The sequence below is a fragment of the Streptomyces shenzhenensis genome, from assembly GCF_003688995.1.
GTDB classification, from domain to species: domain Bacteria; phylum Actinomycetota; class Actinomycetes; order Streptomycetales; family Streptomycetaceae; genus Streptomyces; species Streptomyces shenzhenensis_A.
This window is the reverse complement of record NZ_PENI01000004.1, coordinates 112,601-170,271: the sequence shown is the minus strand read 5'-3', so window position 1 is coordinate 170,271 and position 57,671 is coordinate 112,601. Positions and strand designations below refer to the sequence as shown.

The following is a 57,671-nucleotide window of genomic DNA, read 5'->3' as shown; positions in this document are numbered from 1 at the left end:
CAGGTCCGGCAACCCCACGCCGTTCCTGCTGTGCGAGTACAACCACTCGATGGGCAACAGCGGCGGCAATGTCCGGGAGTACTGGGAGATCTTCGAGCGCTATCCGAACCTGCACGGCGGGTTCGTCTGGGACTGGGTCGACCAGGCCATCCGGCTGCCGGTGCCGGGCGATTCCCGGCGCACCTATCTGTCGTACGGCGGCGACTGGCAGCCCGGCTATCCGACGGACGGCAACTTCTCCTGCAACGGTCTGGTGGACGCGGACCGCTCGGTCCATCCCGGGCTGATCGAGATCAAGAAGTGCTACCAGCCGGTGGGGGTGAGCGCGGACGACCTGTCCGCCGGCACCGTGCGCGTGCGCAACAAGCAGCTGTTCAGCGGCCTGGACGGCTACGAGCTGCGGTGGGCCGTGACCCGTGACGGTACGACGGTGCAGCACGGCACGCTGCCGGCGCCCGGGGTGGCACCGGGCGCGGAGGGCGTCGTCCGTGTCCCCTACCGCAGGCCCGCCGCGCCGGATCCCGGCGCCGAGTACTTCCTCGGCCTCTCCTTCGTACTGCGCGAGGGCACCCGCTGGGCCGGCGCGGGCCACGAAGTGGCCGCCGAGCAGCTCGCGTTGGACTGGACAGCGGCCGCGCCGGACGACGCCCCCACCCGAGGGAGCCTCACGCTCAGCCAGACCGACGCCGAGGTGCGGGTGCGCGGACGGGACCTGGAGGTGGTGTTCTCCAAGGAGTCCGGCACCCTGTCCTCGTACCGCCGGCGGGGGCGGGCGCTGCTCGTCGAGGGGCCGGTGCCCAACTTCTGGCGCGGTCCGACCGACAACGACATCGGCCGCGGCTTCCCCAGGACCGCGCTGACCTGGCGGGACGCGGGCGCGCGGCGGACGGTGACCGCCGTACGGGCCGAGCAGCCCGCGCCCGGCGAGGTCGTCGTCGAGGTCTCCTGCACACTGCCGACCGCGCCGCACGCCTCCACCTGGCACACCGTGTTCCGGGTGCGCGGGGACGGGGAGGTGCGGGTGCGGCACACGCTGGACGCCGCCGCCGGGCTGCCCGACCTGCCTATGGTGGGCGCGCTGCTGCGGGTGCCGGCGGGCGCGGAGCGGCTGGAGTGGTTCGGGCGCGGGCCGCACGAGAACTACCAGGACCGCAAGGCGTCCGCGTTCGTGGGGCGCTGGCGCTCCACGGTCGACGCGCAGGTCGCCCCGTACGTACGGCCGCAGCAGACGGGCAACCAGACGGATGTGCGGTGGCTGTCGCTGACCGGCCGTTCCGGTGCCGGGCTGCTGGTGGTCGCCGACCCCGCGGACGGCGAGGCGCTGCTGGAGACCAGCGCCCTGCATCACACGCCGGCCGACCTGGACGGGCCGCGGCACCCGCACGAGCTGACCCGGCGCGCCGAGACGGTGCTGCTGGTCAACCACCGGCAGATGGGCGTCGGCGGCATCAACTCGTGGGGTGCGGCGCCGCTGGAGCCGTATCTGCTGCACGCCGGGCGGACGTACGCCTACGGGTACCGGCTGCGGCCGGCGGACGGGTAGCCGCCCGGGGCCTTCCGGCGGGTGGTCCTCCGGTGACCTACGAGACGATGTCCTTGCGGGCGAACCCGCGGAAGGCCAGGGCGAACAGCACGAGCGCGTACGTGAGGGAGATCGCGGTGCCCTGGATCATGCCGGACCACTCGGGGCGCGGTTGTACGGCGTCGGCCCAGGCGAACTGCCAGTGCGCGGGCAGGAAGTCACGCCAGTGGCCGAGGGCGGTGACAGCGTCCAGGACGTTGCCGACGATGGTCAGACCGACCGCGCCGCCGACCGCGCCGAGCGGGGCGTCCGTCTTCGTGGACAGCCAGAACGCCAGCCCCGCGGTGACCAGTTGGGACACGAAGAGATACGCCACGACCACGACGAGGCGCTGGGCCGCCGTGCCCGGGTCCAGCGCGCCGCCGGTGGGGAGCTCCAGCGGGCCCCAGCCGTAGGCCGCCGTGCCGACGGCGATGGCCACGACCGGCAGCAGCACCATCGCGGCCAGGCTGAGGCCCAGCCCGACGACGAGCTTGGACCACAGCAGGCGGGCCCGGGGCACGGGCGCCGCGAGCAGATAGCGCAGGGACGACCAGCTCGCCTCCGAGGCGACCGTGTCCCCGCAGAACAGGGCGACCGGGATGACGAGGAGGAAGCCCGCCGACACGAACAGGTTCACCGCGGCGAAGTTGGCGCCGGACGCGGTGGCCGTGTCCATCAGGGTGACCTGGCCGTTGCGTCCGCTCGGCTCGCCGCCGATGGCGAAGGCGAAGGCCAGGACGAACGGCAGGACGGCGAGGATGCCGCCCATGACCAGGGTGCGGCGGCGCTTGAGCTGCCGGACCAGTTCCACCCGCAGCGGCAGCGTGTGCCCCGCGCGGTAGCCGGAGGCCACCTCGACGGGCCGCTCGGCGAGCGTGCTCATGCGGAACCTCCGATCAGGGTGAGGAAGGCGTCCTCCAGCCGGCGGTGGGGGCCGAGCGAGACGACGGGAACTTCGAGCCGGACCAACTCGACGAGCAGCCGAGCGGCAGCCTCCTCCGGCCCTCCGGGCCCACCGGGGGCCGGGGACGCGCCCGAGTCCACGAACGGGCCCCCGGCCGTGGCTGCGGCCGAGTCCCCCGACGGGGGCACCGTCGCGTCCGTGGGCAGGACCTCGGCGGGGGGCCCGGACGGATCCACGGTCCGCCCCACAGACGGGTGTCCCACCGGGTCCCCGGACGGGACTGCGGCCGAGTCCCCGGACAGGGCTGCGGCCAGATCCCCCGACGGGGGCACCGTCGCGTCCGCGGGCAGGTCCGCGACGGGGGGCCCGGACGGGTCCACGATCCGACCCACAGACGGGTGTCCCACCGGGTCCCCGGACGGGACTGCGGTCGGGTCCCCCGACGGGGGCACCGTCGCGTCCGCGGGCAGGACCTCGGCGGGGGGCCCGGACGGGTCCACGGTCCGATCCACGAACGGGTGTCCGGCTGGGGCCACGGGCAGGGCTGCGGTCGGGTCCCCGGACGGGGGCGTGGTCTTGGCCGTGGACGGGGGTGCGGTCGAGTCCGTGGGCGGCTGCGTGGGGGTCAGGTGGATCAGGAGGCCGCCTTCCGTGCGGAGCGCGGAGGCCACCCCCGGCAGCGTGGCGACCTTCTCGACCAGCGGGTCCGCGATGCCGGTGGCCAGGCCGACGAGCAGGGTCTCGCCCGAGCCGACGATCTCCCCCACCGGGCCGGCCTGGACCAGCCGGCCCCGGTCCATCACCACCAGGTGGGTGCAGGACTGCTCGACCTCCGCGAGGAGATGGCTGGAGACGATCACCGTGCGGCCCGCGGCCGCGTAACGGATCATCACCTCGCGCATCTCGCGGATCTGCGGCGGGTCGAGACCGTTGGTCGGCTCGTCGAGGATGAGAAGGTCGGGCAGGCCGAGCATGGCCTGGGCGATGGCGAGCCGCTGCCGCATGCCCTGCGAGTAGGTGCGCACCGCGCGGGCGAGCGCGTCGCCGAGGCCCGCGATCTCCAGGGCCTCGTCCAGGTGCGCGTCCCCGGCCGGACGGCCGGTCGCCCGCCAGTACAGCTCCAGGTTCTCGCGGCCGGACAGGTGCGGCAGGAACCCCGCGCCCTCCACGAAGGCGCCGACCCGCGACAGCACCGGCGCGCCCGGCCGGATCGCGTGGCCGAAGACGCGGATCTCACCGTCGTCGGGGGTGATCAGGCCCATCAGCATGCGCAGGGTCGTCGTCTTGCCCGCGCCGTTCGGCCCGAGCAGCCCCAGCACCTGACCCTTCTCGACGCGGAAGGACAGCTCCCGTACCGCGTACCGGTCCGCCGACTTCGCGTACCGCTTGCTCAGGTCCGTGATCTGGAGCGGGACGTCGGCCAGGGCGGGATCGGGCGCGGGGACCGCCGTGCGCCGGCGGGCGGTCAGCGCCAGGGCCAGGGCCAGCACGGCGGCGGCCGGCGGCAGCCACCACACCCAGGACGGCAGCGGCGCCGCCGCGGTCGTCACACCCGGGGCCGTCGGCACGCTCAGGTCGCCCTTCAGGGAGACGGTGTAGCCGGCCGGGGCCACCGGTGAGGCGTAGCCGAGGTCCGTGGAGGCGAGGACCAGGCGGAGCCGGTGGCCCTTCTGCACGTCGTGGTCGATCGCCGGGAGGGTGACCGTGACGTCCTTGCCGGACCGCGCGCCCTCGACGCGCAGCGGGGTGACCAGCTGCGCGGGCAGCACCTGCCGGCTGCCGCCGGGGCCGACGTCGTACACCTTGCCGAACAGCACGGCCTCGTCGGTCGTCGAGGTGATGTGGACGGTGACCGTCGGGGAGCCGGTGATCCGCAGGTCGGTGGTGACCGGCGCGGACTCGAAGGCGGCGTACTGGCCGGGGAAGTCGAGGGAGACGCCCACGCCGAGCGCGGACAGCTGGCCGAGGCCGGCCGCGCCACCGAGGCCGGGCAGCGCGGAGACGCCCGGCGGGCTGGCCCCGGCCGGGTTCTCGACCCGCTGTGTGCCGCCGGTCAGCGCGAGGGAGCGGCGGCCGGCTTCGAGGCCGGGGTAGCTGTCGCCGCTCGCGCCGCGCAACTGGGCCGTGCCGTCGGTGGAGTCGACGCCTCCGGTGCGGGTGATCCGGAACGCCGGGCCGGTGTCGGTGCCCTTGTCGTCCTTGAGGTAGCGGTCGAACCAGGCCGTGACGCGCGTCTGCACCCGGTCCGTCTCCATGTCGCCGCCGTCGTGCCCGCCCGCGATCCAGTCGACGTCGACCGGGGCGCCGTTCGCCCGGATCGCCTTCTCGGCGGCGTCGGACTGGGCGAGCGTGAACAGCGAGTCGGTCTGGCCCTGCACCAGGAGCGTGGGCACCTTGATGCGGTCGGCGACGGCGGACGGCGAGCGCTGCTCCAGCAGGGTGCGCGCGGCGGTGTCCGGCCTGCCCGACTCGGCCACCCGGTCGTACATGGCGCACAGCGTCGGCTCGAACTTGGCGCAACCGCCGCCGGAGTTGAAGAAGATTCCCGCCCACAGCTTCTTGAACACGCCGTTCGGGAACAGGGCGTCCGCCAGGTTCCAGTACGTGATCGCCGGGGCGATGGCGTCCACCCGGTCGTCGTGTCCGGCGGCGAGCAGGGAGATCGCGCCGCCGTACGAGCCGCCGGCCATGCCCACGCGCGGGTCGCCCTGCTTGTCGAGCCGGACCTGGGGCTGCTTCGCCAGCCAGTCGATGAGCCGGGAGACGTCGGCGACCTCGCGTCGCGGGTCGTTCAGTCCGATCCTGCCGGTCGACCTGCCGAAGCCGCGCGCGGACCAGGTCAGGACCGCGTATCCGTCCCGGGCCAGGTCCTGCGCCTGGGCGCGCAGGTCGTCCTTGCTGCCGCCGAAGCCGTGCGCCAGCAGGACGGCCGGACGGCGGCCCGCGGCGGCCGACGTGAAGTACGAGGTGTCGATGTGCGTACCGTCCGTCATGGCCATGACCTGGTCGGTCCGGTGCACCCGGGGCGGGTCGTCGGCGGCGACGGCCGTCCACGTGCCGGCGCCGGCGAGCACGACGACGGCGGCCGCGGCGGCCCACAGCCGCCGCGGCCCCCGGAGCAGCCCGCGCCCGCCGGGCAGTCGAAGATCCATGCCTCAACGGTACGGGGCGCCACCGACAACCGATGCAGCCACCGGTCTGAACCCCCGCACCTCCCCGAGGAGTACGCACCCGCACCGGCATACCGCGGACGCGGTACGCCAGGCATCGCGGACCACAGCGGCTCGCCCCGCCCTCCGGGGTGCGCAGGGCCGGGCGAGCGGTGGGTCGGTCAGTGGTTGCGGGGGAAGCCGAGGTCCACGCCCGCGGGGGCGTCGGCCGGGTCCGGCCAGCGGGTGGTGACGACCTTGCCGCGGGTGTAGAAGTGCGTGCCGTCGTTGCCGTAGATGTGGTGGTCGCCGAAGAGCGAGTCCTTCCAGCCGCCGAAGCTGTGGTAGCCGACGGGAACCGGGATCGGGACGTTCACGCCGACCATGCCCGCCTCCACCTCCAGCTGGAAGCGGCGGGCGGCGCCGCCGTCCCGGGTGAAGATCGCGGTGCCGTTGCCGAACGGCGAGGCGTTGATGAGGGCCAGGCCCTCCTCGTACGTGTCGGCGCGCAGCACGCACAGCACCGGGCCGAAGATCTCGTCCTGGTAGGCCTTCGCGCCGGTCGGCACCTTGTCGAGCAGCGAGATGCCGATCCAGTGGCCGTCCGCGAAGCCCTCGACCGTGTAGCCGGTGCCGTCGAGCACGACCTCGGCGCCCTCGGCGGCGGCGCCCCGCACGTACGACGCCACCTTGTCGCGGTGCGCGGCGGTGATCAGCGGGCCCATCTCGCTCGTCGGGTCGTTGCCGGGGCCGATCTTGATCTTCTCGGCGCGCTCGCGGATCTTCGCCACCAGCGTGTCGCCGATGGAGCCGACCGCGACGACGGCCGAGATGGCCATGCAGCGCTCGCCCGCGGAGCCGTAGGCCGCGCTGACGGCCGCGTCGGCCGCCGCGTCCAGGTCGGCGTCCGGCAGGACCAGCATGTGGTTCTTGGCGCCGCCCAGGGCCTGGACCCGCTTGCCGTTGGCGGAGGCCGTGGCGTGGATGTGGCGGGCGATCGGGGTCGAGCCGACGAAGGAGACGGCCTTGACGTCCGGGTGCTCCAGAAGGCGGTCCACGGCCACCTTGTCGCCGTTCACGACGTTGAAGACACCGTCCGGCAGACCGGCCTCGGCCAGCAGCTCGGCGATCCTGAGGGACGCCGACGGGTCCTTCTCGGACGGCTTCAGCACGAACGTGTTGCCGCACGCGATCGCGATCGGGAACATCCACATCGGGACCATCGCCGGGAAGTTGAACGGCGTGATGCCCGCGACGACGCCCAGCGGCTGCCGGATGGCGGCCACGTCCACGCGGCTCGCGACCTGCGTGGACAGCTCGCCCTTCAGCTGCACGTTGATGCCGCACGCCAGGTCGACGATCTCCAGGCCGCGCGCGACCTCGCCGAGCGCGTCGGAGTGCACCTTGCCGTGCTCGGCGGTGATCAGCTCGGCGATGTCGTCGCGGTGGGCGTCGAGCAGCGCGCGGAAGCGGAAGAGGATCTCCGTGCGCTTGGCCAGCGAGGACTGGCCCCAGGTCACGAAGGCGTCCTTGGCCGCCGCGACCGCCGCGTCCACCTCGTCGACCGTGGCGAACGCGACCTTGGTGGTGACCGCCCCGGTCGCCGGGTCGGTGACCGGCCCGTACGTCCCCGAGGCGCCTTCGACGGTCTTGCCGCCGATCCAGTGGTTGACGATCTTCGTCATGCCCGGTTGCTCCTTCACAGATGGCGGCGTCGGGTCGAGACCTGCCGTTCGTACAGCTCACGCGCCTTGACCGCGGACGATCGGGTCGCGGTCTCGGCCACAGGAACATCCCACCAGGCCTGCGCCGGAGGCGCGCCCGACACAGTGTCGGCCGTTTGGGTCTCCACGTAGACACATGTGGGAGTGTCGGCGGCCCGCGCCTCGGCGAGCGCCGCGCGCAGGTCCCGTACGGTCTTGGCGCGCAGCACGCGCATGCCGAGGCTGGCCGCGTTGGCGGCGAGGTCCACCGGCAGCGGGGCGCCCGTGTGGGTGCCGTCCCCGGCCGGGAAGCGGTAGGCGGTGCCGAACCGCTCGCCGCCCACCGACTCCGAGAGCCCGCCGATGGACGCGTAGCCGTGGTTCTGCACCAGCAGCAGCTTGATCGCGACACCTTCCTGCACGGCCGTGACGATCTCGGTCGGCATCATCAGATACGTCCCGTCGCCGACCAGCGCCCACACCGGCCGGTCGGGCGCGGCGAGCTTCACCCCGATGGCGGCGGGAATCTCGTACCCCATGCACGAGTAGCCGTACTCCAGGTGGTACTGGTCCCGCGACCGCGTCCGCCACAGCTTGTGCAGGTCGCCGGGGAGGGAGCCGGCCGCGTTGACGACGATGTCGGACTCGTCGACGATCTCGTCGAGCGCGCCGAGCACCTGCGGCTGGGTCGGCCGGATGTCCGGCTCGTCGGCCTCGTAGCAGGCGTCGACGCGCTGCTCCCAGCGCTCCTTGTCCTCGGTGTACTCGGCGACGTACGAGTCGGCGACCCGGTACCCGTGCTCCGTCAGGGTCCCGGTGAGCGCGCGCAGCGTGTCCCGGGCGTCGGCGACGAGCGGCAGCCCGGCCAGCTTGTGGCCGTCGAAGGCCGCGATGTTGAGGTTGAGGAAGCGGACGTCCGGGTTCTCGAAGAGGGTGCCGGAGGCGGTGGTGAAGTCGGTGTAGCGGGTGCCGACGCCGATCACCAGGTCGGCGGTGCGGGCCAGTTCGTCCGCGGTCGCGGTGCCGGTGTGGCCGACGCCGCCGACGTCCTGCGGGTGGTCCCAGCGCAGTGCGCCCTTGCCGGCCTGGGTGGCGGCGACCGGGACCCGGGTGGCCTCGGCGAACGCGGCCAGCGCGGCCTCGGCCCGGCTGTGGTGGACGCCGCCGCCCGCGATGACGAGGGGCCGCCGGGCCGCGCGGACCGCCCGGACCGCCGCGGCGAGTTCGGCCGGGTCGGCCTGCGGCCTGCGCACGGTCCACACCCGTTCGGCGAGGAACTCCTCCGGCCAGTCGTACGCCTCCGCCTGGACGTCCTGCGGGAGGGCGAGCGTGACAGCGCCGGTCTCGACGGGGTCGGTGAGGACCCGCACGGCCTGGAGCGCGGACGGCATCAGGGCCTCGGGCCGGGTGATCCGGTCGAAGTACCGGGAGACCGGGCGCAGGCTGTCGTTGACCGACACATCGCCCGCGTACGGGACTTCGAGCTGCTGGAGCACGGGGTCGGCGGGGCGGGCGGCGAACACGTCGCCGGGCAGCAGCAGCACCGGCAGCCGGTTGACGGTGGCCAGCGCGGCACCGGTGACGAGGTTGGTGGCCCCCGGGCCGATGGACGTCGTCACCGCGTGCGTGGACAGCCGGCCGGACTGGCGTGCGTAGCCGACCGCCGCGTGCACCATGGCCTGTTCGTTGCGGCCCTGGTGGTACGGCATGTCAGCGGCGTACTCGACGAGCGCCTGCCCGATCCCGGCGACGTTGCCGTGCCCGAAGATGCCCCAGGTGGCGCTGATGAGCCGGCGCCGTTCGCCGTCCCGCTCCGTGTACTGGGCGGCCAGGAAGCGGACGAGCGCCTGCGCGACCGTGAGCCGCGTCGTTGAGGTCATCGGTACCCCTCTGTGCTCTCTACGTGTTCCGGGTGGAAGCAGATCCGCCACTCCCGCGTCCCGCCCGGTCCCGCCATGACGTTCAGGTAGTACATGTCGTGCCCGGGCTGGGCGATGGAGGGGCCGTGCCAACCGTCGGGGACGAGGACGGCGTCACCGGAGCGGACCTCCGCGAGGACGTCGGATCCGCCCTCACGAGAGGGGAATACGCGCTGATAGCCCAGACCGTTCGGACCGTCGATCTCGAAGTAGTAGATCTCCTCCAGCGCGGACTCCTCGCCCGGCCGGTACTCGTCGTGCTTGTGCGGCGGGTACGAGGACCAGTTGCCGCCGGGGGTGATCACCTCGACGGCGATCAGCTTGTCGCAGTCGAAGGCGTCCGCCGAGGCGAAGTTGCGCACCAGGCGGGAGCAGGTACCACTGCCGCGGTGCTCGACGGGAACCTCCGGCGCGGGGCCGTAGCGGGCGGGGAGTCGTCGCTCGCACTTCGCTCCTGCCAGGGCGAAGCGGCCTCCCGCGCCGGAGGCGATCTGGACCCGGGCGTCCCGGGGCGCGTACACGAAGTCGGAGACGGAGGCGAACACGCTCTCCCGGCCCCGGATTTGGAACTCTTCGTCCTCCACCTGCACGGTACAACCGCCGCTCAGCGGAAGCACGATCCACTCACTGTCCCCGGTGGTGAACATATGGGTGCCGCCGGGCGTCAGTTCGACGACGCGCAGGCTGCTGTGCGCCCAACCGGCCCGCTCGGGGCCGATGTCGACGGCGTACTGGGCGCCCGCGGTCGAACCCTGGGGGAGATACAGGTCCTTGCTGGTCATGCGGCCCTCACAGCAGTCCGACGGCGGTGTCCACGGCGGCGGCCACATCGCCGTCCGCCGGGTACAGCAGCGAGCGGCCGACCACCAGGCCGCGCACGGTGGGCAGGCGCAGGGCACCGCGCCACTTCTCGTACGCCGCCTCCTGGTCCTCGGGGGTGCCGCCGACCTCGCCGCCGAGCAGCACGGCGGGCAGCGTGGAGGTCGCCATGACCTCGGCCATGTCGTCCGGGTGCTCGGTGACCGGAACCTTCAACCAGGTGTAGGCGGAGGTGCCGCCGAGGCCCGAGGCGATGGCGATGGAGCGGGTGACGGCCTCGGCGGACAGGTCGTTGCTCAGCCGGCCCTCGGGGGTGCGGCGGCTGATGAACGGCTCGACGAACACCGGGAGCCGGCGCTCGGCCATCGCGTCGATGGCACGGGCGGTGGACTCCAGGGTGGTCAGCGAGCCCGGGTCGGAGTAGTCGATGCGCAGCAGCAGCTTGCCCGCGTCGAAGCCGAGCCGCTGGATGTCCTCGGGGCGGTGGCCGGTGAAGCGGTCGTCGAGTTCGAAGGAGGCGCCCTGGAGCCCGCCGCGGTTCATGGAGCCCAGGACGACCTTGTGGTCGAGGGCGCCGAGCAGCAGCAGGTCGTCGAGGATGTCGGCGGTCGCGAGGACACCGTCCACGCCGGGGCGGGACAGCGCCAGGCACAGCCGCTCCAGCAGGTCGGCGCGGTTGGCCATGGCGAGCTTGCGGCCGCCGATGCCGAGGGCGCCGCGGGCCGGGTGGTCGGCGGCGACGATCATCAGCCGGCCGCTCTCGCCCAGCAGCGGGCGGCGCGGGCGGCGGGCCGCCGCCTCGGCCACCGCCTCGGGGTGGTGGGTGCGGGTGCGCACCAGCGCGGAGACGTCCACGCGCGGGTGGCCGCCGCCGTCCGCGGCCCCGTGGTGGGCGCCCGTGACCCGGCCGGCCCTCACAGCACCGCTCCCGCCGCGAGGGCGGCGGCCACCTCGTCCGGGGTGGGCATCGCGGAGGAGCACTCCAGGCGGGAGGCGACGATGGCGCCGGCCGCGTTGGCGTACCGCATGATCGTCTCCAGGTCCCAGCCGGCCAGCAGGCCGTGGCAGAGGGAGCCGCCGAAGGCGTCACCGGCGCCGAGTCCGTTGAGGACGGTGACCGGCAGCGGCGGCACCTCGGCGGACTCACCGCCGCGGCCGACCGCGAGGACGCCCTTGGGCCCCTGCTTGACGACGGCGATCTCGACGCCCGCGTCCAGGAGCGCGCGGGCGGCGGCGTGCGGCTCGCGGACCCCGGTGGCGACCTCCACCTCGTCGAGGTTGCCGACGGCGACGGTGGCGTGGCGCAGCGCCTCGGCGTAGAAGGGGCGGGCCGCGTCCGGGTCGGTCCAGAACATGGGGCGCCAGTCGAGGTCGAAGACCGTCGTACCGGACTTGGCGCGGTGCGTGAGGGCCGCGAGGGTCGCCGTGCGGCTGGGCTCCTCGCTCAGGCCGGTGCCGGTGACCCAGAAGATACCGGCCTCCCCCACGGCGTCCAGATCGAGTTCGTGGGCGTCGATCTCCAGGTCGGGCGCCTTGGGCTGCCGGTAGAAGTAGAGCGGGAAGTCGTCCGGCGGGAAGACCTCGCAGAAGGTGACCGGGGTGGGCAGCCCGGGGACCGGGGTGACCCAGCGGTCGTCGACGCCGAAGCCGCGCAGGGCCTCGTGCAGATACGCGCCGAAGGGGTCGTCACCGGTGCGGGTGATCACGGCGGTGCTCCGGCCGAGCCGGGCCGCGGCGACCGCGACGTTCGTCGCCGACCCGCCGAGGAACTTGCCGAAGGAGGACACCTGGGCGAGCGGCACACCGGTCTGCAGCGGATACAGATCCACTCCGATCCGCCCCATGGTGATCAGGTCGTACGCCATCGGCTTCCCTTCTCCAGCACACGCCTCTCCCCCGGTTTGTAGTCCCGCACGAGGAGCCCTGTCAATGTTTTGTCCAGACATTCGGACGAGAGCTTGACACCCCTCTCGGCGAGCCGCACGCTGGCGGCCATGACGCCGTTGTCACCTCAGTCTCCCGTGCCCGGCCTGTCCCGTATCCGGGTCGGATCGGCCCCCGACTCCTGGGGCGTGTGGTTCCCGGACGACCCCCGGCAGGTGCCCTGGCGGCGCTTCCTCGACGAGGTCGCCGCGTCCGGCTACGAGTGGATCGAGCTGGGCCCGTACGGCTATCTGCCGACCGATCCCGCCGTTCTCACCGAGGAGACCTCCCGGCGCGGCCTGAAGGTGTCGGCCGGCACCGTCTTCACCGGCCTGCACCACGGCCCGGCGGTCTGGGAGCGCACCTGGGCGCATGTCTCCGACATCGCGGCTCTCACCCAGGCCATGGGCGGCCGGCACCTGGTCGTCATCCCGTCGTTCTGGCGCGACGACAAGACCGGCGAGGTGCTGGAGCCGGACACGCTGACGCCCGAGCAGTGGCGGAATCTGACCTCGCTGACCGAGCGGCTCGGCCGGGAGGTGCGCGAGCGCCACGGCCTGGAGATCGTCGTCCACCCGCACGCCGACACGCACATCGACAGCGAGGAGAACGTCGTCCGCTTCCTCGACGGCACCGACTCCGCCCTGGTGTCGCTGTGCCTGGACACCGGGCACTACGCGTACTGCGGCGGGGACAGCGTCAAGCTGATCGAGACCTACGGGGAGCGCATCGGCTATCTGCACCTCAAGCAGGTGGACCCGGAGATCCTCGCCGAGGTGCGGGCGGACGGCATCCCGTTCGGACCCGCGGTCGCCAAGGGCGTCATGTGCGAACCGCCGTCCGGGGTGCCCGCCCTCGGCCCGGTCCTGGAGGCGGCGGCGAAGCTGGACGTCGATCTGTTCGCGATCGTCGAGCAGGACATGTACCCCTGCGAGCCGGACCGGCCGCTGCCGATCGCGCAGCGGACGCGGGCCTTCCTGAGATCCTGCGGGGCGTAGCACCCCCGCGGGGCGCGGTGCGGGACCGCCGGGTCGACGCGCCGTGCCTTGCCCCGGCGCCCGCCTTTGCGTCGGCCGTGTCACAAATACCTCGCCCGTGTCACACATGTCGCGTGTACGCGGGCTCTCGGTCACACCCGCTCGACAGCCCCTTGCCCGCGCTCACCCTGCGTCGTTGACCGGACACAGGCGTGGTGATCGCCAGCGCAGCGTCCGGCTCCCCCGACGGCCGTCCCGGCCGCCGCCGCGGCGCATGCAGGGAGGTGCGACTCATGACCGACCGAAGGCTCTGGTCCTACAAGGAGATCGCGGCACACATCAAGGTGCAGCCGGACACCGTACGGTCCTACCGCAAGCACGGGCTGCTACCCCCGCCCGACCATGTGGAGGGAGGCAAGCCCTACTGGTACGCGGACACCGTCCGCGCCTGGGTCGCCTCCCGCCCCGGCAATCGCGGCAGACGACAGAACTGAACGACGCCCGCGGGAATCCGGCCGTGCCCTGCCTCCGGGTGGGGCACGGTGCCGCCGCCGAACACGGGGTGCGGCTCGCCCTCGCGTGGGTGGATCTCAGCTCCATGGCTCGATGACCGTCACCCCCGACCCCGGCGCCGTGCCCATCGCCGCCAGCGCGGACGGTGCCGCCGCCAGCGGGATCGCCGCCGTCACCAGCCGGTCGGGGCGCAGCACCCCGGCCCGGACCAGCTCCAGCATCGGCTGGTAGGTGTGCGCGGCCATGCCGTGGCTGCCGAGGATCTCCAGTTCCAGGGCGATGACGCGGGCCATGGGGACCGGGGTGGTGCCGTCCGCGGAGGGCAGCAGGCCCACCTGGACGTGCCGGCCGCGACGGCGCAGCCCGGCCACCGAGGCGGCGCAGGTCGCCGGGGAGCCGAGGGCGTCCAGGGAGAGGTGGGCGCCGCCGGTCAGCTCCCGTACGGCCGCCGCCGGGTCCGCCGTGCTCGCCGCGTCCACGCACGCCGCCGCGCCGAACGCGCGCGCCAGGTCCAGTGCCTTGGGTGACACGTCCACGGCGACCACCCGGGCCCCCGACGCCGCCGCGATCATCACCGCCGACAGGCCCACGCCCCCGCACCCGTGCACCGCGACCCACTCCCCCGCCGCCACCCGGCCCTGCTGGACCACGGCGCGGAAGGCGGTCGCGAAGCGGCAGCCGAGGGAGGCGGCGGTGGCGAAGGACATCCCGTCGGGGACGCGGACCAGGTTCACCTCGGCGTGGTCGAGCGCCACGTACTCGGCGAAGGAGCCCCAGTGGCTGAAACCGGGCTGGGTCTGCCGCTCGCACACCTGCTGGTCGCCCGCCGCGCAGGCCGGGCAGCTGCCGCAGGCGCAGACGAAGGGCACGGTGACCCGGTCGCCGGGGCGCCAGCCGGTGACGCGGGTGCCGACCGCCTCGACGGTCCCGGCGAGTTCGTGTCCGGGCACATGCGGCAGCGTGATGTCCGGGTCGTGGCCCATCCAGCCGTGCCAGTCGCTGCGGCACAGGCCGGTCGCCTCTACGCGCACCACCACGCCGTGCTCCGCCGGCTCCGGGTCCGGTACGTCGCGGACTTCGGCGGGGGTTCCGTATCGCTCGAACACCACAGCCCGCATGCGTTGCTCCTTTTGTTCGCGGGTGGCTTTCTCGCGGAACCTTATGCGCTCCGTTTGTGGGTGGGGGGTGGGGTGCGGTGAGCTTGACGCCGTCGGTTTGGGTGCGGGTGCGTTGTGGTTGATCGCGCAGTTCCCCGCGCCCCTTCAGAGGGCTGGCGGGTCGTCGGTTGGGTGCGGCAGCTTCGTGGCTGGGCGCGCAGTTCCTCGCGCCCCTTCAAGGCGCTGCCGGGTCGTCGGTTGGGTGCGGCAGCTTCGTGGTTGATCGCGCCGTTCCCCGCGCCCCCTCAAGGGGCCGCCAGGTCGTCCGTTGGGTGCGGCAGCTTCGTGGTTGATCGCGCCGTTCCCCGCGCCCCCTCAAGGCGCTGCCGGGTCGTCGGTTGGGTGCGGGTGCATCGTGGTTGATCGCGCCGTTCCCCGCGCCCCCTCAGGGGGCTGCCAGGTCGTCGGTTGGGTGCGGGTGCGTTGTGGCTGGGCGCTCAGTTCCTCGCGCTCCCTCAGGGGGCTTTGCTTGGGTTGGGGTGGTTTCTGTTAGGCCGAAGCGGTTGTGGAAGCGGCGTAGGGGGGCGGGGGCCCACCATGTGGCGCGGCCGGTCAGGCGCATGATCGCCGGCACCAGCAGGCTGCGCACGACCATCGCGTCCATCAGCACCGCCAGCGCGATGCCCAGGCCGAGCATCTTGGTGTTGGTCACGCGTGAGGTGCCGATCGCGACCATGACCACGGCCAGGATGACCGCCGCCGCCGTGATCAGCCCGCCCGTGCGCTGGAGTCCGTGGCGCACGGCCTCGTTGTGGTCGCCGGTGCGGTCGTACTCCTCCTTGATGCGGGAGAGCAGGAACACGCCGTAGTCCATGGAGAGGCCGAAGGCCACGCAGAACATCAGGACGGGCAGGGTCGTCTCGATGGAGCCGGTGCCGGTGAAGCTCAGCGGGCCGGACAGATGGCCGTCCTGGAAGACCCAGACCACCGCGCCGAACATGGCCGTCAGGCTGAGCGCGTTGAGCACCACGGCCTGGACGGGTATCAGCACGCTGCCGGTGAGCAGGAAGACCAGCAGCAGGGTGACGATCACGATGAACGCGGCGGCCCAGGGCAGGCGTTCGGCTATCGCGTGCTTGGAGTCGACGAGGACCGCCGCCGTGCCGGTGACCGCGGTGTCGAACGGTGTGGGTATGGCCCGCAGATCGCGCACCAGGTCCTGGGCCGCGTCATCGACGGCCTCACCCTTCGGCTGCACCGTGAAGTACGCCGAGTCGCCCTTCACCAGGGGGCCGTCGACCCGTGCCACCTCGGGCAGGTCCGCCACCTGCCGGCGGTAGTCGGCGTACTGCGCCTGCGTCGCCCGCCCCTCGGCCAGTACCTCCAGGCCGCCGCCGGGGCTGCCCGGGAAGCCCTCCCGGATGTGCTGCTGCACCACATGGGACTCGGCGCTCGACGGCAGCTGGCGGTCGTCGGCGGTGCCGAACTTCACGCCCAGGAAGGGCAGTCCGAGGATGACCAGCAGGGCCGTGGTGCCGATGGCGAAGATCGGTGCGCGGCGCATCACCAGGCCGGCGGTCCGGGCCCAGGTCGCGCCCTCCTCACCCGTGGGCCGCGGCCCACGGTTCCGGCGGAACAGGCGGCGCAGGTCAAGGGAGTTGACCCGGTGGCCGAGCAGGACCAGGGCCGCGGGGAGCAGGATCAGGGCGGCGGCCGCGGCCAGCAGCACCACCGCTATGCCCGCGTAGGCGAAGGACCGCAGGAAGTACTGCGGGAACAGCAGCATCGCCGCGAGGGACACCGCGACCGTCAGGGCGGAGAAGAGCACCGTCCGGCCGGCCGTGCGCAGCGTCGTGCCGACGGCTGTCAACGGCGTGCCGCCCGTGGACAGTTCCTCCCGGAAGCGGCGGACGATGAACAGCGCGTAGTCGATGGCGAGGCCGAGGCCGAGCGCCGTGGTGAGGTTCATCGCGAAGACGGAGACGTCGGTCATCTCCGTCAGGCCGCGCAGCACCGCGTTGGTGCCGAGGATGGCGACGATGCCGATGCCCAGCGGCAGCAGAGCGGCGATCGCGCTGCCGAAGACCATCACCAGCAGCACGAGCGTGATCGGCAGGGCGATCAGCTCGGCCCTGGCCAGGTCGTCCTGGATGATCGTCTGCATCTCGTGCCGCACGGCGACCATGCCGCCGATCCGCACCTCCAGCGGGCCGTGCGTCCCCCGGTAGTGGGGCGCTATGCGGTCCAGGGTCTGCCCCATCGCCTTCTCGTCGCCGGTGATGCGCGCGGCGATCAGCGCCTCGTGGCCGTCCTCCGCGCGCAGCGCGGGCGACTCGGTCCGCCAGTAGGAGCCGACGCCCGTGACGCCTCTCTCGCCCGCCAGGCGGGTGGCGAGGTCCCGGGCGCGGGCCGCGACCGCCGGGTCGTCGACGGAGGAGCCGCCGGCGTCGACCAGGAGCAGCAGATTGGGCTGGGAGTCGGGAAACTCGCGCTCCAGCGCCTTGGTGGCGTACGTCGACTCGGCGGCCGGGTCCTCCCAGCCGCCGCTGCCCAGGCGGTCCGCGACCCCACTGCCGGCCAGCACCGCGAGCACGGTGAGCACGAGGGCCGCGAGCAGCGACAGCCGGGGCCGGGCGGTCACGAAGCGCGTCCAGCCCCCGACGCGGGGCGGCGCGTCCCCGGTGCGCGTCGGCTTGTTGACTTCGGTCATCCTGCGGTGTCCCCTTCACCGTGACCTGTGCGTCCGTGCCAGCACGGCAGCATGGATCAGCCATTGCCATAGACTAGCAAACACGAGAGATCGCTCGCGTTCCCCTAGAATGCGAGCGGCCGCTCGTGTTTGTCAATCGCGTTCGAAGAGCTGGGGATAACGCGTGTCCGACAAGCCCGAGACGCCCGAACAGCCGGGGACGCCGGGGAGCGAGCCGGGGACCCCGGACAAGCCCCGGAGGGAACAGCCGCGCCGCCGCCAGGCCCGCGGCGAGCGGCGCATCGCCCAACTCCTCGACGCCGCCGCGTCGGTCTTCTGCGCGAGCGGCTACACGGCCGCCAGCACCAACGCGATCGCCCGCGAGGCGGGCGTCTCGCCGGGCACGCTCTACCAGTTCTTCCCCAACAAGGAAGCGATCGCGATCGAGCTGGGCGGCCGGCTGATGCACGAGATGCGCCAGACGTACGGCGCGGTGTTCGGCCGGGTCGACCCCGCCACCCCGCTCGCGGAGACCGTCGGCGCGGCGGTCGACCGCTTCGTCGCGTTCAACAGCGAGCACCCCGTGTTCTTCGCGCTGATGAAGGGCCCCGACACCCCCGGCCGGATCGCCGAGGAGCACGAGGCCCTGCACGCGACGATGGTGGCGCGCATCGAGGAACTGCTCTCCTCGTACCTGACCGGCCGGCCCGCGGCCGAGGTCACGCGTACGGCGCACGTCTGCCTCGGCATCCACAAGGCGGGGCTGGAACTGGCCCTCGCCCATGAGGGCGCCGAACGCGACGCCTACGTCCAGGAGGTCAAGAACGTCCTGATCCGCTACCTCGAGCCCCTGACCTGCGGCCACACCCCGACACCGAGCCCCTGACGGGCACCCCGACGGGCGATCACGCACCGGCATGCGCCCGGCCGGGCACCGGTGGGGCCTCCCGGACCGCGGCCCGCAGGGCATCTGTCATGCCCCTCCTTGGAAAGTACCCCCTAGGGGTATAGCCTGGGTGACGCAGGGCCCACTGTGGGACTCATCGGCCCCACCCGGCACGGACGAGGAGCAACGACATGACCGCCCAGACCGACAACCCGGACTCCGTCACGACCGTCTACAAGGTGAGCGGCATGAGCTGCGGGCACTGCGAGGGTGCCGTCTCCGGCGAGATCTCCGAGATCCCCGGCGTCAGCTCGGTGAAGGCCGTCGCGTCGAGCGGCGAGGTCACCGTCATCTCCGCCGCGCGGCTCGACGAGGACGCCGTCCGCGCCGCCGTCGACGAGGCCGGCTTCGAACTGGTCGGCACGGTCTGAGTCCGCACGGCCCGAGCACACGAACGCAGGACTGAAACACCCCTCCCCGTCCGGGCCGTACCGACCAGCCGACGCTGGATCCGTACGGCCCGGTCCGTTGTCTGGAGTCCGGAGACATGACCAGCATCACTACGGGACCCACCGCCGCGGCGACACCCACGCCCCCCGAGGCCCCCGGGATCCGCGAGCCCTCCGGAACCCGCGAGGTCGACCTGCTCATCGGGGGCATGACCTGCGCCTCCTGCGCCGCCCGGGTCGAGAGGAAGCTCAACCGGATGGACGGCGTCACCGCCACCGTGAACTTCGCGACGGAGAAGGCGAAGATCAGCTGCGCCGACGGGGTCCAGGTCGCCGATCTGATCGCCACCGTCGAGAAGACGGGGTACACCGCCGAGGAACCCCCGCCGCCGCAGCCGCCCGAGGCGGCCGCGCCGGGGCAGGCCCCTCAGGACCCCGAGCTGACGGCGCTGCGCCACCGGCTGCTCGTCTCCGGCCTGCTGGCCGTGCCCGTGGTGCTGCTCGCCATGGTCCCGGCGCTCCAGTTCGACAACTGGCAGTGGCTCTCGCTGACCCTGGCCGCTCCGGTCGTCGTCTGGGGCGGCCGGCCGTTCCACCAGGCGGCCTGGACGAACGCCCGGCACGGCGCGGCCACCATGGACACCCTGGTCTCGGTCGGCACGCTGGCCGCGTTCGGCTGGTCGCTGTGGGCGCTGTTCCTCGGTGACGCGGGCATGCCGGGGATGCACGACGAGTTCCGGTTCACCGTCGAGCGGATGGACCCCGCCGCCACCATCTATCTGGAGGTGGCCGCGGGCGTCGTCACCCTGATCCTGCTGGGTCGCTTCCTGGAGGCCCGCGCCAAGCGGCGCGCGGGCGCCGCCCTGCGGGCGCTGATGGAGCTGGGCGCCAAGGACGTGGCCGTGCTGCGGGAGGGGCGCGAGGTGCGCGTGCCGGTGGCGGAGCTGCGGGTAGGCGACCGCTTCGTGGTGCGGCCCGGCGAGCAGGTCGCCACCGACGGCACGGTGGTCGAGGGGGTCTCCGCGATCGACCAGTCCCTGCTCACCGGCGAGTCGGTGCCGGTGGACGTGGGCGTCGGCGACGCCGTCACCGGCGCCACGGTCAACGCGGGCGGGCGGCTGGTCGTCGAGGCCACCCGGGTCGGCACGGACACCCAGCTGGCCCGGATGGCGAAGCTGGTGGAGGACGCCCAGAACGGCAAGACCGAGGTGCAGCGGCTGGCCGACCGGATCTCCGCGGTGTTCGTCCCGGCGGTCATCCTGATCGCGGCCGCCACGTTCGGGACCTGGCTCGGCGTCACGGGCGACACCGCCGCCGCCTTCACGGCCGCCGTCGCGGTGCTGATCATCGCCTGTCCGTGCGCGCTGGGCCTGGCCACGCCGACCGCGCTGATGGTCGGCACCGGCCGGGGCGCGCAGCTCGGCATCCTGATCAAGGGCCCGGAGGTGCTGGAGTCCACGCGCCGCGTCGACACGGTCGTCCTGGACAAGACCGGCACGGTCACCACCGGCCGGATGACCCTCCAGGAGGTGTACGCCGCCGAGGGCACCGACGAGCAGGAGCTGCTGCGGCTCGCGGGCGCCCTGGAGCACGCCTCCGAGCATCCGGTGGCCCGGGCGGTCGCGGCCGGCGCCGAGGAGCGGGTGGGGCAACTGCCGCCGGCCGAGCACTTCGAGAACGTCCCGGGGCGGGGCGTACGCGGGCGCGTCGAGGGCCGCGAGGTGGCCGTGGGGCGCCTCTTCGACGAGCTGCCGCCGGAGCTGGGCCGGGCGGTGGCAGCGGCCGAGCGGGACGGCCGTACGGCCGTCGTGGCCGGCTGGGACGGAGCCGCGCGCGGGGTCCTCACGGTCGCCGACGCGGTCAGGGAGACCAGCGCCGAGGCCGTGCGGGAGCTGCGCGCGCTGGGGCTCAGGCCGGTGCTGCTGACCGGGGACAACCGGGCGGTGGCACAGGCCGTCGCCCAGGCGGTGGGGATCGACGAGGTGATCGCCGAGGTGCTGCCCGAGGACAAGGTCGACGTCGTACGGCGGCTGCGGCGCGAGGGGCGGATCGTGGCCATGGTGGGTGACGGCGTCAATGACGCGGCCGCGCTCGCCACCGCCGATCTGGGGCTCGCGATGGGCACCGGCACGGACGCGGCGATCGAGGCGGGCGATCTGACGCTGGTGCGCGGGGACCTGCGGGTGGCCGCGGACGCGATCCGGCTGTCCCGGCGTACGCTGGCCACGATCAAGGGCAATCTGGGGTGGGCCTTCGGCTACAACCTGGCCGCGCTGCCGCTGGCGGCGGCCGGGCTGCTGAACCCCATGATCGCGGGGGCGGCGATGGCGTTCTCCTCGGTGTTCGTGGTGACGAACAGCCTGCGTCTGCGGCGGTTCCGGTGAGCCTCAGCCGAAGTTACCGACAGTAGACCGAAGCCGAAGTAAGAGTCCCTCTAGAGTCCGGCGCGCGCACCACATAAGCTCTTCACAAGGCTCGCGCATCATCCTTACGCTTGAGCCCCGATCGCCGTATCGGGGCTCTTGCGCACCTAACGGACATATGCAAGAGACGCAGATCACAGTGATGTGAACGTAACCATCGAAGGGGTTCGACGGTCTAAGTTGGCGATGTCAGTCGGCGTCTTGGGGGGCGTCGGCCGGCATCTGAGGTTGTCTTGGGGGACTTCCTCAGAGATGCGTTGCCGGGGCACGTACACCGGGAAGCTTTGAGCGGCCCTCCCGACCGTGCGGGTCCCGGCAGATCGCACCGCATCACTGGAGTACGGCGGGTTTTGCTCGTTGTGCTCACGCAGCGATTCAGGCGCTGCTTTCGCAAGCGCCCGGCCGGATCCCGTGGGGGGAATCCGCACCGGGACACGGGAAGGCGCCCTGGTCGTCGGCCCGTGGGGGGACCGGCGTTCCAGGGCGCCTTCTTCAGGTGTCAGGGCTCGGCCCGCCAGGTCGGCCGCAGAGCCGTCATGCTCCCGGACCGGCCCGGGTCCGCGGCCCCGCAGGGCCGCGGCACCCCTCGCCAGCAGGTGTCAGCGCGCCTCGACCGGCACGAAGTCGCGCTCCACGACACCCGTGTAGATCTGCCGCGGGCGGCCGATACGAGAGCCCGGCTCCTTGATCATTTCCTGCCACTGGGCGATCCAGCCCGGCAGCCGGCCGAGCGCGAACAGGACGGTGAACATCTCCGTCGGGAAGCCCATGGCCCGGTAGATCAGGCCGGTGTAGAAGTCCACGTTCGGGTAGAGCTTGCGCTCGACGAAGTAGTCGTCGGAGAGGGCGTGCTCCTCCAGCTTGAGGGCGATGTCGAGCAGCTCGTCGTCCTTGCCGAGGGCCGAGAGCACATCGTGCGCGGCAGCCTTGATGATCTGGGCGCGCGGGTCGAAGTTCTTGTAGACCCGGTGGCCGAAGCCCATCAGGCGGACGCCGTCCTCCTTGTTCTTCACCTTGCGGATGAAGGTGTCGACGCCGGCGCCGGAGTCGCGGATGCCCTCCAGCATCTCCAGGACGGACTGGTTGGCGCCGCCGTGCAGCGGGCCCCACAGCGCGTTGATGCCCGCCGAGATCGACGCGAACATATTGGCCTGGGAGGAGCCGACCAGACGGACCGTGGAGGTCGAACAGTTCTGCTCGTGGTCCGCGTGCAGGATCAGCAGCTTGTCGAGCGCGGAGACGACCACCGGGTCGAGCTGGTACTCGTCGGCCGGCACCGAGAACGTCATACGCAGGAAGTTCTGCACATAGCCGAGGTCGTTGCGCGGGTAGACGAACGGGTGGCCGATCGACTTCTTGTAGGCGTACGCCGCGATCGTGGGGAGCTTGGCGAGCAGGCGGATGGTGGAGAGGTTGCGCTGCTTCTCGTCGAACGGGTTGTGGCTGTCCTGGTAGAAGGTGGACAGCGCCGAGACCACCGACGACAGCATGGCCATCGGGTGGGCGTCGCGCGGGAAGCCCGTGTAGAAGTTCTTGACGTCCTCGTGCAGCAGCGTGTGCTGTGTGACGTCGTTCTTGAACGTGGTCAGCTCGTCGACGGTCGGCAGCTCACCGTTGATCAGCAGGTACGCCACCTCCAGGAAGGTGGAGCGCTCGGCCAGCTGCTCGATCGGATAGCCGCGGTACCGCAGAATGCCCGACTCGCCGTCGAGGTAGGTGATGGCGGATTTATAGGCGGCCGTGTTGCCGTAACCGCTGTCCAGAGTCACCAGACCGGTCTGAGCGCGGAGCTTCCCGATGTCGAAGCCCTTGTCACCGACGGTGCTGTCGATCACCGGGTAGGTGTACTCGCCGTCGCCGTACCGCAGTACTACAGAGTTGTCGCTCACGTCTTCCCTCACCGACGTAGTGCCTCATCTTCGAGGTGCCCTGACTGTCTCTACCATCCCCCATTTGGCTCAGGAGAGTGCACTCGGGGTCGACCATTGGGCTAATTGGCGGCACTCAGTGCCGCCAACCTGCTCATCCTGCCCCGTTGCCGGCCCATCGGGAAGAGCTGTGTGACCTTCCCGACTCATTTGATCGATCATTTGCGGTGCTCCAGTCTGAAGTCGAGGGCGGTGCACCGCCGTCCGGCCGACACGGTGCGCACCGCCTGGCCGATCGCCTTGCGCGAACCGACGAGAACGACCAGCCGCTTGGCGCGGGTGACGGCCGTGTAGAGCAGATTGCGCTGAAGCATCATCCAGGCGCCCGTGGTGACCGGGATCACCACCGCCGGGTACTCGCTGCCCTGCGAGCGGTGGATGGTGACCGCGTACGCGTGCGCCAGCTCGTCCAGTTCGTCGAATTCGTACGGCACCTCCTCGTCCTCGTCCGTCAGCACCGTCAGCCGCTGGTCGACCGGATCGAGCGAGGTGACCACGCCCACGGTGCCGTTGAAGACGCCGTTCTCCCCTTTCTCGTAATTGTTGCGAATCTGGGTGACCTTGTCGCCGACGCGGAAGACCCGGCCGCCGAACCGCTTCTCGGGCAGGTCCGGGCGGGCGGGCGTGACGGCCTGCTGGAGCAGGCCGTTGAGGGTGCCGGCGCCGGCCGGGCCGCGGTGCATCGGCGCGAGCACCTGCACGTCCCGGCGCGGGTCGAGGCCGAACCGGGCCGGGATGCGGCGCGCGGCCACGTCCACGGTGAGCCGGCCGACGGCCTCCGTGTCGTCCTCGACGAAGAGGAAGAAGTCCTTCATGCCGTCGGTGACCGGGTGCTGCCCGGAGTTGATGCGGTGCGCGTTGGTCACCACGCCGGACTGCTGGGCCTGCCGGAAGACCCGGGTGAGGCGGACGGCCGGGATCGGGCTGCCGTCGGCCAGCAGATCCCGCAGCACCTCGCCGGCACCGACGCTGGGCAGCTGGTCCACGTCCCCGACGAAGAGCAGATGGGCGCCCGGGGGCACCGCCTTGACCAGCTTGTTGGCGAGCAGCAGATCCAGCATGGAGGCCTCGTCCACGACGACCAGGTCGGCCTGGAGCGGGCGGTCCTTGTCGTACGCCGCGTCGCCGCCCGGCTTCAGCTCCAGCAGCCGGTGCACGGTGGAGGCCTCGGCGCCGGTCAGCTCGGCCAGCCGCTTGGCGGCCCGGCCGGTGGGCGCGGCCAGCACGACCCTGGCCCCTTTGGCGCGGGCCAGTTCCACGATGGAGCGGACCGTGAAGGACTTGCCGCAGCCGGGGCCGCCGGTGAGGACGGCGACCTTCTCGGTCAGCGCCAGCCGCACGGCGGCCTCCTGCTCGGGCGCGAGGTCGGCGCCGGTGCGGCCCTCGAGCCAGCCCAGGGCCTTGTCCCAGGCGACGCTCCGGAAGGACGGCATCCGGTCCTCGTCGGTGCGCAGCAGGCGCAACAGCTGGGCCGCGAGGGAGAGTTCGGCACGGTGGAAGGGGACGAGGTAGACCGCGGTGACGGGCTCGCCGCCGTCGGCTCCGGGCACCTTCTCCCGTACGACACCCGGGTCGGCCCCCTCCTCCGGCGGCTCGGCCAGTTCGGCGAGGCACTCGATGACCAGGCCGGTGTCGACCTGGAGCAGCTTCACCGCGTCCGCGATCAGCCGCTCCTCGGGCAGGAAGCAGTGGCCCTGGTCGGTGGACTGGGACAGCGCGTACTGGAGACCCGCCTTGACGCGTTCCGGGCTGTCGTGCGGGATGCCGACGGACTGGGCGATCTTGTCGGCGGTGAGGAAGCCGATGCCCCACACGTCGGCCGCCAGCCGGTACGGCTGGTTCTTCACGACGGAGATGGAGGCGTCGCCGTACTTCTTGTAGATGCGCACGGCGATGGAGGTGGAGACCTCGACGGTCTGGAGGAAGAGCATGACCTCCTTGATCGCCTTCTGCTCCTCCCAGGCGTCGGCGATCTTCTTGGTGCGCTTGGGGCCGAGCCCGGGCACCTCGATCAGCCGCTTGGGCTCCTCCTCGATGATCCGCAGGGTGTCCAGGCCGAAGTGCTGTGTGATGCGGTCGGCGAAGACCGGGCCGATGCCCTTGACCAGGCCCGAGCCGAGGTAGCGGCGGATGCCCTGGACGGTGGCCGGCAGGACGGTCGTGTAGTTCTCGACGGTGAACTGCTTGCCGTACTGCGGGTGGGAGCCCCAGCGGCCCTCCATCCGCAGCGACTCGCCGACCTGCGCGCCGAGCAGCGCGCCGACCACGGTGAGCAGGTCGCCGGCGCCTCGGCCGGTGTCGACGCGGGCGACCGTGTAGCCGTTCTCCTCGTTGGCGTACGTGATCCGCTCCAGCACGCCTTCGAGTACGGCTAGCTTCCGCTCGGCCGTGGGGTTCCCCGCCTGTTGCGCCATGCTCCGACCGTACCGCCGGGCTGTGACAGCACTGCTCGCGGAGGCGGGCGGTGGGGGTGTGGTCCGAGGGCGGTCAGGCCCGGCGCCGAGCCGCTGTCCAGCCGTGAAGTGCCTTCGTGGACAGCGGCGTTGTCGGCGGAGGCAGCCGCGGCCGTGCTCAGCCCAGCAGGCGCCGCAGGTTCAGCTTGCCCCACAGCAGGCTGGTGGCGAAGGACAGCACCATGACCGCGGCGAGCAGACCGACCAGCAGCAGTCCCGCCACCGGGCCGCTCAGGTCCGGCGAGACCAGGGGTTCGACCAGTTCCTCGACGAAGAGCACGTGCACCATGTACGCGCCCAGCGCCGCTCCGGCCAGCTTCTTCAGGAGCGGCCGGTGCTTCTCGGGAATCCGGATGCGGCTGATCAGCAGCAGCACACAGACGCTCATGGTGGCGACGAACAGATGGGCGTTGGGGATCACGTAGTGGATCTGCGTGTTGTACCAGAGGCAGCCGACCATGGTGAGCGGCAACAGGCCGTACAGCAGCCAGCGCGGCCGGACCGCTCCCGCCGGAAGGGCGAACAGCATGGCGCCGCCGACCGCGTACACCAGGGAGTAGGTGCCGAAGCCCCAGGCGACCGAGGGCATCTCCCGCTCCGTCACCTCGGAGATGGTGGTGAACACGCTCGGCAGCACCGCGATACCGAGCAGGGCGGCCCCCAGGCCCCAGGGCCGCTTCCCGTCCTTGATCAGCATCGCGAAGGCGAGGAAGACGATGATCGGGATGTAGTTGTACATGAACCACAGGTGGTACGCGGGCTCCACGGAGCCGAAGAGAGAGTCCTCCGCCAGCTCGGTCATCGGGCTCTCGTTGCGGTCCCGCAGCCAGGCCCAGATCAGGTAGATCGCCGTCCACGCGAAGAGCGGAACGACGTTCCGGACGATCCTCTTCCACATCCTGCCGCTGTCCCGCGGGGGCGCCCCGACCAGCACGGCCCAGCCGGCTATCGCGAAGTACATGGGAACCGCGAACGGGTTGATCGCCTCGGCTATGTGCCCGGCCCAGTACGACCCGGCCCCGCCGGCCGCGTCGTTCTCGGTCGAGCTTATGAACTGCGACCCCACATGTCCCAGCATGACGGTGCCCGAGCAGATCAGCCGCATCAGGTCGATGTCGAAGCGGTGTTCCCGCGGCTGGGCACTCTGTCCGGAAGGAAGGGGGCTGCTCTGCTGCGGCAGTCGCACGGCTGTCTCATTCGGCACCGCGCAACTATCCGCCAGATGTGTGTACGGGAGGCGAACGGCATGCCACATCCGCAGGACGGACAGCCGTCACATCGGCGTCGCCCGGCATGTCATCGAGGGCCGGTCCCGCACGTGAGGTATACCCACGGGGCTGCCGGTTCATGACCGCCGCGGGCATGCCGGTGCCCTCGCCCGACGCGTGAACGGCGGGGCGACGCCCCGCCGTTACGTCAGGGCGTCGCTCGCTCTGCCCCCGCTGTGGGGCCTACGCGAGGATCTCCCGGAGGTCGTCGAGGTTGGTCCGGGTGATCTTCCAGAGGAAATCCTGCCTGTCGTGCACGTCGGCCACGCTCGCCGCGTGATCGTCGAGCACCCCGGCCGCCCGCTCGGCGAGGCGCCGGCCCAGTGCCCGGTCGTGCACCGACAGACCCCACTCCGGGCGCCCGATGTCGAGGAGGAAGTACGCGAGCTTCGGGTGGGAGACGAGGCTGATGATCGGGGTACCACAGCCGAAGGGGATCATCCCGGCGTGGCCGCGCATGCCCATCACGAGCTTCGCGCGACGGTAGAGGCCGCGGATCTCGTCGTTGGTCATGACGTACAGCGGGTCGACGGGCAGGCTGATGCCGTGCTCCCGGCGCAGGTCGTGCACGAATTTCTCGTCCGCCGGCATATGGGCCGCGTACCGGACGTCGGCGCGCTCGCGCAGGCTCCGCAGCGCGTCGGCCATCTCGGCGAGGAAGTGCCCGTAGTCGTGGCCGAAGCGCAGCCCCGCGCGGTCGTACGCGCAGTTGACCAGGACGGTGTCGGCCCGCTCCGCCGGGTCCTCCCAGCCCATGACGAGCTGACGCGCCACGGTGGTCGGGCAGGGCTGGTACCGCACCCGTTCCCGCAGCTCGGCGGGGAGCAGTTCCCTGACCCGTTCGACCGAACCGTGGTTGCGCAGCCCGAAGAACGCCGACCGTTCGACCAGCGCTCGCAGGCTCTCGGCGAACCGCTGACGGCGGTAGAGCTGCCCGTCGAACACGTTGTAGCCGACCGCGAAGACGGCCAGCGGAGCGGTGATCCTGTTCAGGGCGGCGTCGGGGATGTTCCACTGCCAGTGGCTGTTGCCGTTCGGGGAGGTGTCCGGCAGGAAGAGCCCGCCGCCGCCCACGATCACCCCGCGCCGCGCGTTCAGTTGCTCCACGGCCGCGTCGTCCACCAGCCGGTGCACGGGCTGCTGGTACCAGCGCCGCGGACCGGTGTCGGAGTCGAAGCACATCCGCACGGCCTCGGGCAGCACCTTGTCGCCCGCGTTCTCGTCGCCCTCGGCGAAGAGCGCCACGTGGGCGAACTGCTCGGCGGGCGCGGCCTGTTCCACCGGCTCGCCGGCGTCCTGGCGCTCCCGGACGTACCAGTTGCGGCAGCCGGCGTCGGTGGGGTCGGCGTCGAGGCCCTCACGGGCGTAGGCATGCGCGGCGTCCAGCCGCCCGAGCAGCCAGGACAGGCGGGCGAGTTGGGCGAAGGCGCGCGGGGCGACGGCGGGGGCCGACGCCGCCAGCAGCAGATGGGTCTCGGCCTCGTCGTAGCGGGACAGCGCCATCAGGCAGACGCCCAGCGTCTCATGGCAGCGCGGTGCGTCCACCCGGTCGCCCAGGACCGGGCCAAGGACGTCGACGGCCTCGTCGTACCGGCCCTGCTGCCGGTACACATCGGCGACCGACCGGGCCAGGTCGAGGGTGGCGCGGCGCTCCAGCAGGGGGACGGCGCAGTGCAGCAGCAGCTCGGGGTGCTTGGCGCCGGGCAGTGCGCAATAGGCGGCGCGGAAGGTCTCGTCGTCCAGCTCGAAGCGGCGCCGCGCCTCGGCCGCGGGTGAACCGCCGGGCTCCTCGAAGCCGTCCGGGAAGCGCAGGACGGTGATGTTCTCCGGCACCGGGATGCCGTCGTACAGCCGCTGCGCGAGGAAGTCGTGGCGCGAGCCGATCGGGACCAGGACGCTGCCCAGCGCCTGAGCCAGGCCGTTGTCGTCGGCCGTGGCCCCCGCGACGTCGTCGTCCACGTCGGCGTTCTGGATCACCAGCAGGCCGTCCGGGAGAACGGCGCGGGCCTCCGTGCCCTGACCGGGTATCAGCTGCGGGACCGCGCCCACCCCGTCGCGCATCCGCAGCAGTTCGGCGATGTCCCCCAGGACGACCATGCCCGGATCGAGGGCGATGACCGTGTCGTACTCCCGCAGCCGGAAGACGTCCCCGCGCCCGTCGGCACGGCGCGGCAGCACCCGGGGGTGCAGCCGGCGCGCCTCGTCGAACGCGGTGTCGGGCAGGCCGGGATGAAGGACGACGAAGTCCTCGCACACCCCGGGATTGGTCAGGGCCAGGCTGCGCAGCAGAACGGCAAGGCCGGGCAGCCGGTCCCCGTCGGTGTACACGGCGAAGGCGAGCCGGCGCTTGCCGGTCACCGTCCGCCTGTCGTCGGCGGAAGGGGTCATCGCAGGGCGATCCTCATCGTGCTCTCGTCCACATTCGTCGCATGGGCCATGACCCACTCCTTCTCCTTCGGCCGCAGCTGACCGGGCAGCCCGAAGCCGATGAGATCCAGGCGGGGGCTGACGTCGAGGAAGTCCAGCAGCCGGAGCGTGGTGAAGGCCGTCGTGGTGTCGCTGTCCCAGCCGCCCTCGCCCATCAGGGCCGGGTCGCTCAGCGGGCGGCGCAGGGACGCGTCGCCGACGTGGTCCTGGGCGCCCGGCACGAGGCGCCGGCGGACCGACCGGCGCCACTCCGCCTGCGGGTCGCCGTACACCACCCTGATGCCGACGTGTTCGGTCCAGGCCGGGGCCTCCCACGGGGCGTCGCCGCGCAGGGAGACGGCGTGCAGGTCGACGCGCTCGCCGGTGCCGCCGGCCCGGGCGCGCAGGGAGTCGCAGCGGACCACCAGGTCGTAGGCGTCGAGGTCGGCGCTGAGGGAGCGCGCGGCGACCTCCGCGGCGCCCGCGACCAGGCACACCGTGCGGCCCGCGACCAGCCGGCGCAGCCCGCCGACGCCGATGGGCTCGCCGCCGCCGAGCAGCGGATCGGGTACGCGGCCCTCGTCGGCGAGCCGCCGGTATCTGCCGTACAGCTCCACGAGACGTCGCACGGCGGGATCGGCCGCGCCGTGCTCGGCGACGCGGGAGCGTGTGTACGCGGCGAAGTCGTCGAGTGTGCGCCGCGCGGGCCGTGCCTGAGCGTCCCGCAGGGTGGCCGCGTCATCGGTGGCGAAGAGGCCGGCCGCCTCGTCCAGGCAGGCCCGCTGTTCCCGCAGGGTGCCGATCCGCGCGACGGTGGTCCGGGAGGCGTCGTGGTCGGGGTGGAGTTCGAGATGGGCCTCGTAGGCCGCGACCGCCTCGTCGGCCCGGCCGAGCCCGTCCAGCGCGCGGCCGAGCAGCAGCCAGGCGGCCCGGGACCGCCGCCGTATCGCTGTCGCGGACTCCCCGATGTCCAGGGCGAGTTGCAGCGCGTCGGCGTCGCCCACCTCCAGGGCGCGACGGCCGACCCCCAGAAGGGCGTCGAAGGGGTCGTCCTCCGGCGAGCCGTGAGCCGCGGTGAGGGCGCCGATCGCCGCTGCGAGCCGCGCCTGCCTGCGGCCTGACGCGCCGTCATGCGCCGCCAGGTACTCCGCGCACTGCCGCACGCTCCGGGTGAAGAGGTCTGACCGGGCGGCGTCATTCCGTCTCGCTCTGAACAACCCCGTCAACACCTTCGTCATGCACTCCACCGTTCTGTGATCGAGCGCCGACTGTGCCTCACCGCACGGCCACTTGAGCGACATCCGCATGCACCTTGCGTGAACACTTCCCTCCGGACGGCGGGTCGCGTGCGGTTATCAGCGGTACGCCGTGCGGCGCCGTCGGTGACGTAACGCACACGCTGCGGAAATGCCGCCGCTGTGCGCGTGCCATCGCAGCACCCGACTCGTTGATCTCGTCGTACGGAAAGGAGAGCTGATGGTCGGCTCGTCGCATGAGGCGCTGCACCGGATCTTCCAGAAGGACCCTGCCCTGCTGACCCGGGCGCTGCAGCGGGTGCTGCACGTACCCTTCCCCGAGCCCCGCGAGATCGCCGCGCTGAACGTGGACCTCACGGAGATCGAGCCCGTCGAACGGCGCGTGGACACGCTGCTGCGGGCGGAGACGGACGAGGGGACGTACCTCCTCGTGGTCGAGTCGCAGGGCAAGGCGGACGACCGGAAGCGGGGCAGCTGGCCCTACTACCTGTCGTACCTGTACGAGAAATACCGTTGCGAGCCCGTGCTCATCGTCATCACCCAGAACAGCGCCACGGCCAAGTGGGCGTCGAAGCCGATCCGGTTCGGTTTCCCGGGCTGGGACTCGCTGACCGTACGGCCGCTGGTGCTGGGCCCGGACAACGTACCGGTGATCGCGGACGAGCGGCAGGCCGAGCGGGATGTACCCCTTGCGGTGCTCTCGGCGATGACACACGGGCGGGGCCCGCAGGCAGCCGTCATACTGGAATCCCTGGCAGCCGCCCTGCGGACCGTCGACGCCGACAGCGCCGCGGTCTTCGTGCAGTTCGTCGACTCATGCCTGGCCGATCCCCAGGCGAAGCAGATGTGGAGGGACTTGATGACGGCGATCCAGTACTTCTGGCGACACCCCTTGGCCGAACAGGTACGGGAGGAAGGCCGCGAACTGGGCTTGGAGCAGGGCCGTGAAGAAGGACGCGTCGAGGAACGCCGTGGGACGGTCCTCTCCATCCTGCAATGGCGCGGGATTCCCGTGACGAACGCGGTTCACGACCGGGTCAATTCCTGCACAGACCTCGACCAACTCGAAACCTGGGCCCAACGAGCCGTACACGCCACGAACGCCGCCGACCTGTTCGCCGAAGAGTGAGCACGTGAACGCCGGACCGCCCGCACACCTCCCACCCACACCGGAAGCTAGATGGCAATCCAATACTTCTGGCGACACCCCCTGGCCGAACAGGTACGGGAGGAAGGCCGGGAAGAGGGCCTGGAGCGAGGTCTGGAACAGGGCCGCGCCGAAGGCAAGGCCGAGGGCAAAGCCGAGTCTGTCCTCCGCATCCTCGAATGGCGCAACATCCCGGTACCCCAACCCGTCCGCGACCGGGTGAGCACCTGCACAGACCTCGACCAAATCGAAACCTGGACCCAACGAGCCCTGCACGCCACAAACGCCGCCGATCTGTTCGCCGAAGAGTGAGCACGTGAACCGCCGGGCCACCCGCACACCTCCCACCCACACCGGAAGCTAGATGGCGATCCAGTACTTCTGGCGACACCCCCTGGCCGAACAGGTACGGGAAGAAGGGCGTATCCAATCGTGGCGTGAGGGGGTTCTGTCCATTTTGAGATGGCGCGGAATCCTGGTACCCGACGCGGTCCGCGACCGGGTGAACGCCTCCACCGACCTCGACCAACTCGAAACCTGGGCCCAACGAGCCGTACACGCCACGAACGCCGGTGAGCTCTTCGTCGAAGAGTGAGCCAGCCGGAGTGCGGGCGGGGCCGTTCGCCCGCACTCCGTGGTGCTGGTGGTCAGCTTGTCCGGGAGGGCGTCTCCTTGGCGTTGTCGACGACCGCGCGGGTGGTGATGGCGCTGGTGAAGGTGATGGTGCCCGGCTTGATCAGAAGGTCCTCGGGGTTGCTGTTCTCGCCCCTCTGCACCTGGACCCTGCGCTCGCCGAGGAAGGTGTAGGTCTTCTTGTCGAAGATCCATTCGGTGCGCTCGCCGCTGACCTCGTCCAGCCTGGCCACCGCCACCCCATGGCGCCCGACCGCGTCGACCGCGTCGTTCACCGTGACCACGCCGGGGATCTTGGCCGCGGCCTTGTAGAGCGCGGCCTCCAGCCCGGCGGGCGGGTAGGACTCCCCGATCAGATCCCCGATCATCTCGAAGGCCGCTTGATCGGGGCTGTTGCCCTGGCCCTTGCTCTCCTCGTAGAACCTCTTGAGCAGCGCGTCGGGGTCGGTGGGCAGCGTGACGAGGTCGTTGTACGCTCCCGCGGCGGCGTACGGCGAGTTCAGGGTCTCGCCTCCGTCAGGGGTGTTGCCCGGTTCGATCAGCCAGCCCTGCTTTCCGTCGGGCGACTCCCAGACCTGCCGCCGGTGCGGCTTCTCGCTGACCACGCTGTGCTTGTCGTCGACCGTCTTCACGTAGGTGTCGGCCGTCGTCGACTCGATGTAGATGTACTGGTCATCGCGTACCTGCGGGGTGGGGGCCTGCCCGGCGGCCAGGGAGATCCGGTCGAGCAGCCTGGTGGTACCGCTCGCGCTCGCGGTGCCGATGTCGGTGGTCAACACGGGGCCGGTGGCGACGCCGTGACCGGTATCGGCGCCCCGTCCGGTGAGCACGCCACCGGCGACGATCGCGCCGGCCAGGGCACACGCCGCCACGGGCCAGACGATCGCCGGGCGCAGGAACCGGTTGCGCGGCTTGTGCGGGCCGGTGGGGGCGGTGGTGCGGTGTTCGTCGTGGATCTGGGCCATCAGGCGCTCCTTGTGGAACTGGTGGCGGCCCGCCGGCAGATCCCGCTCTGTCGGCGGCAGGAGGCCTTCGGTCTCCTGCCACTCGGCCGGGTGCGGCAAGGGGCTGGCGTTCATCGGATTCCTTTCCGTGCGGACCGGACCGCGTTTGCGCGATCGCCTCTTACCTGTCGAGGTGGTGCGGCGAGTTCCCGTTCGTCTCCTGCCAGTTCCGCGTCGGCGAGTCTGCGCAGTCTCCTGCGCGCCCGGGACAGCCGGGAGCGGACGGTGCCGACGGGGATGCCGAGGGTGCGCGCGGCGTCGGCGTACTCCATGCCCTCCCACAGGCACAGGACGAGGACCTCGCGTTCGGGGCGTTTCAGCGAGCCGAGGGCGGTCAGCGTGGCGTTGATACGACGCCGGTCGTCCACCTGGCCGGCCACCTCCTCGGCGTGGTCGGGGATTTCGGCCGCCGCGCCCGCGGCGGCCGACGCGGCGGCCGCGGCCCGGTAACGCCGGTTGCTGCGGCAGTGGTTGCGGGCGACGTTGGTGGTGACGCCCAGCAACCACGGCCGCAGCGAACCCCCTTCCGCGTCGACCTTCTCGCGCAGCCGCCATGCCTCCAGGAAGGTCGCCGACATGACGTCCTCCGCGACGGACCAGTCGGCGGTCAACCGGAAGGCGTGGTTGTACACCGTGCGCGCGTAGGCGTCGAAGAGCGCCGCGAAGGCGTCGGGGTCCCCGGCCCTTATCCGAGTTCGCAAATCTGTGGTCACTCCTGTCGGCTGTCCAGCACCTCACAGCGAGTTCCAGTGGCGTACACCACAAAGCTGTCACAGTGGCTCCAGGTTCCGGTTGTCGATCCAGGCCAGGGGAGTTCGGCGCTCACCGGTCTCACACCCCACCCCCGCGGCGCCGAGCGGTGGTTCGGGTGCCTCCGCAGGGTGCCTCCGCAGGGTGCGGCCGCCGGGCCTGACGGTTCCGCAGCTGGTCACGATTGGGTTTCGGCCTGGTTTCACCCCTTGCACCCGCCCCGTGTAATCGATTCCAATCCTCCATGCACGTCGATGTAATCGATTCCATGCATGTCCACAAGGAGGTGGCACGGGGATGGCGAGCATCAAGGACGTCGCCGCCGCGGCGGGGGTCTCCGTCGCCACGGTCTCGCGCGTCCTGAACGATCACCCGTCGGTCAGCGCGGACGCACGCACCCGCGTGCTGGCCGCCGTCGACGTCCTCGGGTACCGCCCCAACGCCGTCGCCCGCTCCCTGCGCACCGACCAGACCCACACCCTCGGCCTGGTCATCAGCGACGTACTGAACCCGTACTTCGCCGAACTGGCCCGCTCCGTCGAGGAGGAGGCCCGCGCGCTCGGCTACAGCGTCATCATCGGCAACGCCGACGAGCGCCCCGACCTCCAGGACCACCACGTACGGACCCTGCTGGACCGCCGGATCGACGGCCTCCTCGTCTCCCCGACCGACGGCGGCTCGCCGCTGATGCTGGACGCCGCCCGCGCGGGCACGCCGATGGTCTTCGTCGACCGGTGGATCCCGGGCGTGGACGTGCCCGTGGTCCGGGCGGACGGGCGGGCGGCGATCCGGGACCTGGTCGCCCATCTGTACGGGCTCGGGCACCGCCGGCTCGCGATCATCGCGGGCCCCGCGGCCACCACGACCGGCAGCGAGCGCGTCGAGGCCTTCCGGGCCGCCATGGCCGAGTACGGGCTCCCCCTCCCGGACGCCTACACGGGCCAGGGCGACTTCCAGGCCGAGAGCGGCCGGCGGGTCACCGAGGGCTTCCTCGATCTGCCCGAGCCGCCCGAGGTCGTCTTCGCCGCCGACAACCTGATGGCGCTGGGGGCGCTGGACGCCGTCCGCGCGCGCGGGCTGCGCGTACCGGACGACCTCGCGCTGGCCGCGTTCGACGACATCCCCTGGTTCGTGCACACCGATCCGCCGGTCACCGTGCTCGCCCAGCCCACGGGCGAACTCGGCCGGGCCGCCGTACGGGCCCTGGTCGACCGCATCGAGGGCCGGCCCCCCGAGTCCGTCACCCTCGCCGCCCGGCTCGTCGTGCGCCGCTCGTGCGGCGAGCCCGCTCTCCACGAGCCGTCCCCCGCAACGAACAGGAGCCAGCCGTGAGCGACCCGGACGAGTTGCTGCGCATCGAGGGCATTCGCAAGACCTTCCCGGGCGTGATCGCGCTCGACGGCGTCGACTTCGACCTGCGGCGCGGCGAGGTGCATGTACTGCTCGGCGAGAACGGCGCGGGCAAGAGCACCCTGATCAAGATGCTCTCCGGCGCCTACCGCCCCGACGCCGGGCGGATCCTGGTCGGCGGCGAGGAGGTGCGCATCCACAGTGCGCAGGACTCCGAACGCCTCGGCATCGCCACCATCTACCAGGAGTTCAACCTCGTACCCGAGCTGACGGTCGCCGAGAACATCTTCCTGGGCCGCCAGCCGCGCCGCTTCGGGATGATCGACCGCAGGACGATGGAGGCGGACGCCGAAGCCCTCCTCGCGCGCGTGGGCGTGAACGTGTCGCCACGCGCGCGGGTGCGCGAACTCGGCATCGCGCGGCTGCAGATGGTCGAGATCGCCAAGGCGCTCAGCCTGGACGCGCGTGTGCTGATCATGGACGAGCCGACCGCGGTGCTCACCTCGGAGGAGGTCGACAAGCTCTTCGCCATCGTGCGCGCACTGCGCGAGGACGGCGTGGGCGTCGTCTTCATCACCCACCATCTGGAGGAGATCGCCGCCCTCGGCGACCGGGTCACCGTCATCCGGGACGGCAGGAGCGTCGGCCAGGTCCCGGCCGCCACGCCCGAGGACGACCTGGTGCGGCTCATGGTGGGCCGCTCCATCGAGCAGCAGTACCCGCGCGAACGCGCGGACACCGGCGCCGCGTTGCTCACCGTCGACGGGCTCACCCGGGACGGCGTCTTCCACGACGTGAGCTTCCGGGTGCACGCCGGCGAGGTCGTGGGCATCGCGGGGCTCGTCGGGGCCGGCCGCACCGAGGTCGTCCGGGCGGTGTTCGGCGCCGACCCCTACGACAAGGGGGACGTGCGGGTCGCCGGCGCGCCGCTGCGGCGGCACGACGTCAACGCGGCGCTGACGGCAGGGATCGGGCTCGTCCCCGAGGACCGCAAGGGCCAGGGCCTGGTGCTCGACGCGTCCGTCGAGGAGAACCTCGGCCTGGTGACCCTGCGCTCCGCGACCCGTGCCGGGCTCGTCGACCGGAAGGCACAGCACCGGGCGGCCGAGCGGATCGCCGGGCAGCTGGGCGTGCGGATGGCGGGCCTCGGGCAGCACGTGCGCACGCTCTCCGGCGGCAACCAGCAGAAGGTCGTCATCGGCAAATGGCTGCTCGCCGACACCAAGGTGCTCATCCTCGACGAGCCGACGCGCGGCATCGACGTCGGCGCCAAGGTCGAGATCTACCAGCTCATCAACGAACTGACCGCGCAGGGCGCCGCCGTCCTGATGATCTCCAGCGATCTGCCGGAGGTGCTCGGCATGAGCGACCGGGTGCTGGTGATGGCCCAGGGCCGGATCGCGGGAGAACTCGCGGCCGACGAGGCCACCCAGGACGCCGTGATGGCGCTCGCCGTCAGCACCCCCACCGCTCCCACCACCGAAACGGAGGCCGCTCGTGGCCACTGACACGCTCAAGAGCCGGACGGGCGCGAGCAGTGCCCCCGGCGGCCTGCGCCGCCTCCTGCTCGACAACGGCGCGCTCACCGCGCTGATCGTCCTCGTCATCGCGCTGTCCGCGCTGTCCGGCGACTTCCTGACGACCGACAACCTGCTGAACATCGGCGTCCAGGCGGCCGTGACCGCGATCCTCGCCTTCGGCGTCACCTTCGTGATCGTCTCGGCGGGCATCGACCTGTCGGTCGGCTCGGTCGCCGCGCTGTCGGCGACGGTCCTCGCCTGGAGCGCCACCCAGCACGGGGTACCGGTCGTCCTCGCCGTGCTCCTGGCGATCGCCACCGGTATCGCGTGCGGCCTGGTCAACGGCTTTCTGATCGCCTACGGGAAACTGCCGCCGTTCATCGCGACGCTCGCCATGCTGTCGGTGGGCCGGGGCCTGTCCCTGGTCATCTCGCAGGGCTCCCCCATCCCCTTCCCCGACTCCGTCTCGCACCTCGGCGACACGCTGGGCGGCTGGCTGCCCGTGCCGGTGCTGGTCATGGTCGTCATGGGGCTGGCAGCGGCCTTCGTGCTCGGCCGGACGTACATCGGCCGTTCCATGTACGCGATCGGCGGCAACGAGGAGGCCGCGCGCCTGTCGGGGCTGCGCGTGCCGAAGCAGAAGCTCGCGATCTACGCCCTCTCGGGTGTCTTCGCCGCCGCCGCGGGTGTCGTGCTCGCCGCCCGGCTGTCCTCCGCGCAGCCGCAGGCCGCCGACGGCTACGAACTGGACGCGATCGCCGCGGTCGTCATCGGCGGCGCCTCGCTCGCGGGCGGCACCGGCAAGGCGTCCGGCACGCTGATCGGCGCGCTGATCCTCGCGGTGCTGCGCAACGGCCTCAACCTGCTGTCCGTGTCCGCGTTCTGGCAGCAGGTCGTGATCGGCGTGGTCATCGCGCTGGCCGTGCTGCTCGACACCGTGCGCCGCAAGGCGGGGGCCGGCTCGCAGGCCGCGGGCAGCGGCGGCGGCAACAGGGGCCGGCAGGCGGCGACGTACGGGCTCGCGGCGGTGGCCACCGTCGCGATCGTCGGCGCGACGTCCTTCCTGCACAACGGGTCCGCCGGCAGCGGCAACCCGAAGGTGGGCCTGTCGCTGTCCACCCTCAACAACCCCTTCTTCGTGCAGATCCGGGCGGGCGCCCAGGCCGAGGCGCAGCGGCAGGGGGTGGACCTGACGGTCACGGACGCCCAGAACGACGCCTCGCAGCAGGCCAACCAGTTGCAGAACTTCACCAGTTCGCGGCTCGGCGCGATCATCGTCAACCCGGTGGACTCGGACGCGGCGAGCAACTCCGTGAAGGCCGCCGACCGGGCGGAGATCCCCGTGATCGCCGTCGACCGCGGCGTCAACAACGCCCGCACCGACGCCCTCGTCGCCTCCGACAACGTCGCCGGCGGTGAACTCGCCGCCAGGACGATCGCCGAGCGGCTCGGCGGCAACGGAAAGATCGTGATCCTCCAGGGCCAGGCCGGCACCTCCGCCGCCCGCGAGCGCGCCGCCGGCTTCGCCACGGGCCTCAAGGCCTACCCGGGCATCCAGGTCGTGGCCCAGCAGCCCGCCGACTTCGACCGCACCAAGGGCCTCGACGTGATGTCGAACCTGCTCCAGGCCCACCCCGATGTGCAGGGCGTCATCGCCGCCAACGACGAGATGGCCCTCGGCGCGATCAAGGCCCTCGGCGCCAAGGCCGGCCGGTCCGTCCCGGTCGTCGGCTTCGACGGCACCCCGGACGGGCTGACGGCCGTGAAGAACGGCACGCTGTACGCGTCCGTGGCCCAACAGCCCACCCAGTTGGGGAAGATCGCGGTGGACAACGCGCTCAAGGCGCTCCAGGGCAAGAAGATCGACGAGACGGTGAAGGTACCGGTGAAGGTCGTCACCAAGGAGAACGTGAACGGGTTCACCGGCTGACACCGCGCCCCACCCCACCCACAGGGAGCCAATCTGATGTACGACTACGACCTCCTGGTCGTGGGATCGGCCAACGCCGACCTGGTGATCTCCGTCGAGCGCCGGCCGGGCGCAGGAGAGACCGTGCTCGGCTCCGACCTGGCCGTGCACCCCGGCGGCAAGGGCGCCAACCAGGCGGTCGCCGCCGCCCGGCTCGGGGCCCGCACGGCGCTGCTGGCCCGGGTCGGCGACGACGCGCACGGGCGGCTGCTGCTCGACTCGCAGCAGGCGGCCGGCGTGGACACGGTCGGTGTGCTGGTGGGCGGCGCGCCCACCGGGGTCGCGCTGATCACCGTGGACCCGTCCGGCGACAACAGCATCGTGGTGTCACCGGGCGCCAACGGCCGGCTGACCCCGGCCGACGTACGGGCCGCGGGCAGCCTCTTCCATGCCTCCCGGGTGGTCTCAGCGCAGCTGGAGATCCCGCTGGAGACGGTCGTGGAGGTGGTACGGAACCTGGCCCCTGACAGCCGTTTCGTGCTCAACCCGTCGCCGCCGCGGCCGCTGCCCCCGGAGGTGCTGGCCGCCTGCGACCCGCTGATCGTCAACGAGCACGAGGCGCGGGTGATCCTGGGCGAGAGCCGGGTGGGCGACCGGCCCGAGGACTGGGCGCGGATCCTGCTCGCGAAGGGCCCGCGGTCGGTGGTGGTGACCCTGGGCGCGGAGGGCGCGCTGGTCGCCGACCCCGACGGGGTCGTCCGGGTGCCGTCCGTGAAGGTGGCCGCCGTGGACACCACGGGCGCCGGGGACGCGTTCACGGCGGCGCTTGCCTGGCGGCTCGGGGCGGGCTCCGGTCTGGCCGAGGCCGCCGGGTACGCGGCCCGGGTCGGGGCGGCTGCCGTCACCCGGCGGGGCGCCCAGGAGTCGTTCCCGACCGCCGAGGAGGTCGACGCGCTGTGAAGAAGGCGGGCATCCTCAACCGGGAACTCTCCGGCGCTATCGCCGAGTTGGGCCACGGCGACGGGGTGCTGGTGTGCGACGCCGGCCTGCCGACGCCCCGCGGTCCGCGCGTCGTCGACCTGGCCTTCCGGGCCGGCGTGCCCTCGTTCGCCGAGGTGCTGGACGGGCTGCTCGCCGAGCTGGTGGTGGAGGGCGCGACGGCGGCCGGCGAGATACGCGCGGCCAACCCGGCCGCCTCCGCCCTGCTCCACGGGCACTTCCCCGAGCTGACCCTGGTCCCCCACGAGCGGCTCAAGCAGCTCTCCGCCGACGCCCGCCTGATCGTCCGCACCGGCGAGGCCCGCCCGTACGCGAACGTGCTGCTGCGCTGCGGAGTGTTCTTCTGAGCGCGCCCCTTCAGGGCGCCGTGCGGTGGTACGACGTGCACCGAGGGGGCCCGGTCCCTCGGACCGGGCCCCGGCGGCTCCGCCCCCCTCCTCTTCGCCGTCTTCGCCCTCTTCCCCCGTCTTCGCCGTCAGCGCAGCACGTGGTCCAGGAACCGGGCGGCCGTCTCGGCGAGCACCTCGCGGCCGTCGCGGGCCCACAGCCGCTCGTTGAAGAGTTCGACCTCGATGGGGCCGGTGTAGCCGGCCGCCGTCACATGGCCCAGCCACTCCCGCATGTCGATCGCGCCGTCCCCGATCTGTCCGCGGCCGTTGAGCACGCCCTCGGGCAACGGGGTGGTCCAGTCGCCGAGTTGGAAGCTGTGGATGCGGCCGCCCGCGCCGGCCCGGGCGATCTGCTCGGGCGCCGTGTCGTCCCACCAGATGTGGTACGCGTCCACGGTGACGCCGACCTGGCAGGCCGGGAAGCGTTCGGCGAGGTCCAGGGCCTGGGCGAGGGTGGAGACCACACAGCGGTCGGAGGCGTACATCGGGTGCAGCGCCTCGATGGCCAGCCGTACGCCGTGCGCCTCGGCGTACGGGCCGAGTGCGGCGAGCGCGTCGGCGATCCGCTCGCGGGCGCCGCGCAGGTCCCGGGAGCCGGCCGGGAGTCCGCCGGAGACCATCACGACCGTGTCCGTGCCCAGGGCGGCTGCCTCGTCGACGGCCCGTCGGTTGTCGGCCAGGGCCGCCGCCCGCGCGTCCGCGTCGATCGCGGTGAGGAAGCCGCCCCGGCACAGCGTGGTCACGGTCAGCCCCGCGTCGCGCATCAGCCGGGCGGTGGCCTCGACGCCGTACGCCTGGACGGGCTCGCGCCACAGGCCGACGTGGGTGACGCCCGACGCACCGCAGGCGTCGGCGAGTTCGGGCAGCGACAGCTGCTTGACGGTCATCTGGTTGATGGAGAAACGCGCGAGGTCCGCGCCGTCCGTGCCGCTCATCGGTGCACCCCGTACAGCGCCAGCAGGTCCTTCATCCGCTCCTCGGCCAGCTTCGGGTCCGGGAACAGGCCGAGCCCGTCGGCGAGTTCGTAGGCGCGGGCCAGATGCGGCAGGGAGCGGGCCGACTGCAGGCCGCCGACCATGGTGAAGTGACTCTGGTGGCCGGCCAGCCAGGCCAGCAGGACCACACCGGTCTTGTAGAAGCGGGTCGGCGCCTGGAAGAGGTGGCGGGACAGCTCCACGGTCGGGTCGAGGAGCGCCCGGAAGCCCGCCGTGTCCCCGGTGTCGAGGACCCTGACCGCCTGGGCCGCGAGCGGGCCCAGCGGGTCGAAGATGCCGAGCAGGGCGTGGCTGAAGCCCCGTTCGTCGCCCGCGATCAGCTCGGGGTAGTTGAAGTCGTCGCCGGTGTAACAGCGCACGCCCTGCGGGAGCCTGCGGCGCAGGGCGACCTCACGGCGCGCGTCCAGCAGGGAGACCTTGACGCCGTCGACCTTGTCGGGGTGGGCGGCGATGATCTCCAGGAAGGTGTCGGTGGCCGCGTCCAGCTCTGCCGAGCCCCAGTAGCCCTCGAGGGCCGGGTCGAACATGGGGCCGAGCCAGTGCAGGATCACCGGTTCGGCGGCCTGGCGCAGCAGTTGGCCGTAGACGTCCAGGTAGTCCTCGGGTCCGGCGGCGGCCCGGGCCAGCGCCCGCGAGGCCATCAGGATGGCCTGCGCCCCCGACTCCTCGACGACGGCGAGCTGTTCCTCGTAGGCGGCGCGGATCTCGGCGAGCGAGCCGCCGCTGATCTGGTCGGTGCCGACGCCGCAGGCGATCCGGCCGCCGACGGCCCTCGCCTCGGCCGCGGACCGCCGGATCAGCTCGGCGGCGCCCGCCCAGTCCAGGCCCATGCCGCGCTGGGCGGTGTCCATCGCCTCGGCGACGCCAAGACCGTGGGACCACAGGTGGCGGCGGAAGGCGAGGGTGGCGTCCCAGTCGACGGCGGCGGGCGAGTCCGGGGAGACGTCGGCGTACGGGTCGGCGACGACGTGCGCCGCCGAGAAGACCGTACGGGAGGTGACGGGGGTACCGGGGGTGAGCGGGAACGGCTCGGTGCGCGGCTCGTAGGTCCGCAACGCGCCGTGCGCGTCCGGGAGTCGGATGGTCACAGCGAGATCTCCGGTACGTCGATGCGGCGGCCTTCCGCCGAGGACTTCAGGCCCAGCTCCGCGAGTTGGACGCCGCGGGCGCCGGCGAGCAGGTCCCAGTGGTAGGGGGCGTCGGCGTAGACGTGCTTGAGGAACAGCTCCCACTGGGCCTTGAAGCCGTTGTCGAACTCCCCGTTGTCGGGGACCTCCTGCCACTGGTCGCGGAAGGCCTCGGTGGCGGGGATGTCCGGGTTCCAGACCGGCTTGGGGGTGACGGAGCGGTGCTGGGCGCGGCACCCGCGCAGGCCGGCGACGGCCGAGCCCCCGGTGCCGTCGACCTGGAACTCGACGAGTTCGTCGCGGTGGACCCGCACGGCCCAGGAGGAGTTGATCTGGGCGACGGCACCGCCGTCCAGTTCGAAGATGCCGTACGCGGCGTCGTCCGCCGTGGCGTCGTAGGGCTTGCCGCTCTCGTCCCAGCGCTGCGGGATGTGGGTGGCGGCGAGGGCCTGGACGGAGGTGACCCGGCCGAACAGCTCGTGCAGGACGTACTCCCAGTGCGGGAACATGTCGACGACGATGCCGCCGCCGTCCTCGGCGCGGTAGTTCCAGGAGGGGCGCTGGGCGGACTGCCAGTCGCCCTCGAAGACCCAGTAGCCGAACTCGCCGCGCACGGACAGGATGCGGCCGAAGAAGCCGCCGTCGATCAGCCGCTTCAGCTTGCGCAGGCCGGGCAGGAAGATCTTGTCCTGGACGACGCCGTGCTTGATGCCCTTCTGCTGGGCGAGGCGGGCGAGTTCCAGGGCGCCGTCGAGGCCGGTGGCGGTGGGCTTCTCGGTGTAGATGTGCTTGCCGGCCGCGACCGCCTTCTTGATCGCCTCCTCGCGGGCCGAGGTCACCTGGGCGTCGAAGTAGATGTCGACGCTCGGGTCGGCGAGGACGGCGTCCAGGTCGGTGGCGACGCCGTCGAGGCCGTGCCGCTCGGCGATCGTCCTGAGCGCGTGCTCGCGGCGGCCGACCAGGATCGGCTCGGGCCACAGCACGGTGCCGTCGCCGAGGTCGAGTCCGCCCTGCTCGCGCAGGGCGAGGATCGACCGGACGAGGTGCTGGCGGTAGCCCATGCGCCCGGTCACGCCGTTCATGGCGATACGCACCGTCTTGCGTGTCACGTCGTTCCCTTCTCTAGCAAGCGCTTTCTATCCGAGGAGAAGCTAACCTCTGACCAGTGGTCCATACAAGGGTGTGTCCACGTCGAGTTGTTCGAGGAGGCGAACGAGCGGGCCTTCTGGCCGTAGGGTCTGCTCGGGGGCCGACGCGCAGGACGGGGACGGACGGCCGCCCGCACGGGGGCGTCGGCACACGGGCTCACCGCACCCGCTGACGACGACATGCGCGACCGGAGGACGACGAGATGACGGTGACCCTGGCGGACGTGGCGGCCCGCGCCCAGGTCTCGCCCGCGACGGTGTCGCGCGTGCTGAACGGCAACTACCCGGTGGCCGCCGCCACGCGGGAGCGGGTGCTGCGGGCCGTGGACGAGCTGGACTACGTCCTGAACGGGCCGGCGAGCGCGCTGGCCGCGGCCACCTCCGACCTGGTCGGCATCCTCGTCAACGACATCGCCGACCCCTTCTTCGGCATCATGGCGAGCGCGATCCAGAACGAGATCGGCGGGCCGGGCGGGCGCGCGGGCGGCGAACGGCTGGCCGTCGTCTGCAACACCGGAGGCTCGCCGGAGCGCGAACTGACGTATCTGACGCTGTTGCAGCGGCAGCGGGCGGCGGCGGTGGTGCTCACCGGCGGGGCCGTGGAGGACGCCCCGCATGTGGCGGCGGTGGCGGCGAAGCTGCGCAAGCTCGCCGCGGCGGGTACGCGGGTGGTGCTGTGCGGGCGGCCGCCGGCGCCGGACACCGAGGCCGTCGCCCTGACGTTCGACAACCGCGGCGGCGGCCGGGAACTGACCGAGCACCTGATCGGCCTGGGCCATCGCCGCCTCGGCTACATCACGGGCCCGAAGGAGCGTACGACCACCCGGCACCGGCTGGAGGGCCACCGCGCGGCGCTGGCCGCGGCCGGCATCGAGGAGGATCCGCGCTGGACGGTGCACGGCGGCTACGACCGGGGTGCCGGTCACGAGGCGACGCTGGAGCTGCTGCGCCGGGATCCCTCGCTGACGGCGGTGGTCGCCGCGAACGACTCCGTCGCGCTCGGCGCGTGTGCCGCGCTGCGCGAGTCCGGCCTGCGCATCCCCGAGGACGTCTCGGTGGCCGGCTTCGACGACCTGCCGTTCAGCATCGACGCGGTACCGGCGCTGACGACGGTCCGACTGCCCCTCGCCGAGGCGGGCGCCCGCGCGGGCCGCATCGCGATGGGCCGCGAGGAAGCACCCCCCGACGGAATCGCAACGATCACCGGCGAACTAACAATCCGCGGCTCCTCGGGCCCACCCGGCCACTGACCCACGAACCCCTGCGGGCGCGCTGGGCCGGGGCCCATGCCCAGCGGACGCGGCAAGCACCGCGGGTGGCAGGCGAGGTAGGCAACGGACGCGCGCCCCGGGGACGCGGCAAGCGGTGAGCCCACGTCCCGCGGGCTCGGCAAGCGCCGTGGGTGGCGGGCGAGGTAGGCCGGGCCCACGCCCTGGGGATACGGCGAGCGGTGAGCCCATGTCCGGCGGGCACGGCTAGCACTGTGGGCGACGGGCGGGGGGGCTGGGGCCCATGCCCTGCGGGCACGGCAAGCACCGCGGGTGGCAGGCGAGGTAGGCAACGGACGCGCGCCCCGGGGACGCGGCAAGCGGTGAGCCCATGCCCGGCGGGCCGCAGGCGCGGTGGATTACGGACCCGCGATCAGCAGGCGCGGCGATCGGCAAACCGTTGCCCCAACAGGGCCGGCCGGCGTGACGGCGCCGGAAGGCGGACGCCGGGTTGGTCCTCACCTGGCGGGCATGGCAAACGCCGTGGGCGGCAGGCACGGCGAGCCGGGGCGCACACCCAGCCGGCGGCAGGCCCGGCGAGTGGCGGACCCATGCCCGGCAAGCCGTATGGCTCGGTGGGGAGTGGTGTGGCGGCTCGGATTTGGGGAAGCTTATTTCTGACTGAGTCAATCATCGGGTCCCTTGGTGTTGCCGGGGATCGGGCCATCGGGGTCGCATCATGACCGTTCAGGACATCCGTGCCTTCAACCGCTTCTACACGAACCTCATCGGCGCCCTCGACTACGGCCGCCATCTGTACGCCCCCTACACCCTCACCGAGTCCCGCGTGCTGTACGAGCTCGCGCACTCCTCCCGTACGGACGCCGCCGATCTGCGTACCGAACTCTCCCTGGACGCGGGGTACCTGAGCCGCATCCTGAACAAGTTCGAGCAGGACGGGCTGATCGAGCGGGCCCCCTCCGAGAAGGACCCCCGGCGCCGGCGCGTCAGCCTCACCCCGCGGGGCCGGGAGGCCGCCGACCTGCTGGACGAGCGGGCACGGGAGAGCGTCGGCTCGCTGCTCGGCTCCGTCGCCCCCGGCGACCGGCCGCGGCTCACGGAGGCGATGCGGACCATCCAGGTCATCCTCGGCCCGGACGGCCGCGAGGGCATCACGCTGCGCGCACCCCGCCCCGGCGACCTCGGCTGGATCGTGCAGCGCAACGCCGCGCTGTACGCCGCCGAGTACGGCTGGAACTCCGACTACGAGGGGCTGGTCGCCCGCATCGTCGCCGACTTCGCCGAGGACCACGACCCGCATCTGGAGCGGGTGTGGATCGCCGAGGACGGGAGCGGCCGGCCGGTGGGCTGTGTGATGTGCGTACGGGACGAGGCACCCGCGACCGCCCGGCTGCGGCTGCTCCTCGTCGAGCCCGAGGCACGCGGGCTCGGCGTCGGGGACCGGCTGGTGCAGGCCGTCGTCGACTTCGCGCGCGGGGTCGGCTACCGGGACCTGGTGCTGTGGACCAACGACGTGCTCACCGCCGCGCGGCGCGTCTACCAGCGCCACGGCTTCGTGCTCGTCGCCGAGAAACCGCACCGCTCCTTCGGCCGCGACCTGAACGGGCAGGACTGGCGGTTGGATCTCCGCGGAACCGGTGAGTGACGGTTAAGGTCCGTGGTCATGAAGCTCGCCTTCTCCACCCTCGGCGTCCCCGGCCTGCCCCTGTCCGAGGTGCTGGCCCTCGCGACCGCGCACGGCTACCACGGTGTCGAGTTGCGCGCCCATCCGGAGGAACCGGTGCATCCGGGCCTCGGCCCCGCCGAACGGGCCGCCGCAGCCGCCGCGTTCACGGCGGCCGGGGTCGAGGTGCTGGGCCTCGCCGGGTACGCGCGGGTCGCCGCGCCCGGTGCCGACGAACCCGTGCTCACCGAGATCCGGCACCTCCTCGACCTCGCCCACGACCTGGACGCGCCCTTCGTCCGGGTCTTCCCCGGCGGCGGCGACCAGCCCGCGGCGGACGCCGACGCGACCGCCGTACGGCGGCTCACCGATGTCGCCGAGCAGGCCGCCGCCCGCGGCGTGCGCATCCTGCTGGAGACCCATGACTCGCACCGCACCGGTGCCGCCGCGAGCCGCGTGCTCGGTGCGGTGGGGCACCCCCAGGTCGGTGCGCTGTGGGACGTGATGTACACCTGGCTGGGCGGCGAGCAGCCCTCGGAGACCTACCGGGCGCTCGCCCCGTACCTCGGCTACGTCCAGGTCAAGGACATCGCCTCGGCCGACGACACCACCCCGCTGCCGCTCGGCGCCGGGGTGCTGCCGCTGACCGAGTGCGTGGACGTGCTGTGCCGGCACGGCTGGGACGGCTGGCTGTGCTGGGAGTACGAGAAGCGGTGGTACGAGTCGGCCGCGCCGCTGCCGGGCCTGCTGGGCGCGGGCCGCGCACATCTGACGCGGCTGCTGAGCGAGGCGGCGTAGCGGGCCGGTCACGGACCGCCGTGGACCTGTGCGCTCCCTTGACTGGCAGAAACTTCCCGGATATTGGTGACTCCTCGGAAGTTTCCTTCAGTGGTTCACCCTGCACCTCCACGGATCCCCCTCCGGAAGGAGCGCACGTGCCCGACACGAGCACGGGAAACACCGCCCGGCCCGCCAGACGCACCGTCCTCGCCGCGACCGCGGGCCTCACCGCCGCCCTCGCCGCCGGCGGGACCGCGCACGCCGACGCCGCCCCCGGCGACAAACGGCTCCGCGCCCTCATCTCCCGTATGACCCTGGAGGAGAAGGTCGGCCAGCTCTTCGTCATGCGGGTGTACGGCCACTCGGCCACCGCCCCCGACCAGAGCGACATCGACGCCAACCTGGACGAGATCGGCGTACGGACCGCCGCCGAGCTGATCGCCAGGTACCGCGTCGGCGGCATCATCTACTTCGCCTGGGCACACAACACCAGGGACCCCCGCCAGATCGCCGAGCTGTCCAACGGCATCCAGCGGGCCTCCCTCGGCCGGCCCCGCGGGTTGCCCGTGCTCATCGCGACCGACCAGGAGCACGGCATCGTCTGCCGGGTCGGCAGGCCCGCCACCCTCTTCCCGGGCGCGATGGCCGTCGGCGCGGGCGGCTCCCGCGCCGACGCCCGCACCCTGGGCCGCATCTCGGGCGCCGAGCTGCGCGCGATGGGCATCAACCAGGACTACTCCCCCGACGCCGACGTGAACGTCGACCCGGCCAACCCGGTGATCGGCGTACGGTCCTTCGGGGCCGACCCGGACGCCGTGGCCGGGCTGGTGGCGGCCGAGGTGACGGGATATCAGTCGTCCGGGGTCGCGGCGACCGCCAAGCACTTCCCCGGGCACGGGGACACCGCCGTCGACAGTCACTACGGCTTCCCCGTGATCACCCACAGCCGGGACCGGTGGGAAGGGCTCGACGCGGCCCCCTTCCGCGCCGCGATCAGGGCCGGCGTCGACTCGATCATGACCGCGCACATCCAGTTCCCGGCCCTGGACGACTCGGGCGACCCGGCCACCCTGTCCCGTACCGTCGTCACCGGCATCCTGCGCGAGGAGCTGGGTTACGACGGGGTCGTGGTGACCGACTCCCTCGGCATGGAGGGCGTGCGGACCAAGTACGGCGACGACCGGGTGCCGGTGCTCGCGCTGCAGGCGGGCGTCGACCAGCTTCTCAACCCGCCGACGCTCGATGTGGCCTGGAACGCCGTGCTGGCGGCCGTGCGCGGCGGCGAACTGACGGAGGCCCGGCTCGACGAATCGATCCTGCGCATCCTGCGCCTCAAGGCCCGGCTCGGCCTGTTCGACCACCCGTACGCCGACCCCGCGCGGGTCGGCCGCACCGTCGGCACGCCCGCGCACCTGGCCGCCGCCGACCGGATCGCCGAGCGCACGACGACCCTGCTGGTCAACGAGGGCGGCATCCTCCCGCTGTCCCGCCGGACGCACCGCAAGCTCCTGGTGGTGGGCGCCGATCCGGCCTCCCCGTCCGGTACGACCGGCCCGCCCACCGGTGTCCTGGCCGCCGCCCTGACCGAGCTGGGCTTCACGGCCACCGCGCTCTCCACCGGCACGGCACCCTCCGCCGCCACCGTCGCGCGGGCGGTGGCCGCCGCGCGGGACGCGGACGCGGTGGTCGTGGGGACGTACAACGTCTCGGCGGCCGGCTCCCAGAAGTCTCTCGTCGAACAGCTCCTCGCCACCGGGAAGCCGGTCGTGGCCGTCGCCGTCCGCAACCCGTACGACGTCGCGCAGCTGCCGTCCGTACCGGGCTGCCTGGCGACGTACTCGTGGACCGACGTGGAGCTGCGCGCCGCCGCCCGGGTGATCGCCGGGCGGGTCGCACCGCGGGGCAGGCTGCCGGTGCCGGTGCCGCGGGCGGACGATCCGGGCCGGGTGCTGTACCCGATCGGACACGGGCTGTCGTACTGAGCGCTTCGCTGGATCTGGCGCGATATGTCGTCGACCATGTGCGGCGCCGTCGTGGCTGGGCGCGCAGTTCCCCGCGCCCCCTTGGGGTCATGCCGTCGGCCATGTGCGGCGCCGTCGTGGCTGGGCGCGCAGTTCCCCGCGCCCCCTTGGGGTCATGCCGTCGGCCATGTGCGGCGCCGTCGTGGCTGGGCGCGCAGTTCCCCGCGCCCCTTTGGGGCGCGGGTGGAGGGGGCTGCGTCCGCCGTACGGACGGTGGGCGCAGCCCCTTGTGTCATGGGCGCAGCGCCTGTTCGCGCTCCACGTCGCGGACGTCCAGCCTGGCGTCGAAACGGGCCAGTGGCCGGGCCGCCGACGGGTCCGCGGCGACCGCCGGGGAGGCGACACCGGCCCACTCCAGGACGCGGGCGGTGGCCAGCGCCTTCTCGTCGGCCACCAGACCGGCCACGTTCGCGCCGTGGTTCATGCCGGGCGCGGTGAGCACGTACGAGTCCCGGGCGCCGTGGCCGAGGCGGAACCGCTCGGCGCCCCAGGGGTCGTTCTGGCCGTAGACGAAGAGCATGCGCGTGGCGTGGTGGCGGACCCAGGTGTCCACGTCGCGCATCGCGTGCGGCTGGAACTTCATCGGGATGGACCGGGGCACGAAGTTCCGGGGCGGCTGGTAGCCGTACTTGATGTACTTCTTCTCGATGTACGGGAAGTGGATCGTCGGCGCGCCCAGCTGCGTGCCCGCCTGGTAGTAGTACGGCGTGTACGGCTCCAGGCCCTGGTCGGTGTAGGCGGAGAAGCCGGAGATGGCGTCGACGGAGTCCCAGATCTCCCGGTCGGTGGCGTGCTCGGCGTCCGCCGGTACGGTGTCGCAGGCGGCCAGGCCGCTGTACTGCCAGAAGCCCCAGACATAGTCGAGGACGACGGCCTCGTAGGCGCGGTCCAGGCTGCCGATGGTGCCGAAGGTGAAGTCGTTGTCCGCGGCGTACGCCGCGTACGTCTCCTCCAGCGCCTGACGGCGCACCAGCGCCTCCCGCTGGACCGCGTTCAGCCGGTCCCGGCACTCCTTGGTGCCGACGGTCGCGAAGAACCGGTCGTAGGCCGAGTCCTCCTTGTTGACCACGTCGTTGGGGGCCACGTACGCCACGACGCCGTCCATGTCGCGCGGGTAGAAGCGCTCGTAGTAGGTGGCGGTCATGCCGCCCTTGGAGCCGCCCGTCGCAAGCCAGTTGGCGGGGTAGATCTTCTTCAGGGCCGTGAAGATGCGGTGCTGGTCACTGGCCGCCTGCCAGATGTCGAGCTTGGACCAGTCGGCCGGGGCCGGGCGGGACGGGGTGAAGAACCGGTACTCCATGGAGACCTGGTTGCCGTCCACGATCTGGGTCGGCTCGCGGCGGCTGGGGGTGGTGGAGACGTTGTAGCCGCCGGTGTAGAAGACCGTCGGGCGGGAGACGTCCTTGTGCAGCACGGTGATCCGCTGCTGGAACGTGCCCTTGGACGGGTGCCGGTGGTCGACCGGCTGGGTGTAGGTGAGGACGAAGAAGCGGTAGCCGGTGTAGGGCTTCTCCTCGACCAGGCTCATGCCCGGTATCGCGAGGAGCCGTTCCTCGATGTCCGTGCCGCCGGTGGTGGCCGGCTGGGCAGCGGTGGCCGTCCCCGCCGTGCTCAGCGTGCCTATGAGCACCGTGAGCGCGAGCAGCCATCTGAGCGCCTTGCGCATGCACCCTCCCTGTGAAACAGATGTGCGCCGGAAGCTATCGGAGCAACTCGCTTCACACCAGAGGGGATTGACTCAGCGCCCGGTCGGCGGGGCGGGCGGGCCCGGCGGGGTCAGCACAGGATCCAGCCGGAACTCACCGAGCCGCGGGCCACCGCCCCCTTGACCCACACGCACCGGTGCCCGGCGTGCACGGTCACCGGGCCCGCCCGGTACGCGAAGCGGCCCTCGTCCACGACCGGGCGGTTGCCGCGCGCCTGCACACTGACCGACATGGTGCGCTTGGTGCCGGGCTGCGTGGGGAGGGTGACCGCGCAGACGTAGCCGTTGCGCTTGTAGACATGCACGGCGCCGGTGGCGAAGGGCAGGGTCTTCACCTTGCGCCCGGCGCAGAGACCGTCCGACGCCGCCAGCGCGCCGCCGGGCGCCACCAGGACGAGCGCCCCGGAGGCGGCCAGCACGGCCACGCCGAGCGCCAGCCGCCTGCGCATCGCACCACTGCCCACTGTCGTCCTCCCGTGTCGCGGACGCCGCACGACCGTCGGCGGTACGACGGCCGGGCGGCGGTGAACGTACTGATGTACGGACGCACGACATGCGTCGGATGGTTGCGCGGCCGTGGGCGACGGGGGCCGTCCGGCTGACGGGGCGTCGGCCGCCGGTGGTCCGCCGGGCGCCGACGGCGGACCGGCCGACAACGACACGCCGGCCAGCGACAACCCACCCACCGGGCAACGACGCGTCGGCCGACGCGCCCGTCAGACGGCGATCACCCACCCGACACCGACGGCAGACCGGACGACAACGGCACGCCGGCCAGCGACAACCCGTCCGCGGGGCAACAGCACTCCGGCCAGCAGCACCCGTCAGACGACGATCACCCACCCGACGACAACGACACGCCGGCCAGCGACAACCCACCCACCGGGCAACGACGCGTCGGCCGGCAGCGCCCGTCGAGCGGCGATCACCCACCCGACACCGACGGCAGTCCGGACGACAACGGCACGCCGGCCGACGACAACCCGTCCGTGGGGCAACGGCGCTCCGGCCGATGCGCCGTCAGCCGGAGACGCCGACCGGTTCCTCCGGCTCGGACCGGCCGACGAAGGTCCGCCACAGCCCGGCGTACCGTCCGCCGCGCGCCAGCAGCTCCTCGTGGGTGCCGTCCTCGGCGACCCGCCCGTGGTCCATCACGACGACCCGGTCGGCGCGCGCGGCGGTGGTCAGCCGGTGGGCGACGACAAGCGTGGTGCGGCGGCCCGCGAGCCGGTCGGTGGCCTGGTTGACCTGGGCCTCGGTGGCCAGGTCGAGGGACGCCGTCGCCTCGTCGAGCAGCAGCACATCGGGGTCGACCAGCTCCGCGCGGGCGAGCGCGATCAGCTGCCGCTGGCCCGCCGAGAGGTTACGGCCGCGCTCGGCGACCTCGTGCAGATAGCCGCCGCCGAGCCGGGCGATCATCTCGTGCGCGCCGACCGCCCGGGCCGCGGCCTCCACCTCGGCGTCGGTGGCGTCGGGGCGGCCGTAGGCGATGGCGTCGCGGACGGTCCCCTGGAAGAGGTACGCCTCCTGCGGGACGACGCCCAGGCGGTGGCGGTACGAGGTGAGGTCGAGGTCGCGCAGGTCGGTGCCGTCGACCGTGACCCGGCCCGCGGTGGGGTCGTAGAACCGGGCCACCAGCTTGACCAGGGTGGACTTGCCGGCCCCGGTCTCACCGACGAAGGCCACGGTCTGCCCGGCCGGTATCCGCAGCTCTATCCCGGTGAGGGCCGCCTCGCCCGGCGCGTCCGACCCGTCGCCGCGGTACGCGAAGTGCACGTCCTCGAAGGCGATGTCGCCGCGCAGGGAGAGCACGTCGAGCGGCGCCGCGGCGGACTCGGTGGACGTCGGCTCGCGCAGCAGCTCCTGGATGCGGCCGAGGGAGACGGAGGCCTGCTGGTAGCCGTCGAAGACCTGGGAGAGCTGCTGCACGGGGGCGAAGAACAGGTCGATGTAGAGCAGGTAGGCGACCAGGGCGCCGGTGGTCAGGGTGGCCGCCTCGATCCGGCTCGCGCCCGCGACCAGTACGGCCGCGGCGGCGGCCGAGGCCAGCAGCTGGACGAAGGGGAAGTAGACGGAGATCAGCCACTGGCCGCGGATGCGGGCACCGCGGTAGCTGTCGCTGCGCTCGGCGAACCGGCGCGCGCCGTCCCGCTCCCGCCGGAAGGCCTGCACGATACGCAGCCCGGACACTGACTCCTGGAGGTCGGCGTTGACCACCGACACCCGCTCGCGGGCCAGTTCGTACGCCTTCACGCTGGCCCGGCGGAAGAAGACGGTGGCGACGATCAGCGGCGGCAGGGTGGCGAACACGACCAGCGCGAGCTGTAGGTCGATCACCAGCAGGACGACCATGATGCCGAAGAAGGTGACGACCGAGACGAACGCGGTGACCAGGCCGGTCTGCAGGAACGTGGACAGCGCGTCCACGTCCGTGGTCATCCGGGTCATGATCCGGCCGGTCAGCTCCCGCTCGTAGTAGTCGAGTCCGAGCCGCTGGAGCTGGGCGAAGATCTTCAGACGCAGGGAGTACAGGACGCGTTCGCCGGTGCGCCCGGTCATCCGGGTCTCACCTATCTGCGCCGCCCACTGCACGAAGACGGCGGCCAGGGCGAGCAGCGAGGCCGCCCAGACGGCGCCCAGCGCCATCCGGCTGACGCCCTGGTCGATGCCGTGCCGGATCAGGACCGGCAGCAGCAGGCCCATGCCCGCGTCGACGGCGACGAGCAGCAGGCTGACGAGCAGCGGGCGGCCGAAGCCGCGCAGCAGGCGCCGCAGGCCGTACGACTGTTCCGGCCGGACGGCCCGCGCCTCGTCGATGTCGGGGGTGTCGGTCGCCGGGGGCAGCGCCTCGACCTGGGCGAGCAGTTCGGGGGTGGCCGGGGTGCCCGCGAGGGCGGTGTCCTTCGGTTCGCGGTCGCCGCTCCACAGGCGCGGGGTCACACCGCGCTCGGCGTCGAACTCGGCGTCCAGCTCGTCGCGTACCGAGGTGTCCTCGCGCGGTGCGGCGGGCGGGGCGTGTCCCGGGGAGACGCCGCCGAGTTCGTCGGGGTCGGTGAGGAGGCGGCGGTAGAGGGCGGACCGCTCCTGGAGCTCGTCGTGGGTGCCGATGTCGGCGAGCCGGCCGGCGTCGAGGACGGCGATCCGGTCGGCGAGGCCGAGGGTGGAGCGGCGGTGGGCGATGAGCAGGGTGGTCCGGCCCGCCATGACCTGCTTCAGCGCCTCGTGGATCTCGTGCTCGACGCGGGCGTCCACGGCGGAGGTGGCGTCGTCGAGTACCAGCAGCCGCGGGTCGGTGAGCAGGGCGCGGGCCAGGGCGAGGCGCTGGCGCTGGCCGCCGGAGAGGGTGAGGCCGTGCTCGCCGACCTTGGTGTCGTAGCCCTCGGGCAGCTCGGCGATGAAGCGGTCCGCCTGGGCGGCACGGGCGGCCTGCTCGATCTCCTCGAAGGTCGCGTCCGGGCGGCCGTAGGCGATGTTGGCGCGCACGCTGTCGGAGAAGAGGAAGGAGTCCTCGGGGACCAGGCCGATCGCGGCCCGCAGGGAGTCGGAGGTCAGCTCGCGCACGTCGTGGCCGCCGATCAGGACGGCGCCGTGGGTGACGTCGTAGAAACGCGGCAGCAGCAGGGAGACCGTCGACTTGCCGGAGCCGGAGGAGCCGACCACGGCCAGGGTCTCGCCCGGCCGGATCTCGAAGCTCAGCCCCCGCAGGACCGGGTGCCGCGGCTCGTACCCGAAGGAGACGTCGTCGAACTCGACGGTCGCGGGGGCGTCGGCGGGCAGGGTCTTGGTGCCCTCGCGCAGGCTCGGCTCGGTGTCGATCAGCTCCAGGACGCGTTCGGTGCCGGCGCGGGCCTGCTGGCCGACGGTGAGGACCATGGCGAGCATGCGGACCGGGCCGACCAGCTGGGCGAGGTAGGTGGAGAAGGCGACGAAGGTGCCGAGGGTGATGTGGCCGCGTACCGCGAGCCAGCCGCCGAGGGCCAGCATGGCGACCTGGCCGAGCGCCGGGACGGCCTGGAGGGCGGGCGTGAACCTGCTGTTCAACCGGATGGTGCGCAGCCGGCCTGCGAACAGCCGGCGGCCGACGTCGCGCAGCTTGCCGGTCTCCTGCTCCTCCTGCCCGAAGCCCTTCACCACGCGTACGCCGGTGACGGCGCCGTCGACCACGCCCGCGACGGCGGCGGCCTGGGCCTGCGCGTACCAGGTGGCGGGGTGCAGCCGGGAACGGCTGCGCCTGGCGATCCAGCCGAGGGCGGGGGCGACGGCGAGGGCGATCAGGGTCAGCGGCAGCGACAGCCAGGCCATGACGGCCAGGGAGATCAGGAACAGCAGGACGTTCCCGATGGTCATCGGGAGCATGAAGAGCAGGCCCTGGATCAGCTGGAGGTCGCTGGTGGCGCGGCCGACCACCTGGCCGGTGGACAGCTCGTCCTGACGGCGGCCGTCGAGACGGGTGATCGTCTCGTACATCTCGGTGCGCAGGTCGTGCTGGACGTCGAGGGCGAGCCGGCCGCCGTAGTAGCGGCGGATGTAGGTGAAGACGTAGACCAGCAGGGCGGCGCCGATCAGGGTGGCCGCCCAGGGGGCCATGGCGCGGCTGTGGCCGCCGATCACATCGTCGATGATCACCTTGGTGACCAGCGGGACCAGCGCCATGACGGCCATGCCCGCGAGGGAGGAGCCGAGCGCGAGGACGACGTCCTTGGGATAGCGCCAGGCGTATCCGGCCAGCCGTCTTGCCCATCCCCGTTGCGGTGTCACGCAGCCGCCTCCCACTCGTCCCGACCATCCGCAACCCACCAACACCCGAGCCCCCGAATTTCATCCCCCCGCAACAAACCACTCCGCCGGGTTGGCCCGATCCGGAGGTACCGCTTCGTCCGCCGACCGCTTGCGGGAGCCCCAGTTCACGGGGACCGGGCTACTGGGTTCGGCCGGATTGCTGGGTCCGGCCGGACTACTGGGCTTGACCGCATTGCCGGGTCCGGCCGGACTGCCGGGTTCGGCCGGACTGTCGGGTTCAGCCGGGTCTGGGATCGATCGGGTTACGTAGTGGATTCGGCCAGTTTGCCAAGTTCGGCCGAATTCCGGGCTCGGGCCGGTTCTGGGCTCGGCGGGTTCCCGGGGCGCCCGGCCGGTCGGGGGAGCGGCCGATGTCGATGAGACGAACTCCTGGCTTCGCCCCCCCCGGGTCCGCTGCCGGGCCCACGCCGGGCAGCTCCGCGCGCTCCCGGATGCCGGTGCCGGTCTAGTAGGTCGAATCCCGGCGGTGGGGCACTCGTCGGTGGCTCACTGCCAGGGTTCTGTCCGATCTTGCCGGGCTTGGGCGCGGGCGGCGTTGGTCGGCGTGCGGCCGATAAGCCCAGCGGGAGGCGTCCCCGCGCAACGATCGTGGACGGGCTGCGGTTCAGCTCGGCGGCTATCTGCCGGAGGGAGGCGTTCTCCCGCAGCCGCTCGGCGATGTGGATGCGGTCGGCCTCGCGCCAACACAGCCGATAGGCGAGGCCAGCCCCGCCGAGCGAGCGGGTCACCACCCCGCGGGCGGAGCCGACCGCGTCCACGGGCACCGAGCCGGAGAACTGGCCCAGCCGACCAGGCAACCGCACCGGACGAGCGGAACCAATCACGCAGACCGGGAACGATGGGGCCCACCGCACCCCGCGCAAGCGGCTCACCACCCCACCCGGCGGCCGCGCACGCACCGAACCGGTCGACGGAGCCAGCCGAACCAGGCGGGCCGGGCGCGGTGATGCAGCTCACCGCCCCCGCGACCGCGGCCGATAGACGAGGCCAGCCACACCGCACGAGCCGGACCAGTGGACGAGATCAGCCGCACCCGGCGACCGCGCCGGATGAGGGGCGCCCACCGCACCCCGCATGAGCGGGTCACCACACCACAGGACCCCACCCGGCGGCCGCGCACCCACCGAACCGGCGGGAGGGATCAACCACGCCACGGGCCCCGAACCGGTCGACGGAGCCAGCCGGACCAGGCAACCGCACCGAACGGCGGAGCCAATCACGCGGGCCGGGCACGGTAATGCAGCTCACCGCCCCCGCGATCACAGCCGATAGACGAGGCCAGCCACACCGCACGAGCGGGTCACCACACCACGGGACCCCACCCGGCGGGCGGAGCCGGCCGCGTCCACGGGCACCGAGCCGGCGGACGGGACCAGCCGCGCCGCGGGCCCCGAGCCGGAGAGCGGGCCCAGCTGGCAAGGCAACCGCACCGAACTAGCCCAATCACGCAGGCCGAGCACGACAGGGCCCCACCGCACCCCGCGCAAGCAGCTCACCACCCCACCCGGCGGCCGCGCACGCACCGAACCGGTCGACGGAGCCAGCCGGACCAGGCGGGCCGGGCACGATGATGCAGCTCACCACCCGCGCGACCGCGGCCGATAGGCGAGGCCACCCACACCGCACGGGCCGGACCGGTGGACGGGATCAGCCGCACCCGGCGAGCGCACCGGATGAGGGGCCCCACCGCACCCCGCGCAAACAGCTCACCACACCACAGGACCACCCGGCGGCCGCGCACGCACCGAACCGGTGGGAGGGATCAGCCGCACCACGGGCCCCGAACCGGTCGACGGAGCCAGCCGGACCAGGTGGGCCGGGCACGGTGATGCAGCTCACCACCCTGCGCGCCCGCCGCGCGAGCGGGTCGCCGCGCCGCGGGCAGGGTCGGTCGAGTGAGCGGAGCTCACCGTGCACGCGGCCCGTCGGTCAGATGCGTACGCGCAGGTGGTAGAAGCGGGTCGTCTGGGCTGTGTTCTGGTTGTCGTCGCTGACCAGGACGACCTTCAGGCGGCCCCGGTCGCGGCCCGTGATGACCATGCCCTCGATGTTGTCGAGGAGCGGGTTGGGCTGGGGCTGCTTGGCGGTGGCGCCCAGGGACGGGCAGTCGACGAGGTCCGCCAGCAGGGTCTTCTTGATCAGCCGCACGCCCGGCCGGCCGGTCAGGTTCTCGACG

The 57,671-nt window shown here is 72.4% G+C and carries 41 protein-coding genes and 1 pseudogene (2 of these 42 running past the window's edge); 18 read left to right on the top strand and 24 right to left on the bottom strand.

All coding sequences use genetic code 11. The features are described 5' to 3' along the window. Positions 1 to 1,543: the 3' end of a beta-galactosidase, LacZ type gene (gene lacZ / locus CTZ28_RS08450; RefSeq protein WP_121888642.1), read on the top strand. It extends 1,616 nt beyond the left edge of the window; the window shows 1,543 of its 3,159 coding nt (coding positions 1,617-3,159); the start codon falls outside the window, past its left edge; the stop codon is at positions 1,541 to 1,543. Positions 1,544 to 1,580: 37 nt separating this feature from the next. Here lacZ and CTZ28_RS08445 read toward each other — a convergent pair whose 3' ends face one another. From CTZ28_RS08445 to iolC, 7 genes are all read right to left on the bottom strand, one after another. Beyond that, positions 1,581 to 2,447 (bottom strand): ABC transporter permease, encoded by an 867-nt coding sequence (locus tag CTZ28_RS08445; RefSeq protein WP_121888641.1) that lies wholly within the window; start codon positions 2,445 to 2,447, stop codon positions 1,581 to 1,583. After that, positions 2,444 to 5,620 (bottom strand): CocE/NonD family hydrolase, encoded by a 3,177-nt coding sequence (locus CTZ28_RS08440; RefSeq protein WP_310887594.1) that lies wholly within the window; start codon positions 5,618 to 5,620, stop codon positions 2,444 to 2,446. Before CTZ28_RS08440 ends, CTZ28_RS08445 begins: the two co-directional genes overlap by 4 nt. A 179-nt stretch (positions 5,621 to 5,799) precedes the next feature. Beyond that, the gene (gene mmsA, locus CTZ28_RS08435; RefSeq protein ID WP_121888640.1) at positions 5,800 to 7,302 is read right to left on the bottom strand and encodes a CoA-acylating methylmalonate-semialdehyde dehydrogenase; all 1,503 of its coding nucleotides are present in this window, start codon (positions 7,300 to 7,302) and stop codon (positions 5,800 to 5,802) included. Positions 7,303 to 7,316: 14 nt separating this feature from the next. Next, positions 7,317 to 9,200, bottom strand: a complete 1,884-nt coding sequence (iolD, locus tag CTZ28_RS08430; protein ID WP_121888639.1) for a 3D-(3,5/4)-trihydroxycyclohexane-1,2-dione acylhydrolase (decyclizing) — start codon at positions 9,198 to 9,200, stop codon at positions 7,317 to 7,319. Beyond that, positions 9,197 to 10,021, bottom strand: coding sequence for a 5-deoxy-glucuronate isomerase (gene iolB / locus CTZ28_RS08425; protein WP_121888638.1), 825 nt, complete (start codon positions 10,019 to 10,021; stop codon positions 9,197 to 9,199). The genes iolD and iolB overlap by 4 nt, the downstream gene beginning before the upstream one ends. Positions 10,022 to 10,028: 7 nt before the next feature. Next, positions 10,029 to 10,913 (bottom strand): Cgl0159 family (beta/alpha)8-fold protein, encoded by an 885-nt coding sequence (locus CTZ28_RS08420; protein ID WP_121888868.1) that lies wholly within the window; start codon positions 10,911 to 10,913, stop codon positions 10,029 to 10,031. A 59-nt stretch (positions 10,914 to 10,972) separates the two neighbouring features. Continuing rightward, a complete protein-coding gene (gene iolC / locus CTZ28_RS08415) occupies positions 10,973 to 11,923 on the bottom strand; it encodes a 5-dehydro-2-deoxygluconokinase (protein WP_121888637.1) in 951 nt (316 codons plus the stop codon). 129 nt (positions 11,924 to 12,052) lie between these two features. On the opposite strand from iolC, the gene CTZ28_RS08410 reads away from it, so the two are divergent. Both CTZ28_RS08410 and CTZ28_RS08405 read left to right on the top strand, forming a co-directional pair. Beyond that, positions 12,053 to 12,979 (top strand): sugar phosphate isomerase/epimerase family protein, encoded by a 927-nt coding sequence (locus CTZ28_RS08410; protein ID WP_121888867.1) that lies wholly within the window; start codon positions 12,053 to 12,055, stop codon positions 12,977 to 12,979. A gap of 272 nt (positions 12,980 to 13,251) precedes the next feature. Then, on the top strand, positions 13,252 to 13,452 hold the full coding sequence (locus CTZ28_RS08405) for a helix-turn-helix transcriptional regulator (RefSeq protein WP_121888636.1): 201 nt from the start codon (positions 13,252 to 13,254) through the stop codon (positions 13,450 to 13,452). Between the two features lie 96 nt (positions 13,453 to 13,548). Here CTZ28_RS08405 and CTZ28_RS08400 read toward each other — a convergent pair whose 3' ends face one another. Both CTZ28_RS08400 and CTZ28_RS08395 read right to left on the bottom strand, forming a co-directional pair. Next, complete coding sequence (locus CTZ28_RS08400) at positions 13,549 to 14,589, bottom strand: zinc-dependent alcohol dehydrogenase family protein (protein ID WP_121888635.1); 1,041 nt, start codon at positions 14,587 to 14,589, stop codon at positions 13,549 to 13,551. Between the two features lie 424 nt (positions 14,590 to 15,013). Next, entirely contained in the window at positions 15,014 to 17,278 is a 2,265-nt protein-coding gene (locus CTZ28_RS08395) for an MMPL family transporter (protein ID WP_121888634.1), read from the bottom strand. A gap of 280 nt (positions 17,279 to 17,558) precedes the next feature. Here CTZ28_RS08395 and CTZ28_RS08390 point away from each other — a divergent pair, with 280 nt between their 5' ends. The 3 genes from CTZ28_RS08390 to CTZ28_RS08380 all read left to right on the top strand — a co-directional run bounded on the left by CTZ28_RS08390 (position 17,559) and on the right by CTZ28_RS08380 (position 20,976). After that, positions 17,559 to 18,143 carry a TetR/AcrR family transcriptional regulator gene (locus CTZ28_RS08390; protein ID WP_259471523.1) on the top strand — a complete coding sequence of 195 codons (585 nt, stop codon included), beginning with the start codon at positions 17,559 to 17,561 and terminating at the stop codon, positions 18,141 to 18,143. A 191-nt stretch (positions 18,144 to 18,334) separates the two neighbouring features. Continuing rightward, positions 18,335 to 18,574 (top strand): heavy-metal-associated domain-containing protein, encoded by a 240-nt coding sequence (locus tag CTZ28_RS08385; RefSeq protein WP_121888632.1) that lies wholly within the window; start codon positions 18,335 to 18,337, stop codon positions 18,572 to 18,574. Between the two features lie 116 nt (positions 18,575 to 18,690). Next, positions 18,691 to 20,976 (top strand): heavy metal translocating P-type ATPase, encoded by a 2,286-nt coding sequence (locus CTZ28_RS08380; protein WP_121888631.1) that lies wholly within the window; start codon positions 18,691 to 18,693, stop codon positions 20,974 to 20,976. 638 nt (positions 20,977 to 21,614) lie between these two features. Here the strand turns inward: CTZ28_RS08380 and CTZ28_RS08375 are convergent. The 5 genes from CTZ28_RS08375 to CTZ28_RS46580 all read right to left on the bottom strand — a co-directional run bounded on the left by CTZ28_RS08375 (position 21,615) and on the right by CTZ28_RS46580 (position 30,233). After that, the gene (locus tag CTZ28_RS08375; RefSeq protein ID WP_121888630.1) at positions 21,615 to 22,904 is read right to left on the bottom strand and encodes a citrate synthase; all 1,290 of its coding nucleotides are present in this window, start codon (positions 22,902 to 22,904) and stop codon (positions 21,615 to 21,617) included. Between the two features lie 197 nt (positions 22,905 to 23,101). Beyond that, the gene (recD2, locus tag CTZ28_RS08370) at positions 23,102 to 25,357 is read right to left on the bottom strand and encodes an SF1B family DNA helicase RecD2 (RefSeq protein ID WP_121888629.1); all 2,256 of its coding nucleotides are present in this window, start codon (positions 25,355 to 25,357) and stop codon (positions 23,102 to 23,104) included. A 157-nt stretch (positions 25,358 to 25,514) separates the two neighbouring features. After that, positions 25,515 to 26,600: an acyltransferase gene (locus tag CTZ28_RS08365; protein WP_259471508.1), complete on the bottom strand. Its 1,086-nt coding sequence runs from the start codon at positions 26,598 to 26,600 to the stop codon at positions 25,515 to 25,517. Positions 26,601 to 26,847: 247 nt separating this feature from the next. After that, complete coding sequence (locus tag CTZ28_RS08360; protein ID WP_183154305.1) at positions 26,848 to 29,052, bottom strand: polysaccharide pyruvyl transferase family protein; 2,205 nt, start codon at positions 29,050 to 29,052, stop codon at positions 26,848 to 26,850. Continuing rightward, positions 29,049 to 30,233, bottom strand: coding sequence for a tetratricopeptide repeat protein (locus CTZ28_RS46580; RefSeq protein WP_259471507.1), 1,185 nt, complete (start codon positions 30,231 to 30,233; stop codon positions 29,049 to 29,051). Before CTZ28_RS46580 ends, CTZ28_RS08360 begins: the two co-directional genes overlap by 4 nt. Positions 30,234 to 30,546: 313 nt before the next feature. On the opposite strand from CTZ28_RS46580, the gene CTZ28_RS08350 reads away from it, so the two are divergent. From CTZ28_RS08350 to CTZ28_RS08340, 3 genes are read left to right on the top strand one after another with little or no spacing between them, the layout of a single operon-like run. Next, positions 30,547 to 31,455 (top strand): RpnC/YadD family protein, encoded by a 909-nt coding sequence (locus CTZ28_RS08350; RefSeq protein WP_121888627.1) that lies wholly within the window; start codon positions 30,547 to 30,549, stop codon positions 31,453 to 31,455. Between the two features lie 51 nt (positions 31,456 to 31,506). Beyond that, entirely contained in the window at positions 31,507 to 31,785 is a 279-nt protein-coding gene (locus CTZ28_RS08345; RefSeq protein WP_121888626.1) for a hypothetical protein, read from the top strand. Between the two features lie 52 nt (positions 31,786 to 31,837). Next, complete coding sequence (locus CTZ28_RS08340) at positions 31,838 to 32,068, top strand: hypothetical protein (protein ID WP_121888625.1); 231 nt, start codon at positions 31,838 to 31,840, stop codon at positions 32,066 to 32,068. Between the two features lie 52 nt (positions 32,069 to 32,120). On the opposite strand, the gene CTZ28_RS08335 is transcribed toward CTZ28_RS08340, so the two are convergent. Together CTZ28_RS08335 and CTZ28_RS08330 are read right to left on the bottom strand one after the other, a co-directional pair. Next, positions 32,121 to 33,185 carry a CU044_5270 family protein gene (locus CTZ28_RS08335; RefSeq protein ID WP_121888624.1) on the bottom strand — a complete coding sequence of 355 codons (1,065 nt, stop codon included), beginning with the start codon at positions 33,183 to 33,185 and terminating at the stop codon, positions 32,121 to 32,123. Further along, positions 33,182 to 33,823 (bottom strand): RNA polymerase sigma factor, encoded by a 642-nt coding sequence (locus tag CTZ28_RS08330; protein ID WP_121888623.1) that lies wholly within the window; start codon positions 33,821 to 33,823, stop codon positions 33,182 to 33,184. Before CTZ28_RS08330 ends, CTZ28_RS08335 begins: the two co-directional genes overlap by 4 nt. Before the next feature lie 334 nt (positions 33,824 to 34,157). On the opposite strand from CTZ28_RS08330, the gene CTZ28_RS08325 reads away from it, so the two are divergent. Genes CTZ28_RS08325 through rbsD form a run of 5 tightly spaced genes read left to right on the top strand, consistent with a single transcriptional unit; the run spans position 34,158 to position 39,985 of the window. After that, positions 34,158 to 35,192 (top strand): LacI family DNA-binding transcriptional regulator, encoded by a 1,035-nt coding sequence (locus tag CTZ28_RS08325; RefSeq protein WP_121888622.1) that lies wholly within the window; start codon positions 34,158 to 34,160, stop codon positions 35,190 to 35,192. Then, the gene (locus CTZ28_RS08320) at positions 35,189 to 36,718 is read left to right on the top strand and encodes a sugar ABC transporter ATP-binding protein (protein WP_121888621.1); all 1,530 of its coding nucleotides are present in this window, start codon (positions 35,189 to 35,191) and stop codon (positions 36,716 to 36,718) included. The genes CTZ28_RS08325 and CTZ28_RS08320 overlap by 4 nt, the downstream gene beginning before the upstream one ends. Next, a complete protein-coding gene (locus CTZ28_RS08315) occupies positions 36,708 to 38,660 on the top strand; it encodes an ABC transporter permease/substrate-binding protein (RefSeq protein WP_121888620.1) in 1,953 nt (650 codons plus the stop codon). Before CTZ28_RS08320 ends, CTZ28_RS08315 begins: the two co-directional genes overlap by 11 nt. Positions 38,661 to 38,696: 36 nt before the next feature. Next, the gene (locus tag CTZ28_RS08310; protein WP_121888619.1) at positions 38,697 to 39,599 is read left to right on the top strand and encodes a ribokinase; all 903 of its coding nucleotides are present in this window, start codon (positions 38,697 to 38,699) and stop codon (positions 39,597 to 39,599) included. Continuing rightward, positions 39,596 to 39,985 carry a D-ribose pyranase gene (gene rbsD, locus CTZ28_RS08305; protein ID WP_121888618.1) on the top strand — a complete coding sequence of 130 codons (390 nt, stop codon included), beginning with the start codon at positions 39,596 to 39,598 and terminating at the stop codon, positions 39,983 to 39,985. The genes CTZ28_RS08310 and rbsD overlap by 4 nt, the downstream gene beginning before the upstream one ends. Positions 39,986 to 40,113: 128 nt before the next feature. Here the strand turns inward: rbsD and CTZ28_RS08300 are convergent, their stop codons facing one another. Genes CTZ28_RS08300 through CTZ28_RS08290 form a run of 3 tightly spaced genes read right to left on the bottom strand, consistent with a single transcriptional unit; the run spans position 40,114 to position 43,258 of the window. Further along, positions 40,114 to 40,962, bottom strand: a complete 849-nt coding sequence (locus CTZ28_RS08300; protein ID WP_121888617.1) for a sugar phosphate isomerase/epimerase family protein — start codon at positions 40,960 to 40,962, stop codon at positions 40,114 to 40,116. Further along, the gene (locus tag CTZ28_RS08295) at positions 40,959 to 42,110 is read right to left on the bottom strand and encodes a dihydrodipicolinate synthase family protein (RefSeq protein WP_121888616.1); all 1,152 of its coding nucleotides are present in this window, start codon (positions 42,108 to 42,110) and stop codon (positions 40,959 to 40,961) included. Before CTZ28_RS08295 ends, CTZ28_RS08300 begins: the two co-directional genes overlap by 4 nt. Next, positions 42,107 to 43,258, bottom strand: coding sequence for a Gfo/Idh/MocA family protein (locus CTZ28_RS08290; RefSeq protein ID WP_121888615.1), 1,152 nt, complete (start codon positions 43,256 to 43,258; stop codon positions 42,107 to 42,109). The genes CTZ28_RS08295 and CTZ28_RS08290 overlap by 4 nt, the downstream gene beginning before the upstream one ends. 242 nt (positions 43,259 to 43,500) lie before the next feature. On the opposite strand from CTZ28_RS08290, the gene CTZ28_RS08285 reads away from it, so the two are divergent. The 4 genes from CTZ28_RS08285 to CTZ28_RS08270 all read left to right on the top strand — a co-directional run bounded on the left by CTZ28_RS08285 (position 43,501) and on the right by CTZ28_RS08270 (position 48,951). After that, positions 43,501 to 44,547, top strand: a complete 1,047-nt coding sequence (locus CTZ28_RS08285) for a LacI family DNA-binding transcriptional regulator (protein ID WP_121888614.1) — start codon at positions 43,501 to 43,503, stop codon at positions 44,545 to 44,547. A gap of 697 nt (positions 44,548 to 45,244) precedes the next feature. Continuing rightward, positions 45,245 to 46,171 carry a bifunctional helix-turn-helix transcriptional regulator/GNAT family N-acetyltransferase gene (locus CTZ28_RS08280; protein ID WP_121888613.1) on the top strand — a complete coding sequence of 309 codons (927 nt, stop codon included), beginning with the start codon at positions 45,245 to 45,247 and terminating at the stop codon, positions 46,169 to 46,171. A gap of 18 nt (positions 46,172 to 46,189) precedes the next feature. Continuing rightward, the gene (locus CTZ28_RS08275; protein ID WP_183154303.1) at positions 46,190 to 46,987 is read left to right on the top strand and encodes a sugar phosphate isomerase/epimerase family protein; all 798 of its coding nucleotides are present in this window, start codon (positions 46,190 to 46,192) and stop codon (positions 46,985 to 46,987) included. A 137-nt stretch (positions 46,988 to 47,124) separates the two neighbouring features. Further along, on the top strand, positions 47,125 to 48,951 hold the full coding sequence (locus CTZ28_RS08270; RefSeq protein WP_121888611.1) for a glycoside hydrolase family 3 protein: 1,827 nt from the start codon (positions 47,125 to 47,127) through the stop codon (positions 48,949 to 48,951). A gap of 271 nt (positions 48,952 to 49,222) precedes the next feature. Here CTZ28_RS08270 and CTZ28_RS08265 read toward each other — a convergent pair whose 3' ends face one another. The 5 genes and pseudogenes from CTZ28_RS08265 to CTZ28_RS08245 form a co-directional block, all read right to left on the bottom strand. Then, positions 49,223 to 50,656, bottom strand: coding sequence for a S28 family serine protease (locus CTZ28_RS08265; RefSeq protein WP_121888610.1), 1,434 nt, complete (start codon positions 50,654 to 50,656; stop codon positions 49,223 to 49,225). A 110-nt stretch (positions 50,657 to 50,766) separates the two neighbouring features. Continuing rightward, positions 50,767 to 51,159, bottom strand: a complete 393-nt coding sequence (locus tag CTZ28_RS08260; protein WP_121888609.1) for a hypothetical protein — start codon at positions 51,157 to 51,159, stop codon at positions 50,767 to 50,769. A 556-nt stretch (positions 51,160 to 51,715) separates the two neighbouring features. Further along, a complete protein-coding gene (locus tag CTZ28_RS08255; protein ID WP_121888608.1) occupies positions 51,716 to 55,453 on the bottom strand; it encodes an ABC transporter ATP-binding protein in 3,738 nt (1,245 codons plus the stop codon). 536 nt (positions 55,454 to 55,989) lie between these two features. Continuing rightward, positions 55,990 to 56,172: pseudogene (locus CTZ28_RS49930) on the bottom strand (helix-turn-helix domain-containing protein); the annotation flags it as partial. Positions 56,173 to 57,424: 1,252 nt separating this feature from the next. Beyond that, positions 57,425 to 57,671: the end of an esterase-like activity of phytase family protein gene (locus CTZ28_RS08245; RefSeq protein WP_121888607.1), read on the bottom strand. The gene runs 779 nt beyond the window's last position; 247 of the gene's 1,026 nt are visible here — the last part of the coding sequence; its start codon lies beyond the right edge, outside the window; it ends in the stop codon at positions 57,425 to 57,427.

Excerpts from the sequence above, each read along its gene's own strand:
- CTZ28_RS08445 (WP_121888641.1), bottom strand. The coding sequence starts at position 2,447 with ATGAGCACGCTCGCCGAGCGGCCCGTCGAGGTGGCCTCCGGCTACCGC.
- CTZ28_RS08440 (WP_310887594.1), bottom strand. The coding sequence starts at position 5,620 with ATGGATCTTCGACTGCCCGGCGGGCGCGGGCTGCTCCGGGGGCCGCGG.
- mmsA (WP_121888640.1), bottom strand. The coding sequence starts at position 7,302 with ATGACGAAGATCGTCAACCACTGGATCGGCGGCAAGACCGTCGAAGGC.
- iolD (WP_121888639.1), bottom strand. The coding sequence starts at position 9,200 with ATGACCTCAACGACGCGGCTCACGGTCGCGCAGGCGCTCGTCCGCTTC.
- iolB (WP_121888638.1), bottom strand. The coding sequence starts at position 10,021 with ATGACCAGCAAGGACCTGTATCTCCCCCAGGGTTCGACCGCGGGCGCC.
- iolC (WP_121888637.1), bottom strand. The coding sequence starts at position 11,923 with ATGGCGTACGACCTGATCACCATGGGGCGGATCGGAGTGGATCTGTAT.
- CTZ28_RS08410 (WP_121888867.1), top strand. The coding sequence starts at position 12,053 with ATGACGCCGTTGTCACCTCAGTCTCCCGTGCCCGGCCTGTCCCGTATC.
- CTZ28_RS08405 (WP_121888636.1), top strand. The coding sequence starts at position 13,252 with ATGACCGACCGAAGGCTCTGGTCCTACAAGGAGATCGCGGCACACATC.
- CTZ28_RS08400 (WP_121888635.1), bottom strand. The coding sequence starts at position 14,589 with ATGCGGGCTGTGGTGTTCGAGCGATACGGAACCCCCGCCGAAGTCCGC.
- CTZ28_RS08395 (WP_121888634.1), bottom strand. The coding sequence starts at position 17,278 with ATGACCGAAGTCAACAAGCCGACGCGCACCGGGGACGCGCCGCCCCGC.
- CTZ28_RS08385 (WP_121888632.1), top strand. The coding sequence starts at position 18,335 with ATGACCGCCCAGACCGACAACCCGGACTCCGTCACGACCGTCTACAAG.
- CTZ28_RS08380 (WP_121888631.1), top strand. The coding sequence starts at position 18,691 with ATGACCAGCATCACTACGGGACCCACCGCCGCGGCGACACCCACGCCC.
- recD2 (WP_121888629.1), bottom strand. The coding sequence starts at position 25,357 with ATGGCGCAACAGGCGGGGAACCCCACGGCCGAGCGGAAGCTAGCCGTA.
- CTZ28_RS08360 (WP_183154305.1), bottom strand. The coding sequence starts at position 29,052 with ATGACCCCTTCCGCCGACGACAGGCGGACGGTGACCGGCAAGCGCCGG.
- CTZ28_RS08350 (WP_121888627.1), top strand. The coding sequence starts at position 30,547 with ATGGTCGGCTCGTCGCATGAGGCGCTGCACCGGATCTTCCAGAAGGAC.
- CTZ28_RS08345 (WP_121888626.1), top strand. The coding sequence starts at position 31,507 with ATGGCAATCCAATACTTCTGGCGACACCCCCTGGCCGAACAGGTACGG.
- CTZ28_RS08340 (WP_121888625.1), top strand. The coding sequence starts at position 31,838 with ATGGCGATCCAGTACTTCTGGCGACACCCCCTGGCCGAACAGGTACGG.
- CTZ28_RS08335 (WP_121888624.1), bottom strand. The coding sequence starts at position 33,185 with ATGAACGCCAGCCCCTTGCCGCACCCGGCCGAGTGGCAGGAGACCGAA.
- CTZ28_RS08325 (WP_121888622.1), top strand. The coding sequence starts at position 34,158 with ATGGCGAGCATCAAGGACGTCGCCGCCGCGGCGGGGGTCTCCGTCGCC.
- CTZ28_RS08310 (WP_121888619.1), top strand. The coding sequence starts at position 38,697 with ATGTACGACTACGACCTCCTGGTCGTGGGATCGGCCAACGCCGACCTG.
- CTZ28_RS08300 (WP_121888617.1), bottom strand. The coding sequence starts at position 40,962 with ATGAGCGGCACGGACGGCGCGGACCTCGCGCGTTTCTCCATCAACCAG.
- CTZ28_RS08285 (WP_121888614.1), top strand. The coding sequence starts at position 43,501 with ATGACGGTGACCCTGGCGGACGTGGCGGCCCGCGCCCAGGTCTCGCCC.
- CTZ28_RS08280 (WP_121888613.1), top strand. The coding sequence starts at position 45,245 with ATGACCGTTCAGGACATCCGTGCCTTCAACCGCTTCTACACGAACCTC.
- CTZ28_RS08275 (WP_183154303.1), top strand. The coding sequence starts at position 46,190 with ATGAAGCTCGCCTTCTCCACCCTCGGCGTCCCCGGCCTGCCCCTGTCC.
- CTZ28_RS08265 (WP_121888610.1), bottom strand. The coding sequence starts at position 50,656 with ATGCGCAAGGCGCTCAGATGGCTGCTCGCGCTCACGGTGCTCATAGGC.